The sequence below is a fragment of the Haloarchaeobius baliensis genome (assembly GCF_052060055.1).
Classification (GTDB): Archaea; Halobacteriota; Halobacteria; order Halobacteriales; family Natrialbaceae; genus Haloarchaeobius; species Haloarchaeobius baliensis.
Genome location: NZ_JBPPFR010000003.1, coordinates 617,834 through 674,877 on the forward strand (window position 1 = coordinate 617,834; position 57,044 = coordinate 674,877).

Genomic DNA, 57,044 nt, shown 5'->3' on the forward strand with positions numbered 1-57,044 from the left:
GTCGACTCGTGTATCTGGCTGTACTCCTGGATGATGAGCCCGAACCCGCCCTTTGCCTTCTCGGCACGGAACGCCGTCTGCTGGTCACCGAGACCGTAGGCGTTGCCGTGGGGTGGCTGGTAGACGCGGTTCGGTATCTCCACCGGACCGAGCTCGATCGGCTCGAACAGCGCGTCGTAGCTACTCGGCATCCGTCTCACCCTGCTCCGGGCGGGCCGTTCGTGTTCCGTCTCGTCTCATGTGTCTTGCCTCCATTGGTTGTGTGACCGGACCGCTGTCGTGCTGTCGGGGGTCGCCCCGGTCAGGCGAACCCCTGCACACCGATGTACCGGTCGATGATCTCGTCGTTCGCCGCCAGTTCGTCGCTCGTCCCCTGCCAGACGATCTGGCCCTCGTCGAGGACCAGCACCCTGTCGGCGACCGCCAGTGCCAGGTCGATGTCGTGCTCGATTATCATCACGGCGAGGTCCTGCTCGGACGTCAGCCGGTCGAGCAGCGACGACACCATCTCGACGAACTGCACCGCGAGCCCCTGCACCGGCTCGTCGAGCAGGAGCAGGTCCGGGTCGGCCGCGAGCGCCTGTGCGATGGCAACCATCTGCTGCTGGCCACCGGAGAGGTTCGCGGCGCGGGAGTGCTCGTACTCCTGCAGGTCCGGGAACAGCTCGTACAGGTACTCGAAGTCCGGCTCTGCGTCGCGTTCGAGCGTCGGCAGCCGGATGTTCTCCCGCACGGTGAGATGGGGGAACACCTTCTCGTCGGCAGTGACGAAGGAGACGCCCTTCCGACCGATTTCGTGTGGCGGCTGGCCGTTGATGACCTCGTCCTTGTACGTGATCGTCCCCTCTCGAGGCTCGAGGAGCCCGCTGATGAGCTTGTACGTCGTCGTCTTCCCGGTGCCGTTGCGACCGAGGTAGGCGACGACCTCGTCCGTGTCGACGTCGAACGTGATGCCGTCGAGGACGTGGTGGTCCCCGTAGTAGGCGTGCACGCCGTCGAGCTGGAGCAGTGCGTCGTCGGGCATCACGAGGTCACCCCCCGGAGGTACGCCTCCTGGACCCTCGGGTCGGACAGCGTCTCCTCTGGCGGGCCGGAGGCGAGCAGCTGCCCGTTGTGCATCACGACGAGCCTGTCCGACATGTCCTTGACGACGTCGAGCTTGTGCTCGATGAGCAGGACGGCGTACTCGTCGGCGAGGTCGCCGACGACGTCGAAGACGAGCTCCTTCTTGTCGACCGCCAGCCCCGCCGTCGGCTCGTCGAGCAGCAGGATGTCCGGCTCGGGGGCGAGCGCGATGGCGATCTCGAGCAGCCGCTTGTACCCCTGCGAGAGGTTCTCGGCGGCCGTCGTCCGGTCCTCCTCGAACCCCACGAGGTCCAGTATCTCCGTCGTCCGCCGGTTCATCTCCCGGTCGGAGAGCGCGTCGGAGAAGACGTTCGCGTAGGGAACGTCGCTCACGGCCTGCACCGCGAGGCGCACGTTCTCGAACGCCGGGAGCTCGTCGAAGAGGTTCGTGATCTGGTACGTCCGCGAGAGGCCGTGGTGGACCCGGGTCTCCGGGCCCTCCCCCGTCACGTCGGTCCCATTGAGCTCGATGCGCCCTGCCGTCGGGGACAGCTCCCCTGCGAGCAGGTTGAACGTGGTCGTCTTGCCGGCACCGTTCGGGCCGATGACGCTCGTGAACTCGTCGTGGATGTCGAACGTCAGGTCGTCGACCGCCGTGACGGCCGCGAAGTCCTTTCTGAGGTCTGTACAGCGGACGATCGGGTCGTTGCTCATCGTTCCTCACCTCCATCGCTCTTCACGGTCGAGTCGGTCGGGTCCGAACGTCCGTCGCTCCGGTCGAGGACGCCCTCGATGGACCGGATCCGTGAGAAGCCCAGCCCACCGGCGATGCCGCTCCGGAACCGCAGCACCGTCAGCATGAACAGCAGCCCCAGCAGGAGTGGCCACCGTTCGGGGAGCCGTGCGATGAGCGCCGGCGCCCCCTCGGGGATGACGTCCACGAGGTACGTCGACAGCGTGTACTGGGTCCCGATGACGAACACGGAGCCGATGATCGGCCCGATCAGGGTCCCCATCCCGCCGATGAGTATCATGAACAGGCCGTCCCCGGTGGTCGTCCAGTAGAGCGTGCTCCCCGGTGCGACCTGGGTGAAGTACGCGGCGTAGAGCGCGCCGGAGACGGCCGCGAGTGCCCCCGACAGCGAGAAGACCGCGAGCTTGAACGCCCGGACCCGGTAGCCGACGGCACGGGCGCGCTCCTCGTTCTCGCGGATGGCCTGCAGCACGTGGCCGAACGGCGACCGGACCACGTAGCGGGTGAGCAGGTAGGTGCCCACGACGGTCACCAGCGCGAGGTAGTAGTAGCCCATCGGCTCGAACGGGTTGAACTCGTACCCGAACACCACCGGTGGGTCGATGATGATGCCGGTGTCGCCGCCCACGTAGTTCCAGCTCTGGAAGAGCGTGTAGAACACCTGGGCGACGCCCAGCGTGATCATCGCGAAGTAGACGCCCGAGCGCCGGAAGGCGATGGCGCCCACCACCAGGGCGAACAGAGCGGTTCCGACCACCGCGGCAGGCGCTGCCGCGATGAACGGGACGCTGAACTTCTTCATCAGGATGGCCGTCATGTACGCTCCGGACCCCAGGAACACCGTGTGGCCGAAGCTGACGTAGCCGGTGTAGCCGACGAGCAGGTTGAAGCTCATCGCGAACACCGCGAAGATCATCATCTCGATGGCGATGCTCGTGATGAACGGAAGCCCGCCGATGGCGTTCGCCACGAACGGGAACACGGCGACGACCGCGAGCACCACCATCCCGACTGACTGCGTGCGGACGGACTCGAACAGCTCGTTCGAGCGCTCGAAGTAGCTCACACCTCCACCTCCGCCTCACCGAGGAGGCCCTGCGGCCGGAGCAGGAGGACGGCGATCATCACGAGGAAGATGACCGTCCCTGCCGGCACCGGGGCGTACACCGCCGCGAACTGCCAGATGATGCCGATGAGCAGCCCGGCGATGACCGACCCCCAGAAGGAGCCGAGCCCACCGACGATGACGACGATGAACGCCGGCAGGATGATCGACGCGCCCACGCTCGGTTCGATGGCCCGGTAGATGTACACGACGCCGCCGAGCGCGGCGATGAACGCACCGAGACCGAACACGGCGGTGAACGCGCGTTCCACGTTCAACCCGAGTGTCGCCGTCCGGTCCGTGTTGTAGACCCCCGCCCGGACGATGAGGCCGAACCGGGTGCGGGAGAGGAACAGTGCCGTTCCCGCGACGACGGCGACGCCGAGCAGGATGGTGAACAGCCGGTAGTAGGGCAGGCTGATGCCCATGAAGACCACCGCGCCGTCGAACACCGCCGGACGCTGTGGCACACCTGGCGGTGCCGCCCCCCAGATGTACTTCACCGCCTCCTCGATGACGACCGCGAGTCCGAAGGTCAGCAACAGCTGGTAGATCGGCTCGGTCTCGTACAGCGGTTTGTACACCGTCCGCTCGAGGCCGGCACCGATGGCCGCCACGACCACCGGGGCGACAACGAGCGCGAGCACGAACCCCTCGAGACCGCCGCCGACGAGCTTCATCACCGCGAGCCCGATGTAGCCACCGAGCATGAACAGCGCCCCGTGGGCGAAGTTGAGCACGCCCATCAGGCCGAACACGAGCGACAGGCCGAGGGCGACCAGTACGAGGATCATCCCGTACGAAACGCCGTTGACGAACGTTGTCGCGAGGTCGCCGAGACCCACGGACAGCGGCGTCATTGGACTCACAGCTCGATGCCCGAACACCCGGTCTCGCCGCAGGGGCGGATGCTCGACTGGGCCTCGAAGGTGTCGTCGAGGACGGGTTCGACGTCCATCGAGCCGCCGGAGGTCTCCTCGAAGTGCCCGAGGTACATCGGGAACTCCGCCTGGTGGTCACACTCGCGGATGGTGTAGGAGCCGTCGCCCCGCGCGGTCTTCTCGATGGTCATGCCGTGCCACTCCTCGATGAGCGGGTCCGCGTCGTTCGAGCCCGACGCCTGCATACCCTGTGCGATGGCGTAGCCCGCGGCGTGGGCACCCGCCGTGAAGATGGACGGCACGGTGTCCCACTGGTCGGCGTACTGCTCGATGATCCAGTCGTTCGTCGAGTTGTCCGGGAACGTCCAGAAGTACTTCGGGATGCCGCTGAACCCGGTCGCGGCCGTGCCGACCTGCTGCATCCACGGGACGGTCGTCACGCCGGTCGCGGTGACGCCGAAGTCGGTCCCGAAGTCGGCGAGGTCGCGGCTGAACCTGATGCCGTCCGTGCCCGTGAGCGCCACGACGATGCCGTCGGCGCCGCTCTCCTCTGCACTCTGGAGGTACGGCGTGTAGTTGGAGGTGCCGGGCGAGGCGAAGGACTCGCCTGCCGCCGAGCCACCGTTCTCCTCGATGACGGACTTCCACTGGGCGACCGAGTCGTGTCCCCACGAGTAGTCGGCCCCGATGAAGTAGAAGTTCGACCCGAGGTTCTCCGCCGCGTACTTGCCGCCCGCCAGTGCGTCCTGGTACGTGGTCTGGGAGGTCCGGAAGGTGTACTTGTTGCAGTTCTCGCCCGTCAGCGACGTCGCGGCTGCGGTGTCCACGAACATCGGTGTGCTGGCGTCCGTCGCCACGTCCTGAACGGCCGCCGCGACCGAGGACGACACGCTGCCCTGGAGGATGTCGACCTCGTCGCTCTGGACGAGCTTCCGTGCCTTCTGTCGACCCGTGTCCGCCGCGAGGCCGGAGTCCTCAGCGATTATCTCGACGGTGATACCGCTCCCTTCGACGGTGTCCGAGTCGGCGAGGCTCCCCGTGTCCGCGTCCAGGGACTGCGCCAGCCCGAGCTTCAGGCCGCGGATGACCGAGTTCCCGAGGTGGGCGTACGGCCCCGAGGTGTCTGTGACGACCCCGATCGAGAGGCTGTCCGCACCGCCACCACCACCGCCGAGACACCCTGCGAGTCCGGTGAGTCCCGCAACGCCGGTCGCCGATGCTGCCTTGAGTAAGCGCCGCCTGTCAATTTCAGGCATACCACCACTGTCCCATTCATTCGTTATAAATTCTTGGTCGACCTTCCTGACACGTCGACTCGTTCGGGGTTTTGGGCATCACGGCGTTGTTTTTCTAAATCTAGACTGCGCGCACAGAACGGTGGAACGGACCGCGCCGGCTGCGGTTCGTCACCACTTCGGAATCTCCACTGCGGGGACTGCCTCCGCAGAAACACCTAACTGGTGGTCCCCGGAACTCGTCGGACATGCAGAGCCAGAACCCGGCGACAGAGCGACCCGTCCGCGAGTACGACTCGGACTCGGACGACGACATCGACCACGCCCTCGAACGGGCGACCACGGCGTACGACGACTGGCGTGCCCGCCCCATCGAGGAGCGACAGATGCTGCTCGCCGACGTCGCGACCGTCCTCCGCGAGAACGTCGAGCAGTACGCCCAGCTCATCACGACCGAGATGGGCAAGCCGATCACCGAATCCCGGAGCGAGGTCGAGAAGTGCGCCTGGGTCTGCGAGTACTACGCCGAACACGCCGGGGCGCACCTCGCCGACGACCGGCTCGCGACGGTCCCCGAGGCGAACACGAAGGTCGTCTACGAGCCGCTCGGCGCCGTCCTCGCCGTGATGCCGTGGAACTACCCCTTCTGGCAGGTGTTCCGGTTCGCCGCGCCGACCCTCACCGCCGGTAACGTCGGTCTACTCAAGCACGCGTCGAACGTCCCCGGGTGTGCCCTCGCCATCGAGGAGATCTTCGAGGCAGCAGGCTATCCGGAGGGCGTGTTCACGACGCTGCTGGTCGGCTCCGGGGACGTCGAACGGGTCCTCGCCGACGACCGGGTCCAGGCCGCCACGCTCACCGGCAGCGAGTACGCCGGCCGCAAGGTTGCCGAGACCGCCGGCTACCACCTCAAGAAGACCGTCCTCGAACTCGGTGGGAGCGGCCCGTTCCTCGTCCTCGACGACGCCGACCTCGACGCCGCCGTCGAGACGGCCGTGACCGCCCGCTTCATGAACACCGGCCAGTCCTGCATCGCGGCCAAGCGCTTCGTCGTCGTCGACGAGGTGTACGACGAGTTCGTCGACCGGTTCACGAGCGCCGTCGCCGAGCTCACCGTCGGGGACCCGTCGGCCGACGAGACGGACATCGGCCCGCTCGCGAAGGCCAAATTCGTCGACGAACTCCACGAACAGGTCGAAGGGAGCGTCGAGTCGGGTGCGTCGCTCGAGCTGGGGGGCGAACCGCTCGACCGGCCTGGCCACTACTACGCGCCAACCGTCCTCACCGACGTGCCCCGGAGTGCGCCAGCGGCGTGCGAGGAGACGTTCGGCCCCGTCGCGACCGTCTTCCGGGTCGACGACGAGGCCGATGCCGTCGAACTCGCGAACGACTCCCGGTTCGGTCTCGGAGCCAGCGTCTGGACGCAGGACCGCGACCGTGGCGAACGCGTCGGTCGCCAGCTCGAGACGGGCGCCGTCTTCGTCAACGAGCTCGTCAAGTCCGACCCCCGCGTCCCGTTCGGCGGCATCAAGGCCTCCGGCTACGGGCGCGAGCTCTCGAAGCAGGGCATCCGCGAGTTCGTCAACCGGAAGACGCTCTGGGTCCAGTAGGTCACGACTCCGCGTGCTACCACGTGTCGCCCACCGATAGAACCAAGGCGGAGGCACCGGAAGCCGCAGTCACTGCCGAACATCCGGACGAGCCGGTCGACAGTCCGCGGTCCGCCCAGCGGCGCGGGCGTGCCGGAGCCTCGAGCGGCTTCCCCGGGTGTCCGGGCGGAGCCCATCGACATGACGACAGTAAGCCACCAGATCGTGCAGACGCTGGAAGACCTCGACGTAGAGTACCTCTTCGGCTACCCCGGCGGCCGAGCTATCGAACTGCTCGAAGCCCTCATCGACTCGGACATCGACGTGGTCCGCCCTCGCGACGAACGCGAGGCGAGCGTGATGGCCGAGTTCTACGGCCGCTACCACCAGGAGCCCGGTGTCTTCACCGGTCAGGGTCCGTGGGTCGGGAGTATCGGCGCCATCGGACAGATGGAGGCGACGCTCGGCTCCTCGCCGATGGTCGCCATCACGGAGGCCAGCGAGCGCGGCGACTACTCCACGCTCGCGCCGTACCAGCAGGCCCGCGGCGACTACGGCGGGTTCTCGCTCCCGAAGATCCTCGACGGCATCACCAAGGAGTGGTGGTTCCCCCGGACGCCGAACGAGACGCTGCGGAGCCTGCAGCTCTCGTTCAAGCACGCGACCGCCGGTCGACCCGGTCCGACGGCGGTCATCCTCGACGGCGACGCCGTCACCAGCGAGGTCCCCGAGGACGACGTCCCGCCGGTCTGGTCGCCGGAGCGCCAGACCCGGAACTGGCAGTCCGCACCGACCGATACCGACGTGCGGGCGGCGGCCGACGCCCTCTCGAACGCGGACCGCCCCGTCATCGTCGCGGGCAACGGGGTCCACGCCTCGCAGTGTTACGACGAACTCGAGGCGGTGGCCGAGGCGTACGACGCCGTGGTCGTCACCTCGTACCTCGGGAAGTCGACGATTCCGGAGACGCACGAGCGCGCCGCCGGGGTCATCGGGTCCTTCGGTCACGAGGGTGCGAACCAGGTGGTGAGCGAGGCGGACACGCTGCTGGTCGTGGGCTGTCGGATGAACCCGATGGACACCAACTGGCAGGCGGCCTCGTTCATCCGGCCCGACGAGCAGACTATCATCCACGCGGACATCGACACGCGCAACGCCGGCTGGGTGTACCCGGCGGACGTGGGGCTCATCGGTGACGCCGGCAAGAGTCTGGCGTCGCTCGCGGTCGCCTCCGGCGGCGGCACGGGCTGGGCGCTCGACCGCGCGGCAGAGGCCCGGGAGGACTTCTCGGTGCCCGAGTGCGACTCCGACGCGACCCCGATCATGCCACAGCGCGCGGTCGCCGCCATCGACCGCATCGTCGACGAGGACACCATCGTCACCGCGGACTCGGGGAACAACCGGTTCTGGCTGCTCAACTACCTCCAGACCCCTGCCGTCCGGACGTACTTCGGCAGCGGCGGCGTCGGTGGCATGGGCTGGGCCGGCCCGGCCGGCGTCTCGGCGGCCATCACGACCGACAAGGACGTGGTCTCGGTGGCCGGCGACGGCGGCTTCACGATGACCATGACCTGTGTCGAGACCGCCGTCGAGTACGGCGTCGCGCCGACGTTCGTCGTGCTCAACGACACGAGCCTCGGGATGGTCCGCCAGATGGACGACCAGATTCCGGGCGTCGAGTTCCACGACACCGACTTCACCACCGTCGTCTCCGGCTTCGGTGCCGACGCGATGCGGGTCGACGACCCCGCGGACCTGGACGACCGGCTCGCCGAGGCGAAGGCGAACGACGTCCCGACGGTCGTCGACGTGCGCATCGACCGCGAGCCCGACATGGTCGAGAGCCTCCAGTCGTCGTTCTACGCCGAGGTCGGCGGCCTGCACGAGTAGCCGGCGCCCCGACGGCAGCGCAACGCTTTTTGCGACCTCGTGTGTCGGTCGAAGGGATGGCAGCAAGCAACACCGTCCTAGTCACTGGTGGCACCGGTTTCATCGGGTCGTACGTCGCGAAGGACCTGGTCGACCACGGGCACGACGTCGTGGCCTACGACCTGTCGACGGACCCGCGCATCCTGGAGAAGCTCGGCATCGCCGACGACGTGGCGATCCGCCGGGGCGACGTGAGCGACCCGACGGACGTGGTGAACGCGGTCGCCGAGACGGACACGACCCACATCGTGCATCTGGCGGCGCTGTTGACGAACACGGCGGAGTCGAACCCGCGGGCGGCGATGCAGGTGAACATCGAGGGGACGAACAACATCTTCGAGGCCGCGCGCACCCTCGACGACCAGGTCGAGCGCGTCGCCTGGGCGTCCTCCGCCGCAGTGTACGCGCCGCCGCACAACTACGACGACGGTGGGGACTGGTGGGTCACCGAGGACGACCTCGTCTACCCGGATACGCTCTATGGAGCGACGAAGGAGTACAACGAGCACCAGGCTCGCGTCTACAACGAGGAGTTCGACGTGGACCACGTCGCCATCCGGCCGACCGTGGCGTACGGCCCGTACCGCGAGACTGGCGGGTCGGCGTTCCTGGCGAACATCATCGAGAAGCCCGCGGTCGGGGAGTCCTTCAGCGTCGAGTACGGCGACCAGGAGATCGACTGGCAGCACGTCGAGGACATCGCGCAGGCGTTCCGTCTCGCCGCCTTCACGCCCGAGGACGACCTCAGCCAGCGCGTCTACAACGTCCGCGGCGAACTCGCGTCCATCCGTGAGGCCGCGGAGACGGTCGAGCGCATCATGCCCGACGCCGACATCGAGGTCAGTGACGAGGGCGAGCTGCCGTGGACCCAGCGGCTGGACATGACGGCGTTCCAGGAGGATACGGGCTACGAGGTGCAGTACGACCTCGAATCCGGCTTCCGGAAGTACATCGACGTGCTCCGCGAGGAGGCAGGCCTCGAACCGCTGTAGCCGAGTTCCTCCGCGAGCTCGTCCGTACGAAAACGTGAGGAAGGTGGGTCCGTAGGCACGGAACTGGTTGAAAGGGACCCGTCAACCAGTCACCTTCCTCGGAACAGGGTTCGGCCGTTTCTGACTTATCGTTAACCGTGGCGGAAAACGAGCGAGAGAGCCCAGCGGCGGGCCCCGACGCCGGTCTCAGTTCTGAGTCTGGCTGTACTTGTCGACCCACTCCTTGAGGGTGATGCCCATGGCGGACTGGGTGATGGCGTTCGAGGACGCCGAGTTCGCGCTCTTGACCAGCTCTGCCTCCATCGTCCGGGTGGGGACCTCGCCGAGGAAGTGGGGGATTGCCCGCTGGACGGCGAGGGGTGCCCCGACCTCGTGGGCGAGGGCGTAGCCGGAGATGGAGTGGGGGATCTCCTCGCTGGCGTAGTGCTCGCGGTCGGGCTCGTCGAGGATCTCGGCGTCGACGAAGTCGACGTACTCGTAGCACTTGCCGACGTCGTGGAGCAGGCACGCCGCCACGATGACGTCCAGGTCGGGGTCGGCGCCGTGGAACTCGCGCTGTATCTCGGCGGACTCGATGGCGATCTTCGTGACGCCGCGGACGTGCTCGACGTTGGTGACCTCGTGGATGTTCCAGGCGTAGGGGATGTCGGCGATGTCCTGCCAGCCGCCGCGTTCGAGCCCGAGAGTCCACGCTTCGACGACCTGCTCGCGGAGGCCGTCGTCCTCGATGCGCTGCAGTTCCGGGTAGGCCTCCCGGACCTGGGTCTCGTAGTCCGGTCCGTCGACGTCAGTATCCGTCGACATCGTCGATCTCGTTCTTCCAGAGCTTCTCCTGACCGATGAACCGGGGGCGGTCCTCGACGGCAAGGAAGTTGTTCACGTCCTCGCGGGCCTTCGCGGCGACCTCTCGCGTGGGGTCGTAGTCGCGACTGCCTTCACTGCCGAGTGCCTCGTAGAGGTCGTCGAGGTCCTCGAAGTAGAGCTCGGCGACGCCGTCGAACTCTGCGTTCTCGGGGTCGGTGGGATAGACGGTCTGGTAGCGGACGACGCCCTCGATGTCCTTGGCGAGGGGGGAGTGGTTGTTCTCCCAGTAGTCGCGGAACTCCTCGTGGCTCATCCCGTCCTTGCGGACGAGGAACGCGCTGTGCTTGTAGAGACCCTCGGTATCGCCGTCGACCTCGTCCTTCCAGACCTTCTCCTCGCCGATGAAGCGGGGGCGGCGCTCGACGTCGAGGAAGTTGTTCACGTCCTCGCGGGCCTTCGCGGCGACCTCACGCGTGGGGTCGTAGTCGCGGCTACCTTCGCTGCCGAGTGCCTCGTGCAGGTCGTCGAGCGTCTCGAAGTAGAGCTCGGCGAGGCCGTCGAACTCGGCGTGCTCCGGCTCGGTGGGATAGACGGTCTGGTAGCGGACGACGCCCTCGATGTCCTTCGCCAGCGGCGAGTGGTTGTTCTCCCAGTAGTCGCGGAACTCCTCGTGGCTCATCCCGTCCTTGCGGACGAGCAGCGCTACGTGCTTGAACATGCGACTGAGGAATCACGGGATATGCACATAAAACATGGCATCTCGGTGGCCAGCACCGCCGACAGCTGCCAGCGACGGGCCGTGTCGGGGGTACGGGAGCGCGCTCGGTTCAGGCGTCCGTGCCGTAGCGGAGACTGATGTGGATCTCGTCGATGGCGGCGAGCAACGTGTCCGGGAGCTCCTCGGTGAGGAACGAACCCTTGACCCGGTGTGCGGGACCGGAGATGCTGATGGCGCCGACGGGGTAGCCGTCCTCGTCGCGGATGGGTGCCCCGATGGCGTTGAGACCGGTCACCGACTCGCCCTTGTTGAACGCGTAGCCCCGGTCGCGGATCGCCGCCAGCTCCTCGCGCAGCTCTGGCTCGGTGGTGATGGTGCTGTCAGTCTGCTCCTCGAGTCCGCGACGCTCGAGGATCTCGTCGAGCTCGTCGTCGGGGAGGAACGCCAGTATCGACTTCCCGGCGGCGAGCTGGTGGAGGTTGCGCCGCTGTCCGACCTGGGCCGAGGTCTCCAGCGGGTTGTCGCCGTGTGCCTTGTAGAGGTGGGCGCTGTGGTCGTCCTCCTTGGCGACGAGCCAGACCTTCTCGCCGGTGGTCTCGGCGAGTCGGTCGACGTGGTGGCGTCCGACCTCGAAGAAATCGACGTACTCACGCGCCCGACGGCCGAAGTCCAGGAGCCTGAGCCCGAGCGAGAACCGGCCGTCGTCGTCGCGGACGACGAGGTCGTTGGCCTCGAGTGTGAGGAGGTGCCGGTGGATGGTGCTGCGGGCGATGTCGAACTCCGCTGTCAGGTCGGCCAGCGATTGTCCGGGGTTCGCCTTCAGGGACTCGAGGATGTGGATGGAGTATTCCGTCGTCTTCACCGGGCGATTGACGGAATCGGTGGGAGTCATGCTCCGGCGTACGGAACGGGACAAGTTAATTCTTGGGCGTCAATCCGAGTAGCTGGGACGGAATGGCTCTCGGAGGATCTGGGCGCGAGGACCACGTCGTCATCCCATCGTCGCCAGGATGGCAAGGTCGAGTGTCTACAGTCGCTTCCGGGCAGGGAGGAGCACTCGCCGACGATGCCCTGTCGACTCGACTCCCCCTCGGCGTCGAGCACCTTCGCGACGAGCTCGACGATGGGCGGGCACTGTTCCAGGACCGACACCGACGGCTGGTCCCAGATAGTCGGCTCTTCGGGGGCTTGGCGTGCCATCGCTGCGTCCGTCGCATAGTGACGACGATGGTGAAGAACGGGCTGGTCTGACTACCCGTCCATGTCGGTCCGATGCCTGGGTCGGGTGTGGGTATGGGTGTGGGCTCGGGCACGTGTGTGGCGACAGGGATGGTCGGCGGCGTCGCTGTTCGAGGTCGTCGAACGGTGGGTGGTCAAGCCCGGATTACCGGCCCCAAATCCATCCGAGTCATTTGGATTTTCGTGGACGACCGACGACCGGACTCCTGCGAATATTCCCTGGAGAGTGCTCGAGGAGGACGTGGACAGTGGCCGACCCCGGGCCGTTGGGTACGGGATAGCACCCGGAACCACCGGCCCTGCTGGCACGTGCCTGTGTGGGTGTCGAACCCACCAGCCGTCGACGGGGAATCGAACGGTCTCTGCGGAGACAAAAATCCGAACTACTTGGAAACTCTTATTGTTACAAACATACACTTGTAACGGGCTATCGTCGACGGTGCTGATGGTGCCTGAAGGCGGTGGTGTCCGAAGCCACTGCATACTGCGACCGAACCGGTCGCGGCAGTGATGCACAGCCAGCGACGGACCAGGGCACGACGACCGCCACCGCTCGCGCTGCTCCCTGCGACCAGAAGGCGTTCAGGCGCTGACTACAGCCGGTAACGGGCGACTACGACCGTCCGGACCCGGCACGGTATCCCCTGACGGCAGCGTACGTGTCGAGAGCGGCCGACACAAGCGACGGCCAGCCCGTCGGGCCCGCGTTTCGGCCGGCGGAGACAGGTGCCTGGTCGCGTCCTCGTTCCACGGCCACTGCCCCATGTCTCACCGTTCGAACCGGAGGTCCCGACTGGGGTCCTCGGCGACGACCCACCAGTGGACGTCCGCCTTGGGATGGCGACGCTCGACGTGGTCACTGAGGTTGTCGGGGGTTTCGAAGTCTTTGCCACAGAGGTTACACCGGTTATGGCGCTTCGTCACCATAACACACAGTTCGGGACACGCACTATTGAGTTGTGGGTTGTCCCCGATCGGTCCGATTTCAACAGAGCCGCAGTCTCCCCGTGAATCACCACCGATCACCGGTCGAGGATGGTCTCAGTCGTAGAGTTCATCGACGTCGTCGAGCGGCAGCTCGAGGGCAGTCTCGACGACCGCCTGAGCGCGAGTCGAGATTCGCAGTGCCCGACTGCAGGTGGGACAGGGGACGACGATATCGATCGCCAGGGAGTCGCCCTCCTCTGAGAGCTCCAGAACGGACATCCTGGCGTGAGAGGTACACTGCTTCCAACTCGTGTTCGTGGTCCCGCGAGTAGTCGTACACCATCACTGGTACTACTTCGGACTCACAGGAGAACGTTTTGATGCCTCGGATTTCATCTCTCTCAGCCGAGCGAGGAGGTCGTCGACCGACTCATCGCCGATGTACTCGATGCGACCCTCGAAGACCGTGCGCTGGTCGTCGGAGTCGGTGTTCACCGAACTGATCTGCTTCTCGCGGCGCTCGTACTCCTGCTCGTCAAACTTTCCCATCGACATGGTAGAATCCTCGATTGCTACTAGTTAGCATCCCACATATAAACGGTTGTCGGCTGAAGAGAGTGGGTCGAGCGTCGGAGCCAGGAGCCGAGATGGTCGACCGACTCGACGGTACCGGGAAGCGATCCGATGCGATGCCCACCGATTTCTCGGAGTGGTGGGAGAGCAGCTAGAATGCGGTCCAGCCCCCGTCCACGGGGATGTTCGCACCCGTGATGTACGACGCGCCGTCGGAGGCGAGGAATGCGGCCAACGGTGCGATCTCCTCCGGGTCGGCGGCCCTGTTCATCGGAGTGTGGGCCCTGATGAACTCGTAGAACCGCTCCTCGTGGAGCAGGTCGTCGGTCATCGGCGTCCTGACGAACCCCGGGCAGATTCCGTTGACACGGACGCCGTCCTCGGCGAAGTCGACGGCGAGTTGCTGCGTGAAGTTCACGACGCCGCCCTTCGCGGCCGAGTAGGCCGCCGCCCCCTTCCCCCCGCGGAGGCCGTAGATGGACTCGATGTTGACGATGCAGCCTCCGGTGCGCAGGAGATGGGGCAACGCGGCCTTCGACCCGTGCATGACGCCGTCGAGGTTGGTCGAGACGACGTTCTCCCACTCGTCGAGGCTCATCTGGTCGAGGCTCGTCTCGCTCCCGATGCCGGCGTTGTTGACCATGATGTCCAGGCGGTCGTGGTCGTCGACGACCGCCTCGACGAGTGCCTCGACCTGGTCGAACGCCCGGACGTCGCACTGCCGGAACTCGCACCCGAGCTCCTCGGCGGTGGCCGTCCCCGCCGATTCGGTCCGACCACAGATGACGACCGTCGCCCCCTGCTCGACGTACTCGGCCGCGATTGCCCTCCCGATACCTGTGGCACCGCCGGTGACGATGGCTACCTTCCCTGACAGCATGGCGCTAGATTCATCCTGTGGCATCATAACTCTGCCAGACGAGCCACTTCGATGCAGCAGGAACCTGTCCCGCTCGGCCGTGGGACCGGTCGTCTGGTGGGCCGCTAGCTCCGAACGCCGGACCGGTGAGATGAACTGGGACGGGCTGGACGAGCGATGGCGCAGCGTCGGTGCGGCCGGTCGAGCGCCGGATCCACCGCTGTAGGCGGTGGGAACCCGGATCGAGTGCGGAGCTGTCGTCCAGCTGGACTGAACAACTTTCTGGGTTTTCACGATGCTGTTTTGGGGTTCGCTGACGAATCTTTAGAGACGGTATGTCAACCCGAATGAGCCGGCGAGACCTCCTGACGACAGCGGCAGCTGCGAGTGCGCTAGCCAGTGCGACTGGGACGGCGGCGGCACAGGAAGGCGAGCGGCACACCATCGAGATGACCGACTCGCTGGTGTTCGACCCTGACGAGATCACGATCGCACCGGGGGACACCGTCGCCTGGGTGAACGTCGGCAACGTCGGGCACTCGGTCACGGCCTACGAGGACGACATCCCGGCGGACGCGGCGTACTTCGCGTCGGGCGGGTTCGACTCGGAAGGGGCCGCCCGGAACGCGTACTCGGCCGGCAGTACCGCGAGCGGGGACATCCCCGGCGGCGAGTCGTTCCGGCACACGTTCGACGTCGAGGGCGACTACGAGTACTTCTGCATCCCACACGAGGGCGTGGGGATGGTCGCAAGCATCTCCGTGACACCGGGCGGTGGGCAGGCAGATGGTGAGGGACCGACGGTCCCCGTCCTTCCCGATGCGGCGTGGAACCTCGTCGTTGCAGCGACCACCGCCTTACTCGCCGTCATCGCGCTCGCGTACGTCTTCCTGAAGTATGGCGGCGATTACGGGCTGGAGGACGAGAGTGGCAGATGACCGCTCCGCCGGCCAGCGTCTCGTGAGAACCTGACGACGGAGGGTTCACGGAACGGCGTCACCGCATCCGGTCGAGTGCGACGAAGGAGTCCCCCGTGGCCGCGATCCACTCGGACTCGATGCAGTGCTGGCTCCGCGGGATGGGCGATATCGAGCAGACCGTCACGTCGTTGGTCCGTTCGGTGACGGTCGCCACGAACGGCTCCTCGTCCGCTGACCGGGGCCGCTCACGTCTGTCGTGCTCTGTGGGGGTGGAGCCCATCTGTCTCACCTCGTGTTCGACGGTTTCCGTCTCCCTCTAGAGGTTTGCCAAGAGTTGACATAGTCGTTCTGGGAACCGAAGGATGGCTGTCATTTCGGGACCGGCACCCCTACAGTGGCCCTCGTCCTAGCCCCCGTGTTCCACGTCGCCGACCAGGGTTCGGGCTCGTTCGACCCAGTTCCTCGCCAGCTGCTTCCCGGTCTCTGCGGCCGCCGCGACGTCCGCTGGGTCGGCGACCGCGAGTTGGGCGACCGATTCGATCCCCGCATCCCGGAGCCGTCCGGCGTACGTGTTGCCGATCCCCTCGAGCTCCTCGAGGTCGTAGGCCGCCGCGACGTCCGTCCGCGCGATAGATTCCTCGACCTCGGTTCGGATCGCCTCGCCGACGTTCCCGATGGTCGTCGTCACGACGCCATCGTCCGTCTCGACCGCGACGGCGATGCCCGCAGGGCCACTGTCCAGTCGGATCTGGACGTCGAGTGCGTCCTCGAGGAAGGACTTGAGGGCAGCGGCGTCGCGTTCGACGACGGCGCGAGCGATCTCACCACGGTCGTCCCCGAGTCCGACCGCCATCTCGTCGACGTCGCCCACCGTGACGTCCGTCTCCACGTCGACGCCGAGTGCCTCCTCGACCCCTTCGCCGAACACGTCGGCGAGCGTCGGGCGGTCCGACTGTTCGAGGAACCACTCCGCGACCTCGGGCCAGAGGTCCCGGTGGGCACGGTTCGACATCGCGAGCCCGACGTGACCACTGGGGTACGATATCGTGGTCACGTCGTCGGAGCCGACGACGTCGTTGAACGGGATGCTCGCCGTCGGTGGGACCAGGTGGTCGCGCTGGCCGACGATCTGGAGCAACGGCACGTCGATAGCAGTGACGTCGACGTGCCGGCCATCCACGGTCAGTTCGTTCCGACAGAGGCGGTTCCGCTGGTAGATCTCCTCGACGAACTCGGCGTAGACGGTCCCGGCCAGGTCGACACTGTCGGATAGCCACCGCTCCATCCTGGCGAAGTTCCTGACGAAGTCCTCGTTCTCCAGCCGGTCGGCCAGGCCGACGTACTTCGTGAGGTTGTTCGCGACCGGGTCCATCACGTCGAAGCCGACGGTCAGGAACTCGCCGGGGACGTTCCCGTACGCGTCCACGAGGGCCCACGGGTCGAAGTGGTCCTCGTCGCCCCACTGTTCGAGGATGCCGCCCGTGTCTTCGAAGCACAGCCCGGTCGCGAGGAGCCCGAGGGCGTTGACCTTCTCGGGCCACAGCGCCGTGTAGATCACCGACAGGGTGCCGCCCATGCAGTAGCCGAGGACGTTGACCGCGTCCCGACCGCTGCGCTCTCGGAGCACGTCCACGCAGTTGTCGATGTAGCGGCAGACGTAGTCAGCCAGCCCGAGCCGACGGTCCAGTGGCGACGGTTCGTGCCAGTCGATGAGGTAGACGTCGTGACCGGCCTCGAGGAACCGCCTGACGATGGACCGGTCGGGCTGGAGGTCGAGGATGTACGGCCGGTTGATGAGCGCGTAGACGACGAGTATCGGCACCCTGCTCTGGTGTGCCGTCAGCGGTTCGTAGTGCAGCAGTTCGAGCTTGTTCTCCGTGTAGACGACCTCGGCCGGGGTCTGGCCGACCTCGACGTCGACGGTGTCCGCGAGGCGGTCCGGGAGCAGCGAGGTCCTCCGGGCCGCGTCGGTCGCGACGTCGCTGGCGCGCCGCTGTACCGTCAGCGCGAGGTCGGCGGGGCTCGTGGGTTCTCGTCGGTCGTCTGTCGTCATCGTGGTGTCTCGTCCCGTTCGGTGGTCTGCACCGTGAGTGGCCGCCGGTTCGGTCTGTCGCCGCCCGAACTACCGCCGACTCTCTGTCCTGTCACCCCTCGGCCTCGACGACGCGGACCTCCCGGTCGGACGTCTCGAGGACCTTCCGGCCGACCCCCGAGAAGTGCTCCTCGTGGTCGCCGTGTTCCCCGACGAGGATGATGTCGGCGTCGATGTCGGCGGCGTACTCGTTGATGACCTCGTGGGGGATGCCGTGCCTGGTGTCGCCCTCGACCCGGACCTTTCGCTGCTGGGCCATCTCGGCCACCTCGTTGACGCAGACGGCCGCGTGGTCGTCCGCGTAGATGGTGGCGAGTTCGGCGGAGCTGAGTGCCGGGTCGTCGAACCGGCGCCTGTCGACGACACAGAGGACGTGCAGGTCGGCATCCCGCTCCACAGCCAGTTCGATGGCCTGTTCGGCCGCGTGTCGGGCGTACTCGCTCCCATCGGTGGCTAACAGGATACTGCTCATGGTGGGTACAGGTTCGACGGCCTCCGGATTAACTGTTTGTCCTCGGTTCGTCTCGGCCGGGACGCCGACCGGGCTATCCCCCCGAGTCTGCTCGCCGTCCACGACGGAACAGCCCCCAGGCGAGGACACCGGCGAGTGAGCCGACGAGCCCGGCGGTCACGTCACCGCGTTCGAACTGCCTCCCCGGAACCGCCTCCTGGAGCAGTTCGGTGCTGACGCCGAAGACGGTCGAGATCACGACCGCGGCGAGGGCCGGACGGTGCGACGGTCCGTCGTCCTCGAGTGTTGCGGCGAGTGCTGCTGCGAGCCCGAGGTGACCCAGCAGGTGGAGGGCCTTGTCGGGGCCGTATGGTCCGAAATCGGGGTTGAATCTGTTGGGAAGGGGGAGCAGCGACCCAACGAGCAGCAGGAGGGCACTGGCCGTGACGAACATCCATCGCAGGCACCCACCGGCCGCTCGACGTGACATGCACCGTTCTACGGTGTCGGCACGTTTGAGTCCACGGGCAGGGGCAGCCGACAGCAGCTAGTCTGAAGGAAGCTGCGGTCGTTGGTACGGATACCGTGGCACCGGACATCCCGACGGTCGTGCTCACAGGGGTCTGGGTGATGCTCCCGGCGTACGTCCCGAACAGCGTCGCCGTCGTCGTCGGTGGTGGCCCACCCATCGACGGCGGTCGGCTGTGGCACGGCACCCGACTCCTCGGCGATGGGAAGACGTGGCGGGGGTTCCTCGGTGGGACCGTGGCCGGCGCCGGGGTCGCGGTCGGCCTGAACGTGCTCCGACCGTCCGTCTCGGCGGCGCTGCCGTCCTTCCCTGTGTCGGTCGTCATCGCGCTCCCGCTGGGGGCGATGCTCGGGGACGCCGCTGGCTCGTTCGTCAAGCGACGCACTGGTCGCGAACGCGGTGCCCGCTTCCCACTCGTCGACCAGTTCAGCTTCGTCTGCGGTGCCCTCCTCCTCTCGGTCCTGTTGGCCCCATCGTGGACTTTCGAGACGTTCACACCGCCGGTCCTGCTCGTGGCGCTCGCCCTCACGCCGCTGCTCCACCGTGGGACGAACGGGCTCGCCTACTACCTCGGGTTGAAGGACGTCCCGTGGTGAGTGCCGCGGGACACGACTGCGTCCACAACCCTCAGCTCGATAGCGGCTCCGACCGTCCCTCGTCGCCGACTGGTTCCGCTCCCGATGCGTCCCGGGTGTACCAGCCCCAGGCCGCGACTGCCGCACCGAGGAGACCGGCGACGACGTCCGCTGCTTCGAACGCCCGCCCGGAGACGTGGCGCTGGAGCCGACCCGCAACGAGACTGTGGAGGGTCGACACGCAGACCGCGAGGATGGCTGCCTCCCGCTCGCTCCACCGGTTCGCTCCGAACGCCTCGGCGAGTGCCACCGCGTAGCCCGCGTGACCGACTAGATGCAGGAGCTTGTCGGGGCCGACCCACCGCCATTCGGGGTGTCGGTCGAACGGCGAAGGGACGACGGACGCCAGGAGGAGGAGGACGGTCGCGGCGGCGGCGACACCACACCGGCGGTCCGGACTCCGTGTTCCCATACCTCTGCTACGTCGCCGAGCCCCTTGATTCTGGGCCTGCCACCCGGTCGAGTCGAGACGCCACCCGGCGCTGCCTGCGCTCCCCAGCGGATCCCCGGGCGACGGTCGGTTGCACTCCCCCGGGACTGTGGGGCAGGACTATCACGCTGGCACACGACCTGTACACCGAGGCTCGGTGTCACCTCGAGCCAGATCCACGATGCGAACCCTGCGCGCTCCCCAGACCCAACCCTGCTATCGATGCCGTGGTCGTGCCGCGGTCGTCGTCGCCCGCGGGCACCGCCACTGGTACAGCTGCTGGGAACACGCACCGGCGCTGCTGGAGCACGGTGGCGTCATCGTGGGCGGCGAGCTCGCCTCAGGACCGCGGCGATAGAGAGTCGGTTGCTGCGGGCGGCCCGAGCCATATTCGACACGACTCCCGTCTGTTGGCGGTCGCGGATGTCTCCGGAATACCACACTTTGCCACATCGTTATTTGGTCGTACGACGTACCATCCGGACGGACAACCCCTGCAGCAACCGGCGGACCGGGCGCAGCGTGGCGTCAGTCGCTGGTGCTGCCAGTGGAGTGCCGTCCACCGGTGATTCGCTGCCCGGCAGTGGGAAACCGCGACACGAACCCGAGGGTCACACCCATGGATATCACGGACATCGTCTCGACGGAGTACCGGGAGTTCTCACACGACGAGCCCGTCTCGAAGCTCGTGGGCGCGTTCGACGACTCCAGCGTCAAGGGCGTCCTCGTCCACAACGACGGTGAGTTCAAAGGTGTCGTCACCAGACGACAGCTCGCCGCATCGCATCGCCCGCCGGACGAGAAGGTCGGTTCGCTCGTCTGGCACGTGCCCAGACTCGCCCCGAACGAGGACGTCAGGACGGCCGCCCAGCTGATGCTCGACAGCGACTCGAAGCTGCTCCCCGTGTTCGAGGGGGACGACATCGTCGGTGTCGTCACGGTCGACGACCTGCTCCAGGCGGTCCTGCCCCATCTCGATGCGGCCACCGTCGAGCAGGTGTACAGCTCCGACCTCGTCGTCGTCGGTCCAGAGACGACGTTCGGCGAGGCACTCAACACCCTTCGCGAGAACCGGTTCACGCACCTCCCGGTCGTCGAGGACAGGGACGTCGTCGGCATCCTCAGTCTCCACGACCTGACCGAGCTCACGACCAGGGAGATGCGGCAGAGCAAGGGCGGCGACGCGCCGGGGTTCGACGGCCACGGGGGCGCCGGGTCGAGTGGCGGCTACCGTTCACACGGCGGTTTCGGCGCACGGGAGGGCGAACGGGCCCGGATGCTCGACCTGCCCGTCCGCGACCTGATGATCGCACCGGTCAGGACGGTCCGCCCCTCTCAGACCCTCGAGGACGCGGTGGCCACGATGTTCGACGTCGGTGGCTCGTCGCTGGTCGTCGTCTCGGACACCGACGACCCGCTCGGCATCGTCACGAAGACCGACGTCCTCCGGTCGCTCACGTGGGAGGCCGAGGGGAACCGGGCGGTCCAGATACTCGGGGCCTCGCTCCTCGACGACATCTCCTACGACGAGGTGGTGTCGATGATCGACAAGTTCGACTCGATGGACCGCGAGTTGAACGTCATCGACGCGAAGATCCACCTCCACGAGCACGACGAGACGCACCGGGGGACCCCGCTCCTGCTCGCGCGGATCCGTCTCTACACCGACCGTGGGCTGGTGATGGGTTCCGGCGAGGGCTACGGCGCCAGCCATGCTATCCACGAGGCACGCGACGTCCTCGAACGCCGGATCCGCGACGACAAGACCTACCAGCAGACGAAGAAACACCCGGACGCGGAGTACTGGGAGAAGCGCTTCGGTTGGTGGCTCGAGGAGTGACCGGCGGACGACCAGAAGCGATGTGAAGGCTGGGCACGGAGCCAGCGGTTCTGGCGACCGAGACGGGTGTTTATCTGGCCCACCGACGAACTGTCCCACATGGGACTCTCCGTGGAGACACCGACGCCACCCGACCTCACGAACCGACCGCTCCCGAGCGACATCGACCCCGATGACGTCGACGAACGGGTGGGCGACCTCCGGAGCGCTGAGCTGGAGCAGCACCTGCTCGACGGGGCCTGGAACGAGGCGTTCGAGGAGTGGGCCGAGTACACGGACCTGAGCGAACCGGAGTACCGGGGGCTCGAGGATGCGGGGCTCTTCGAACTCCTGGACTTCTACTGGCACCCCGGGTCCGACGAACTACGGTTCGAGGTCCCGAGCGTCGAGGCGGGGCGCACCCGGTCCGAGGCGTTCGATTCACGCATGCGAGGAGAACTCATCGACCTCGCCCAGACAGTGGTCGAACTGCTCGAGGCGGAGTACGTCGACTGGGGTGCGGATGGCACCAGAGAGGACATCTGGACCGAGGAGAGCTTCGACGAGGACACCGAACCGGAGTAGCGACGGGTTGTCTCCGCGCTCACACGGACGGAGCAGTGTATCGCGCGAACTACTTAGTGTCGCGACGCCGAACCCGGCGATATGGTGGAGCTCTACGTCGACCAGATACTGTCCCGTCCCGTCGAGACCGTCACCCCGTCGACCGAGGTCCGTACCGTCGCGGACACACTGATCAGACACGACGTGGGATCGGTGGTCGTCGTCGACGACGCCGACCGGCTCGAAGGACTGGTGACGTCGACGGACATCGTGCTGCTCGTCAGGGCCGGGACGGATACGGCCGACGTACCCGTCTCCGAGTTCATGCGGACCGACGTCGTCACGACGAGACGGAGCGCACCAGCGAGCGAGGTCGTCGACGCGATGCTCGAACACCGGATCCATCACGTCCCGGTCGTCGACGGCGACGAGGTCGTCGGGATGGTCTCGACGATGGACCTCGCTGCCGTGCTGGCGCGCCAGCTCGAACCGTGAACGCGTCTCACCTGCAGCCCCGCGGACCCGGGTTTCATCCCCGCCCTGAAGGGCGAGGCTTCCGCCTCGAATTTCCGTAACGTCGACTGGTCACGCCGTTTCGAGCCGCTGGAGCTCGTACCGGTACCGCCGTGCCCCCTCCGTGACGACGAGGCGTTCCGCGTCCGGGGACTGCTCTATGCTGTCGAAGTGGTCGCCGAGGGAACCGGGGTTGAGCGATTGCGCGGTGTCCGCCACGCCGAAGTGGAGGACCGCGGCTTCGTGGCGGATGTCGTCGAGCTTCCGCGCGTCGAGGGCGAGCAGTGCGCCGCTCTGTCGGAGCTCTACGTCCCCGGTGAGCTCCCAGCGGTCGCCGTTGAACCGGACTGTCCGTCCCCGGAGGTCGTCCCAGTGGGTCTCGACCATAGCTCCACTTCTTCGTGCTCCCGCATCGGTGTTTCGACCCGGTAGTGACGAGCCCACGTCTTGGCACCTCCGCTCGAGAGCCGGTGCCGTCGGTCGGTAGCAACTGTCTACCGCGTCGCACCATTCGGTCGCCACATCGTCTGCACGATGGCAGGCAGCCCCTACCTCGGCGGGGCGCGCCTGTACGACCTTCCGGCCTCCGGATAGACGAACACGTACCGATGGTCAGTCCGGCGGGCCCGTTACAATTATACGACTGTAACACGACCGGGCAGCTATGGACGGACACGAGGACTGTGGCTGCAAGGTCGGGCGCGTCAGTGCCGCCTACGACCGCGGCGACGTCGACGACTGGCTGCCCGCGGCGTGGGAGGACGGCACGAGCGTCCGCAGTCTGACGAGGCGGTTCAACGAGGAGCTCGTCGAGGCGGCGCTGACCGCCGTCGACGGGAGCCGGCTCGAGTGGAGTCGCACCCCCGTCTACGAGGCACTGCACACCGACGAGCTCCCCGAATCCGAGGCGATACAGATACGGCGCGAACTCGAACGGGCAGGTGTCGACGTCGATGGACTCGCCGACGACCTCGTCTCCCACCAGACGGTGTATCGACACCTCACGAACTGCCTGGCGGCATCAGGTCCTGCGGAGAAGACACCCGAGGAACGGAGAGAACAGGCCAGAGACCGCATCTACGCGCTCCAGCAACGGACGTCACTCGTGACGGAGTCGACGCTCGACTCCCTGCAGAACGCGGGCGTCACCGACCTCGGCGATCCGGACGTGCTGGTCGACGTCCGTATCGTCTGTCGCGACTGCGGCCGGTCGATGGACCTCGAACAGGTCCTGACCGACGGCTGCGGGTGCCCTTCGGAGTAGGGCCGGAGCGGTTGACGGCAAGAATTAAGAGCCGTCGGCGGTACGCGGACGTATGTCCAACTCCGAACCCGTGTCCGGAGGTCTCTCTCTACAGGTGGAGAACGTCGGAGGAATCTCCGAGACCTCGGTGCGGCTGTCCGAAGGGGTCACCGTGCTCGAGGGCCGGAACGCGACGAACCGAACGTCCTTCCTGCAGGCGCTGATGGCGGCGATGGGGAGCGACCAGTACACGCTCAAGGGAGACGCCGCGGCGGGTCGAGTGGCGCTCACGCTCGACGAGACGGTGGTCGAACGACGGTTCGAACGCCGCAACGGGACCGTCGCGGCCACCGGTTCCGGCTATCTGGACGGGACCGAGACGGCGGACCTGTTCGCGTTCCTGCTCGAGGAGAACGATGCCCGGCGCGCGGTCGCTCGGGGGGAGAACCTCCACGAACTCCTCATGCGTCCGATCGACACCGACGAGATAGAGGCGGAGATCGAGCTCCGTCGCGCCGAGAAGCGCGATATCGACGACCGGGTCTCGGCGATCGAGGACCGGGAGCCCGAGCTGGTCGAGCTCGAACGGCGCAAGCAGGAGCTCGAGGCATCCATCGAGGACCGTCGCGAACGGCTCGCCGAACTGGAGGACGAGATCGACCGGGCCGACGGCGACCTCTCGTCGGAACAGGAGTCCAGAGAGGGGGTCGAGGACCAGCTGGCGCAGCTGAAAGAACACCGGTCGCAGCTGGAGGATATCCGGTTCGAACTGGAGACCGTCCGCGAGACCATCGCCTCCCTGGAATCCGAGCGCGAGGAGACACGGGAGCGCCGTGCGGAGCTGTCTGACCGTCCCGATGCGGACCTCGAATCGCTCCGCGACGAGCTCGAGGGGCTCCGCGAGCGCGAACGTGCGGTGAACACGCAGATGAACGAGCTGCAGAGCATCGTGCAGTTCAACGAGGAGATGCTCGCAGGCACCGACAGCGAGATCGCCGCGGCGCTCGAAGGCGGCGACCACGAGCACGACGGCGGAGCCGTCACCGACCAGCTGCTCGACGAGGACGCCGTGACCTGCTGGACGTGTGGGACACAGGTCTCCCGTGGGTCCGTCGAGGAGACCCTCGACCGGTTACGGTCGTTCCGGCGGGAGAAACTCGCGGAACGCGAGTCGGTCCAGGACCGCATCGACGAGACGAAAGAGCGGGTGTCCGAGCTGGAGGCTGTCCAGGACGAACTCGCGTCACTCGCCGACCGCATCGCCGAGATCGACCGCGAGCTCGAGTCCAGACGAGACCGGGTCGACGAACTGGCCGAGCAGCGTGACTCCCTCCACGAGTCGGTCGAATCGCTCGAATCGGCGGTCGAGGAGGAGCAGTCGTCCGACTACGACGAGATACTGGGCCTCCACAAGCAGGCGAACAGGGTGGAGCTGCAGCTCGAACAGGAACAGGACGAGCTCGGCAGGGTCGAGGCGGAGATCGAGGAGATCGAATCCCTCCTCGACGACAGACTGGAGCTGGCGGCTCGCAGAGACGATATCACGGACGAGCTGGCGGAGCTCAGGAACCGGATCGACAGACTCGAGGAGAACGCCGTCGCGGCGTTCAACGACCACATGGCCGAGATCCTCGACATCCTCGAGTACGAGAACGTCGCCCGCGTCTGGATCGAACGGCAGGAACGGGAGACGAGACAGGGTAGAGAGACAGTGTTCGACCTCCACATCGTCCGGCAGTCCGAGTCCGGCGAGGCGTACGAGGGCACCGTCGAGACCCTCAGCGAGAGCGAACGGGAGGTCGTCGGCCTCGTCGTCGCGCTCGCGGGCTATCTGGTCCACGACCTCCACGAGACGGTGCCGGTGATGCTGCTGGACTCCCTGGAGGCCATCGACTCGAACCGCATCGCGAAGCTCGTCGACTACTTCGCCGAGTACCCGGACTATCTCGTCGTCGCGCTGCTCCCGGAGGACGCGAGCGCGGTCGACGACGGGGGGGAAACCGTCACAGAGATTTGAAGTCTGCCTGGATTTCGGGCTCGAGCACATTCGCAATCTGTCGGTGTCTCGGAAGTGGCTGATTCGAACGACAGCGAGACTCCAGAACTAATATTAATATTCTGCCAGTAATGCAATCGCATAGGTTCTTTGATTGGTATCGGCTGGTGGCTCTCACGAATGGCCGTGTCCTGTTTTTCAAAATACTATCGCAGTCTTCAATAAATTGGTGAAAAAACAGAGTTTTGCGGGAGAATTGGCTTTCAATCATTCTCACTGGCCAAGGTGTGACCAGCGGATCTGCAGTCAATGCGGGTAAGAAAATTATATGAAATCTCTAATGGATTATAATTGAGTTGGTATAATCGTGGTTCTCCGGGCGATTAGTCGCTGGGTTGGCGTCGGTGACATCGTGTTCGGTGTCGCACTGTGCCGGGGCTGGGATGGCCTCGGTTGACGGTCGGTCGTCTCGCCACGAGACGTTTCGCGCTACGTCCCCAACGGGTGGGAGAATCACGTAAACTATTGACGATGCACGGCCGAATGTAAACAAGATGTACGAGTCGATTCTCGTTCCGACAGACGGTAGCGAGGGAGCGATACAGGCGGCCGAGCGAGCGCTGGACATGGCCGAGCGACACGATGCGACGCTGCACGTGCTCTACGTGGTCGACGTCAGGATGAGCCCAATCGACAGCAAGATGGACCACGAGGAGGTCCTCAGGTTGCTCGAGGAGGTGAGCGGAAAGCCCACAACACCGGTCGTGGAACTCGCCGAGGACAGGGATATCTCGGTGACAGAGGCGATCCGCATCGGAGTGCCCCACGAGATCATCAGGGGATACGTCGACGAGAACGGAATCGACCTCGTGGTGATGGGAACACACGGACGGACCGGGCTCGAGCACGCACTCCTCGGCGGCACGACCGACAAGGTCGTCCGCACTTCGTCGGTCCCGGTTCTGACGGTTCCATTGTCCGAAGCGTAGTCGCCCCAACAGTCGGGTCGGGAGCAGGCTTGCGGGTGGTTCGTCGTAATCGTCTGGCGGGACTACTGGGCGTCGAACAAGTGCACCAGTCGGTCGCGATAGCGGTACCCGAGCAGCGTGAACAGCATGAGGAGGACGGCGACCCCGAACGCGGCCCCGAAGCGCTCGGCTTCCAGCAGCGTCCCGAAGACGTTGATGAGGAAGAATGCGGGCGCTCGGCCGATCAGGGCGATAGCCACCAGCTGCCAGAGTGGGACATCGGTGAGGCCACCGGCGAAGCAGATTACGTCGTCCGGCAGGCCAGGGATGAGAAACAGCAGGAACAGGGCCGGTATCGCGTAGTCCTCGCTGATGGAGTCGAACCGTGCGAGGGCCCCCTCGTGGACGATGTTCTCCACGTAGGAGCGGCCGAAGCGGCGCGCGAGCCAGAACGCGACCGTGCTCCCGATGACGATCCCGATCATGTTGTAGAGTGTCCCCCACCACGCACCGAAGAGATAGCCGGCGACGACTGCAAGCACCTGGCCCGGAATCGGTGCGAGGACGACCTGTAACGCCTGGAGGCCGATGAGTACGACCGGCGCCAGTATGCCGTAGCTGCGGATGAATCGTCGGAGTTCGCGTGTGTTCGTCAGGAACGCCAGGTTGCGCCGGATGAAGACCCAGGCGACGGCGGCCCCGACCGCGAGAAGGAGCAGATGGACGGCGAACCGTCTGCGACTCTCCCTCGATTCGAACACCTGGAGCTCGGAGAGCCCTGTCCGCATCCGGTCGAGACTCGAACGCATGATCTCTCTGTACTCCTCGTCTATAGTCTCAGGATACCAATACTTCTGTGTGGCGGTCGCGTCTTCGTCCCGACAGAACCAGGTCTCACGGACTCACACCCCGTCGAGAATCGCAGCAGGAACGTTTATTTACGCGCGGCCTGCCAACTCCACACTCACTGATGTCGGCACGCGCAACGCGGAACGGCTGGGTCTGGGGCGTGGTCGCCGTGCTGCTCGCGGCACTGGCGATCCCGTGGTTCCTCTGGCGTGACGGCACGGTCGTCGCGGGACTCCCGGTCTGGCTCTGGTGGCACATCGGATGGATGCTACTGGCGTCGGTCGTCTTCCGTCTCTTCGTCAGGCGGGCATGGGGCGTCGGTGTGGAGGAGGTATCGTAGATGTCGGAGACGACCCTCCAGCTCGGCATCGTCACCGGCTACCTGCTGGTCGCACTCGCCGTCGGCGTCCTCGCCTATCGGTTGACGGACCGGACGGCCGAGGACTACTACCTCGCGTCGCGGACCTTCGGCACCGTCGTCCTGCTCTTCACGACGTTCGCGACGCTGCTGTCGGCGTTCACCTTCTTCGGCGGCCCGAACCTCGCGTACTCCGCCGGCCCGGAGTGGATCCTCGTGATGGGGCTGATGGACGGCATCCTCTTCGCCATCCTCTGGTACCTGCTGGGGTACAAGCAGTGGCTCGTCGGGCAGAAGAACGACTACGTCACGCTCGGCGAGATGCTCGGCGACCGCTTCGGCTCGACGTGGCTCCGTGGCGGCGTCGCCGCCATCAGCATCTTCTGGCTGTTCCCGTACGTGATGCTCCAGCAGAAGGGTGCCGGCCAGGCGATCGTCGGGCTGACCGACGGGGCGGTGCCGTTCTGGGTCGGGGCGGGCGGCATCACCCTGTTCATGATACTGTACGTCGCCATCGCGGGGATGCGCGGGGTCGCGTGGACGGACACGCTCCAGGGGCTGTTCATGCTCGGTATCGTCTGGGTGGCCGTCGGGTGGGTCCTCTCGGCAGCGGGCGGGGCGTCGGCGGCGACGGACGCGGTCGCTACCTCCAACCCGGAGTTCCTGCAGCTCGGTGGCGGACTCTACACGCCCCAGTGGATGCTCTCGACGGCGATCAGCATCGCCTTCGGCGTGACGATGTTCCCGCAGATCAACCAGCGGTTCTTCGTCGCACGATCACAGCGTGTCCTCAAGCGGACGCTGTCGCTCTGGCCCGTGCTCGTCCTCCTGCTGTTCGTCCCGGCGTTCATGCTCGGGACATGGGCGGCGGGGCTGGGCGTCGAGGTTCCCGAGGGCGGCAACGTCGTTCCGGCAGTTCTCGAAGCGTACACCGAACCGTGGTTCACGGCCGTCGTCATCGCCGGTGCGATGGCCGCGATGATGTCGTCGAGCGATTCGATGCTGCTCTCCGGTGCGTCCTACCTCACCAGGGACCTCTACCGGCCACTGACCGGGCGTGCCGACGCGGTCGACGACGCGCTCGGTGGCGAGGCGACCGTCGCCCGGCTCGGCGTCGTCGTCTTCGCGTCGCTCTCGTTCGTCGCCAGCCTCTACGCCCCCGGGACACTGGTCCAGATCGGCGACACCGCGTTCAGCGGCTTCGCCCAGCTCGCGCTCCCCGTGATGGTGGCGCTCTACTGGGACGGCACGACGAAGTGGGGCATCTCCGCGGGTATCGGCGGCTCGCAGCTGTTCTACCTCGTGAGCACGTTCGACGTGCTGCGCCGACTGTTCGACCTCCTTGTCGGTCGTCCCGTCGTCGCGCTCCCGGCCGACTACGTCGGCTGGACGCCGGCCATCGTCGGCATGCTCCTGGGACTGGTCCTGACGGTTTCCGTCTCCATGTGGACGACCAGCGGTGTGGACGAGGACCCGTCGGTCTACGCCGTCTCCGGAGCGGAGGCCGACTGAACCGACTCCCGTCGTCTGCCCTCCCCCGTGCCGGTCGCGGTCACTCCTCGTCGGATGGTCTCCCGTCCAGCAACGGCGAGTCCGGGTTCGCCATGCCGGGGATGCCACAGACGCCTGCGTCGGCCCCGGCGCGTTCGACGCCGTTATCCACGCGTTCGATGTCCCAGTCGACGCTGTGGCCGGACTCGGACTCGTGCTCGTCGAGCGCAACACGTGCCGTCCGGAGGTTCCGGAACGACTCACGGTACTCGCAGTCCGTGCACTCGACCTCGACGTTCCCCTCGTTCATACCGGTGATTCGGGAGAGGAGGACGAAAACACTCCGGTCGGTGGGAGTACAGGCTCCGCCCAACGGGTTCGAGTACACGTTGCTCCAGAGGGCCCCATTCGTGTGAGAATTGTCCGAGGCAGCAGCAGACGACGAGCAGCCCAGCTCTGTATCGGGTGCAACGGGTTCTGCAGAAGCCACATCTTTGTCGCTGTCGCTCCCACTATCGCGTATGAAGGTGCACGTGTACGGTCCCCTGCGGACCGCAACCGGTGAGAAGACGGTCGACCTCCGGACCGATGGCGAGACCGTCGGTGACCTGCTCGATCGCTTCCTCGACGAGTATCCCGGCACTGCCTCGCAGCTCGTCGACGACGACGGAGACCTGCGGCCGAGCGTCCGCGTCATGGTCGGTGATGAGAAAGCAGCTCGGGACCAGCCGGTGTCCGAGCACGACGAGATCAAGCTCTTCCCCGCGATGCGGGGCGGCTGAAAGACGCAGCGGTCAGCGACCGTACTGCGACCGCACCGTGTCTGCGAGGCCGACCTCTTCGAGCAGTTCCATGGGTGCGAGCATCGTCAGTTGGACGACACCGGGGAGGCGTGCGATCTCGACGTCGCCCGTGAACGTACAGCGCGAGCGGACCTCGCCCTCCGTGATGCCGAACAGTGAACTGGCTCTGGCGAACGCGTTCTCCGTCGCATCGTTGATCGTCGCCCCGGAGCCGATGATCTGGATGGGTGCTGCGTCGTGGAGGGTGTCCACCGCGTACTCGTCGGCGAGCGCCTGACCGGCTTCGCGCTCGGCGTCGGAGTAGGGCTTGGCGATGTGGGGTAGGTCCTCCTCGTTCGGCAAGAGCAGCGGGCCGTCCAGGTCGAGGCCCTTGATGACCTCGACCTCGAGCTCGGTCTTCCCGCTCACGTCCGTCGTGTGGAGCGAGAGTTCGCCGTCGCCCTGGTTCGCGTGGAGGTCGCCGACGTACAGCCCGGCGCCCTCGACGCGGACGGGACAGATCAGCGTCGCGCCGGCCCGAACCTCGTTCGAGTCCATGTGGCCGTCCGTGCGCGCCTCGAGCGCCTCTTCGTCCGGAAGACCCCAGTCGTGTTCGGCGCCGATGAGGAACTGCCCGAAGTCCCCGGCGTTGTGCGAGTCGGGGAGTTCGACCGACGGCGTCGTACCGATGTTGCCGACGAACGGCCGGAGACGGCCCAGCGTCCCCGGCATCTCGTCGGGCTCGTACAACAGAATCGGGTGTTGCCGTGAGTTCTCCGGGAGCGCCATCGCCTCGTCCGCGCGCTCGGCCAGGTCGTGTGCGCCCTCGGAGCCGACCGTGATGCCGACCGTCCGGTCGTCGTCGAAGACGACGGTGTACCCGTACTCGAAGCCGAACGAGGAGGCGTTCGCGCCACACTCGGCACAGCGGATCGCGTCCTCGCCGGTTCCCTCGACGACCGTCTCCGGCCATTCGGTGCCACACTCCGGACACCGGTGGTCGACGAACGGATCGTCACCGAACGCGCCCTCGCGTTCGGCCATGCTGCCCGTACTGGTCGCGACACTGGTCACCTCGACGTCCTTGATCCGAACGACCAGTGCGTCGCCCGGTTCAGCGTTCTCGACGAAGATCGGCCGTGTCACCTCGTGCCCGCCGCGGAACGACGGCGTGATCATCGGGCCCCAGCAGCCCGCTGGCGTATGTGTCTTCACCGTTCCGCCGTCGGCGACGGTCCCAGCCCACTCCTGGTCTGGCCCGACGAGTCCGAGTGTGAACTCGTCGACCTCGAGCGTCTCGTGGATATGCTCCGACATACGTTAAAGATTGGCACGGTAAAATCATAGGTGTTGTGCAGCCCGGTATCGCCTGCCGTCTTCCGCTGGGAGCGGTCAGACCGGGTCGAGTTCGTAGCTGTCGATGAGCGCCTGCCGGTCGATCTTCCCGAGGGACGTCAGCGGTAGTTCATCCTCCACGGTGTACTCGACGGGCTGCTTGTAGTCCGCGAGCGCGTCCGCAGCGTACTCCTCGAGGTCGGCTGCAGTGAGGCCGCTTCCAGGCGTGCGGAGGATGAACGCGTGGCCTGCCTCACCCCAGGTGTCGTCCGCGACGCCGATGACCATCGCCTGCTCGACCGCCTCGTGTGCGGTCAGCATCTCCTCTACCTCGGGCGGGTAGACGTTGTAGCCACCCGAGATGTACATGTTCTTCTTCCGGCCGCGCAACCGGACGTGCCCGTCCTCGTCGACGAACCCGAGATCGCCGGTCCGAACCCACTCGTCATCGACGAACGCACCCTCCGTCTGCTCCGGGGTGAGGAAGCGGTCCATCACGCCGTCGCCACGGACCACGAGCTCTCCCGTCTCGTCTTCAGGGAGGAACTCGTCGTCCTCGACGGGACGTACGTCGAAGCCCGGGAACGGCTTCCCGACCGTCTCGGTCATCTCGGTGACCGGTGTGCCGAGTTCGGTGAGCGTCACGAAGCCAGCCGTCTCCGTGAGCCCCCAGCCGGTGACCGCGTGTGTTGCTGCCTGTGCCATCCCGGCCAGGATGTCTTCCGAGGGCGCCTGTCCCGCCACCACCGCAACCTCCAGCGACGAGAGGTCCGTCTCGGCGAACTCGTCGTGGTTGAACAGCATCCCCCACATCGCGGGAACGTTCCCGACCATCGAGATGGACTGTGATTCGATCAACTGCAGAGCGACGCCAGGGTCGAACGCGTCGAGGAACACCACGTCCGCACCACCGACGACCGCACTGCCCATGAGCTCCGTCGCGCCGCCGACGTGGTCGGTCGGCAGGTGCACGAGTACCGTGTCGGAATCGTCGATTCCCCACACTGACGAGATCGCGGTTCCCTGGAAGACGACGTTCCGATGGGAGAGCACCGCACCCTTCGGATCGCCGGTGGTCCCGCTCGTGAACACGACCAGGAGCCCCGTGTCCGGATCCGTACAGCCCACGGAGTCCGCTGTCTGTGGCGTCCCATCGGCGCTCGCTGCTGTCCACTCGTACTGCCCGGCTGCTGGAAGGTCGGCACGGTAGTCGTCTCCCAGCCAGTACGTTGTCTCGATCGCCTCGAATGCAGGCACCTCCTCGAGGATGGCCTGGAAGTCAGTGTCCCGGTACTGGCCTGCGCCGACGAACGCGGTTGGCTCCGTCGACGAGAGCACGTGCTGGTGGTCTCCGGGCTTCCCTCGGAGGTCGAGTGGAACGAGTGTCGCCCCGAGCTTCGCCGCCGCGAAGTACACCTCGGCGAACGGTGCCGACGGCGGGAACAGGGTCGCCACGAAGTCGCCAGACTCCACGCCATCCGCTGCGAGGTGTGCCGCGAGTCGGCCCGCCGCCTCGTTCAACTCGGCCCAGGTCGCCGCCGTTTCGGTAGCCTCGACCAGCCCCAGCGGCGAATACGAGTACGCCTGCGTGTCCGGCTTCGTCGCTGCACGCTGTTCGAGATACCACTGGAAGAGTCCTGTGTGCGGTTCCTCACGGTCGTATTCGTGGTCGTATGCTGTCTCAGTCATGGGTTTCGTGTGCGTCCTCGGTGATCATCAGCAGGTTCGTCCGATACTCGACGACGGTCGCGCCCGCCTGGTTCTTCCCCACCACGCCGAGCGTGACGACGCCGCTGTGGTCATCGCGTGGCGTCTTCTCCAGCACCTCAACCTCGAAGTGGACTGTATCGTCGATGAAGACGGGCCGATGGAACTGGATCGCCTCCATCCCGGCGTTCGCTCGGATTCCCGTCGGCTCGTTCGAGTACAGCAACCCTTCCGCGAGCCCAAGCAGGAACGTCCCCTGAACGACGCGCTCGCCGTACTGCGTCTCCTCGGCGAACTCCCGGTCGGTGTGGATCGGCAGCCAGCAGCCGGTCGCGTTCGCGTAACTCACGACGTCGCTCTCCGTCACTGTCCGCCCGATAGTCTCCACCGTTTCGCCCACCGACACCTTGTCGTAGAAGCCGTCTAGCACGGTCTCTTCACTCGACTCTGCAACCTTCACTATTACTCTGATTCTCCCCGTCGTAGCGAAGCAATAGCTCCCCGTGGGCAAGATATAATCGAGAAACGGGTGGGTGAGGTCGATCCTGCGTGAGTGCACACGCGGTCACCTCGAGCGGTTCGAAGCGTGAGTTCGCGAGGGTGACACAGTGTCGTAGCAAGACTACCAGTTATCAATTACGATGCAGCAATTTATCTTATCACTATCCGCCTCGCGATTGCATCTCACACATGGGGAGTGTGTTCCTGTTTCATCTGTTCCCCAGATGATGGGCCGGCGGAGTCTGTTGTCTAGTCACTACTGTAGTGCCCTCGTGGTGAGTCCGATCACGAACCTATAAGACATGAAACAGGACTCTGCTAGCCTTTCGATTAAATTGCTCGATGAACAAGTAGTACTATGGACAGGCAGTCGGCGGTCTCGCACGCGAAAATGGTCAAGACTGTCTTCAGCGAGAAGAACGTGACCTTCCTCGCAGGGAGTATCGCCTACAGCGCATTCATCTCACTCGTTCCCCTGGTCATGTTCGCGCTCCTTGCTGTCTCCGTGTTCGGCGCTCCCGACCTGCAAGAGCAGATCATCGAGGTCGCCACGAACAGCGTCTCCCCGTCGGTCGGGGGCGTGATCGAGGTGATGATCGAACAAGAGCGAGCCGCCGGTGCCGGGTCGACCGTTGGTGCATCGCTCATCGGTGTGCTCACGCTCGTCTGGGGAGCGATCAAGGTGTTCCGCGGGCTCGATACAGCGTTTTCAGAGATCTACGAGACGACCACGCAGGAATCGTTCGTCGGGCAGATCAAGAAGGCGCTGCTTATGCTTTTCACGCTTACCCTGGGGATCATCGCGATGGTCGGAACCACCGGCCTCGTCGCGTACCTCTCGTCGGTTCCTCTCATCGGGGTCGTCGTCCCGTTGCTCCTTTTCGTCGGCCTCGTCGCCGCGTTCTTCCCGATGTACTACCTGTTTCCGGACATCGACATGGAGCCGCACGATGTGCTCCCGGGAACAGTCGTCGGGGCCGCCGGCTGGATGATTCTGCAAGTATTGTTCCAGGTGTACGTGTCGGTGACCGGGGGCGGTGCTAATCTCATCGCGAGCATTCTGCTGTTGGTCACCTGGCTGTACTTCGGCGGCATCGTCCTGCTGCTGGGTGCCGTGGTCAACGCGATCGGAATCGGCCGTCCTGCCTGGCTCGTCGAAGGGAGTGACACCGCGTAAGGGCCCGCTCGATATCTGCGATGCGCGAGAGCGGTGGTGGTCGACCTGTACACTGTGTTGCGACTGTGTCACCCGACTACGCGATAGAGCAGGCATTGTGTGAGTACTTGGATGAGGATTATTCGGGATACGCTGGTACTAAGGTGACGACTCGCAGTGCTTCAGCACTCAGGAGGACTGTACAGGGGAACGAGTGAACAAGACATTGTTCATTAGATATGTTCACTAGCTGTGTTCATTACTCGGGGAATTCTGCACGATGTACTACCAGACGTCTCCTCGTGCCACTGCATCGCCAGCTCAACAGCGATGCCACTGTATCCCGATCAGTATTCGACTGGAGCGGATTCAGTTCAGCGACTATACATCGTACAGGTAGGCGTCTTCCCCTTCGTACTCAGGTGGCAGTTCACCCACCCCCCAACCATTGCCCGTCGTCTCGAGATAGTAGTAGCGGCGGCCGTCGTACTCCCAGTAGGTTCCAGGAAGATCGTTTCCATAGACTCCCACTGCCATGTGCTGTGGTGGTTGAATGAGGATGCAGTCGTAGTTGAACGTCTCTGCCTGGAGGACCGCCGCCATCATTATCGCCGTATCTTCGCAGTCTCCACCACCTTCAACCAGCGTTTCCGTGACTGACTTCGTGTAGTCGTCGTAGCCCGTACTCACGTCGTCTGGAACGTACGGGAGGTCCTGAATGAAATCGATCACGAAATGCACCTGCTCCTGTTGTGTTGTGTAGCCGTTGGCCGCCGCTTCCTCCGCCAAAATTTCTGCAAGGGTATCTGCGAGACCGGACTGTTGGGCGATTCGAACGTACTCGGCGCGATCTCGTGACCGAACTGCCTCTGACGCCTGGACGTATGTGGATTTGTAGGCGACGAGATTAGCGTTCCAGTTTCTCCCACTACTACGTCCGTTAAATTCCAGCAGGTAACATCCCTCGCCACTGCTCCGTGCGAATCCTGTTGTTTCGAAATCACCCACGCTCGGGAGCGGCTCTTCCGTGGTCAGCCGTCCATTCGAGATTCGGAGTCGATTTGTCTCACAGAGGTACTCGGCATCTTCAAGCTCCAACGTCTCCATCGTCGCGTCGCCCGGAACCAGGTACGCCTGCAGGTAGAACGATGCATCCGGAACGCGTTCGTACGAGAGTGGAACCGTCTGTGCTGTCGTTTGGTCCGGGAGGAACGCATCGCTAAGCCCGTAGCCGTGTGCACCTTCCTCCGCCATCAGCTCGTCGGGGTAGGCACCAGCAACGACAAGCAAGCGGCCACCGTTAGGATAGCTCCGGTTGATCGTCTCGGGCACGAGCCTGAGTGTAGCGTCTTGCATCGAGTAGGTGGTGAAATGAGAGGTCCGGTCCGAGATCGGCGCTGCGTCTCCAGAAAGCTCGTTCGTCGGGAGTGTCTCAGTCGGCGCTGGGGTGGTCGTGGTCGGTCTGTTCGTCGTCGGCTCCGTTGTTGCAACTGGCTCGTCGTCGTCGATTATCACTGACTCAGTAGCTGTTGGTGTTGGTGATGCTGTTGGTGTTGACTCCGTCCCAAACTCGAATTCAGAGGTGTTTTCGAATTCTCTGGTGGTGGTCCGACCGACGACATCACTCTCTGATTGCACATCAGGGTCGCGTGGGGCGTAGTCGTGCTGGTCAGGAACTCCGTCCCCGTCTGAATCAACCGTGGTTCCATCCTCAGTGAGAATCGAAGAACAACCAGCCATACATGTCGCTAATGGGAGGGAGAGACTAACTAGGTAGTCACGGCGGTCCATGTGGTGTATTTCAAGACAGATGGTATAACAGTTCTGGCGACACTAAATCGAGGTCTGCCGAACCGGGTGAGAGACAGCTACCCTCTCCAGCTACCAAATTCGAGACAACAGTTCCTCGGTTCTATCGGTGGCCGCTTCTCGAGGGATACCTTCGTCGACGTAACACTCGATGACACGGGCACGAATCTGCCCAGCATCTAACGTCTCACGAGGTTCAATGTATCCGTTCTCTTCAAGATACGTCTCGAGTTTGTTCGCTTTCCCGCTACGGAAGCGGTTTACCTCGCCATTGTGCAGAGCTTCGACGATCTGTCCTCCATCGCCATTGACTGACTCAGCTAGTTCACTCACCTCGTCGATGAAGTTTCCGCTCACGGCGCCAGAGGCTTCGAGAACCTCTCGATCAACGGGTTCGCCACGACCGACCTTCCAGGCGTCGACGAACTCGTTCAGGGCCGCAGCGTTCTCCTCTACTCTCGTTATCTGGTCGGAATCAACGGACGAGAGGTCTCCGTTGCCCCACTGGAGTAAAATGTTCAGCTGTCCCCAGTGCTCGATTCCGAGCTCCAGGAGTTGATGGAGAGTCTCGACATCATCGACCAGGTACCACAGGTGCGCCGTCCCGGCGCCACGGTGCGGATTGAACGTGTCCACCGTGAGTTCGTCCCTGTACGTGGCGTGGTCGTGGCCGTCGGGACTGGGGACCTTCGGAGTGAATGATTCGATAGAATCTAGGTCAGGGATGTGGACGGAGTCGTCGACGTCACGGACTGTCGCGAGGTCGATTATCTCGTGGTCGACGCCGTTCGTGCTCTCCAGCGCTGCGGTCCACTTCGCCACTTCGTCGCCCTGTGCGGTGAAATAGAAGACCTGCCGACCGTTCCGAGCGAGATCGATCGTCGACTCGATGATGGTCTTCGCCCTTCGGTCGTCGGTGTTCGCGAGCGTCTCGTCGAGGAGGAGCGGAACCTGCACTCCCTCTTCCTGCTGTTCGACAAAGGCGATTCGGACGGCGAGCAGGACCTGCACCCGAGTGCCGCTTGACAGCTCGTCGAGCGCGAGTCCCTTCTGTTTGGTCTCGTCGAACGCCCGGAACGCGGCTTCGTTCTCGTCGAAGTCCATTCGATAGCGGCCACGAGTGATCGTGGACAGGAGTTCACGAGCACGTTCGAAGACCTCCGGCCGACTGGTCTCCATCGTCGCCTCCTGAACGTGGTCCACAAGTACGTCACCGACCATGGCAGCACAGTCGTCCTCGAGCCGGTCTTCGAGGGCATCGAGCGCTCGGTCACGCTCCGCAAGCGCTGTTTCAACCGCATCGTCGGACTTCGCCTGGTTGATCTCTGCTTTGATCTCCGCTATCCGTGACTGCAGGTCGTCGAACCCTTCCGCAGTCCGTGCCGCCTCACGAAGGTCTTCTCGGAGGTCGGCAACCTCTCGCTCCTTGAGTTCCGCATCGAAGCCTGGGTAACTTTCGAGCTGTTCGGCCTCCGTGCTCGCACGGATGTCGGCCTCCCGTACAGCCTCCGCAGCCGACTCGTATTCGTCGACCCGCTCGCAGAGTTCCTCCAGCCTACGGTGGTCGTCGTGGTCGAGGTCCAGTTCGGCAAAGATACTGTCTCGTTCAGCCTCCAGTGTGTCAATCTTCTCCGTCGCTTCCTGAATCGTCTTCCTCGCCTGGTCGAGGTCCCGCTGAGCCCTCTCGCGTTGGTGTTCGCGGTTCTCGAGCTTTCGGATCGTCTCGGTGGCTTCACCGGAACTCTGGACATCCTCGTAGCCGTATGGTGCGAGTTTCGTCTGGAGTTGTTCACGGACGTTCTCAATCTGCTCGTCGACGGTGTCGATGCTCCCGAGGATACCCTCCACCTCATCATCGGCTTCCTGCCAGTCGAGCACTCGCTTTGACAGTACGGCAAGTTCGAGAGCAGAGGCATCTGGCGCGGCGCCTAACCGGTCCTGGAGGCTGGCACGCATGTCCTCCAGGTCCTGCTCCTTCTGTTCGAGCGTCTCCGCATCCGTGGCCAAGCTTTCACGCCATTCCGAGCGTCGCTCTGCCAACTTGTGCTCCGCAATCGCGTCGTACAGGCCGATCAGACGAGACCGAACCGCGTCCTCGGTCCACGCCTCCGGCGGTTTCACCCCGGTGTTTTCGAACGACTCGCGGTGCGATTCTCGTGATTGAGTATCGCCTTGGGACTGTGACTGTACCCGTAAGCCGTACCAGAGGATACCAGCGGCGACGATCAGAATCGCGAACAGCAGTTGATTCACCAGTAGACCCAGCGCGATGCCCGTCGAGGCGAGGGAGAGGGCCGAGAAAACGGCGATTCGGAATGCCTCCGAACCGTCGTCCGTCGCCGTGGAAACGGGGGCAGCCAGCCACTCCTCCAACGATTGACTTGCGCGTTGGAGAGTATGGAGATCGGGCTCAGGATGCTCCTCGTACTCCAGTAGTCGGTGAACAGCCTCCCGGGTTTCACGTTCGGACTGGAGTTCCTCAGCCCCACGTGCGAATTTCGAGACGGTCTTCCACGTGACGGGTTCGAGCGCAGCGAGATCTTCGGTCGCGACCTCCAACGGAATATCTTCGCGAGCGTTCTCCCGCTGCTGTTTGGCATCCGCCAGATCTGCATGGAGTTCGCGTTTCCTGTCCTCTGCAGAATCGAAATCATCGCGAAGCCCTTTCAGATGGTCGATACGGCCTGTCGGAAGGCCTTCTTTGGGAAGGTCGGCCTCAGCAAGCCGTTCCTGAGCGTCCGTTTTCGTTTCCTCGGCCTCGTCCTCTTTGACGGTCCACTCCTCGATGTCGTCCTCGAAGGATCGGACACGCTCGATTTCATCCCCATCGACCTGGGCGAGTCTGTCGGGGAACGCATCGAGCCTCGACTCTGCCTGCTCCAGATCGTTTCTCGCCTCCGCGTAGTCTATCGCCTTTTCGAGCAGCTCGGATCGCTCTTGTGCTCGACGCGCTGCCTCCAGTTCACTCCGTAACCGAGCGAGCTCGTTCTGCTCCTGGCGGAGTTCGGCAACGTCGTTCCGCGCATCCTGCAACTGCTGAATCGCTCTCTTCGCGTTCTGTACCTCATTGATGTTGGCACGGCTCGGGGTATCTGAATAGCCGAGTTCGTCGTATGCCGCAGAGAGATCGTAGCCACCCGCCGACTCTCGCTCGATTATCTCGGCGAACGATTCGTTGGTGTTGTCCCGCTGGAGCAGGTCGTGGAGCGAGAGACGATAGCGGTCGCGTTGATCGGCCGGCGGCAGGCTGGGAGCGTTCGCCTCCTGGCCGTCACGCTGGTAGCTCGTACGTCCATTGTCGACTTCGACACGCCAGGGTTCACCATTCAGTGAGAGTTGCCCCACTAGAGACGCACGTTCGTCGGCGGTCTCGGGCCAGCAGAGCCATTCGAGCGACTCAGCGAGCGTCGTCTTTCCTGCCGCGTTCGGCCCATGAACGACATTGATGCCGGAGCACAGGTCATCGACAGCGAACCCGCCGGTTTCGAATCCGGGCGCGTTGACGATCTGGATCTCCTCGAAGCAGAGCGGGTCCCTCGTCATGCGTTCCCCTCCTTTTGGCTGAGGAGGGTATCGAGGAGTAGCCGTGCCTGCTGTTCGAGATGCTCGATAGCGTCGGCGTCGTCCCGATTCTCGAGTTCGCCTTCGTGTCGGAGCGGGTTGTACGCGTTCCCACTGTGTGCCTGCCGTACCGCTGCGACAGACTCATCGACCACGTCGCCATGGGTGTCGTGAGGGTCACCGTTCTCGATCTCGAGCAGGAGGCCAGCCAGGTACGCAGCTGCATTGTCCCCTTTTGCAAGGTCCTCGAGATCGATTGCCGGGCGGGTATCGACGTCTATCGATTCGATCCGGATTGAGACCGACTCCTCCCTGAATCCGATGTCTCGTTCCATCGACCGGCGCTGTTCGACGAGCGCCGAGTGCGCAGGCGTCCGTCCGGTGAGCTGAACGCGTACCAGGCTGAGCTCCAGCGAACTCGTATCGAGGTCGGATCGAACGTGGTCCTTGGTCTCCTCCGAGATGACGGCGGTTGCTTCTTGCGGGTCGTCGACGCCGGACACGTCTACCTCGATGTGGTCGTACCGAAGGGAGGCCAGTGGAACCTGTTCAGCATCCACGTCTCCATTTTGATGTATTGTTAGCTTCCACGGCCCGTGCGCACGCCGTTCGCCCGGGTCCAAGGGTTGTGGGGAACCTGGGTACAGTGAAAAGGGACGGGAGTCGATCTGTATTCCCGGAGTATGAATATGACCGAGTAGCCAGGCATCCACTGCGGTGTCGCGGAGTTCGCTCGACAGAACCGGTGCGTATGCGCTCGCTCGCGAATCGAGGTCGCCATGGAGCACACCGAAGTGGGGTGTGCCATCGGATTCTTCGAGGTCGTACTCGTCGAGCGGAGAGTCGTAGACGTGTTCGTCCGGGAACGACCAGCCGTCGAAATGCGCAATCTGCTCGCCGTCCTGTTCGAGGGTCCACCGCTCCCAGTTGCCGTCTCGTCCGAGGAACTGCAAGCCTTCAAAATCGAGATTGTCAACCAGATCAGGGAGCGCATCGAAGTCGTGATTCCCAGACACCACCACGATGGGAATGTCCACCTCGTCTAATTTTGCGACCCCATCCTCGAACGCGCCAAAGGCCTCGAAGTAGCGGTTATCCTGGTCGATGAGGTCGCCCGTAACCACCACTGCGTTTACATCCTGTTCGATAGCTTCACCGACAATTGCAGACCAGACAGCCTTGGGAGAGAAATCGGGTCCATCCAACTCTCCTGGAATACGACTGGGGTGTCGCCCCAGGTGAATATCGCCAGTGCACAGGATCTCGATGGAACCGCTCATGATGGATATCAGAGAGTGCTACTGAAAATAGGTCACGGCCATCTTAATATTAATTATATTTCATGTTCCGGGGCTGATCGAGTTTGAAGTGGAAGAATTTCCATCAGCCTACTCGTATCTGAAAATGTCGCTTCGGTGCGAAGCAAGAACACCCCGTGTGCGAGATATACTCGAGAAATGGGTGGGTGGGGTCGATCTATCATGGGTGCATACACGGCCATCCCAGTTGGTTTGAAGCAGAAATACGCGCGGTCAGGCCATAGTACTGAAATTTCGCGTGACGTTCGGTATTCGGTGCTGAGGTGCTGGGTAGCTCTTCTAAAGCACCATAGAAGCTTGTCCTACCCCGGTGAATAAACGAGTATTCATAGCGCTTGTTCACTAACCGTACCCATTGGCTATGTTCACCAACAATTTGGTGGTACGCTAGAGGACGGCTTGGCGCCGTGTCATGAGTTCCTGCATTTCATCGTCTACTGTTCTATTCGAACTTGTCCTAACCAGCCCGGCTATGGTCCTCTCTTACAAACTCGACTTCATCTGCCTGAGCATGTTTTCGACGAATCTCCCGATGTGGTGATTCGGTGTCCAATGTAGCTATCAAAGCGCAATGAGAAAGGACCTCTCCCTCGGAGAGGCCGTCGTGGTACTTTGGCCGGTAGTAGTCGGAATCCACGACTTCGGTCGTTGAGGGAGGTCGACCTGGACCGCTCCCCCACCCCCGGGGACGTCCGCAATTATTTGAAGTGCAGTCCGGCCGCAAGGCTCGGTTGGTGTCGTGGATACGCGACACCCACACACCACCGTGCAAGTGTTCTTGCCGATAACGAAGGGGTGGGGGGGTTGCGGTCGGACAGCTGTAGCATATAAAGCAACACGTCGGTAGGTCATACAATCAGTGTTTCTGCTGTTAGAAGGAGTCTCGTCTACAACTGGCCTCTACAGCCTCGGATATTATTGCATATATGATAAAGTATTTATTAGAGTTTAGTAGTGGTAGTGTGGGCGCAACCCCACTAGGGAACCTGCCCGATTCGACCAAACCGGAAACAGTGAGGTGAAGCGGCAAGAGGACCCACCCCTCTAACTCACATCGAGAACACTTGCACGGTGGTGTGTGTCTGTCAACTCAACCGTCTCCATCACCCAGAACTATTGAAACACTTGCAGGGTAGTCTGGAACCTTATATACTGTTGAGTATTAAGGAAATTAAGATGGTTCGGACGGACGAGAACCCCTTCGACGGGGAGGACCCGATCTTCAAAGCGAAGCATCCGCTGAAAAAGGATAGCTTCGACCCCGATACGATCTTCCACCGTGATGAGGAGATCAACCTCTACGTTAACTCCCTCCAGGATGTCGTCGTTGGTCATGATCCCAACAACGTGTTCGTGTATGGTCCGACGGGCGTCGGGAAGACAGCTGTGACCAAATGGGTGCGAGACAAACTCATCGAGAAAGCGTCAGAGCAAGACGTTCCACTCAAAATCGTCGGTCCCGTCAACTGCCGTAACTACAAATCGTCCTATCGACTCGTCAGTCGCCTCGTCAACGAGTTCCGTCTCCCAGACAACAAGCTTCCGAAGAGTGGCTATAGTACCGACACTGTCTTTGAGTTTCTCTACGAGGAAATCGAATCAGTCGGCGGGAACGTCCTGATAATCCTCGACGAAATCGATAATATCCCTCCCGAGGCACGGAACGACTTCCTCTACGACCTCCCAAGGGCAGAAGCGAGTGAGAACGCAGCAATCGATGAAGCTCGAATCGGCCTCATTGGCATTTCTAACGATTTGAAGTTCGTCGACTCCCTCGAGCCGAAGGTCAAGAGTACATTGGGGGAGCGAGAGATCAAGTTCGGGCCGTACGATGCGACCGAACTCCGCGATATTCTCGGGTATTATGCTGATCTCTCGTTCCACGACGACGTTCTCAGCAGCGAAGTACTCCCATTGGCAGCAGCGTTCACCGCTCAAGAACGCGGGGATGTCCGGCAAGGTTTGAAGATTCTCGAGAAGGCAGGCGAGTACGCGCGTATGGATGGGTCAAGGACCGTGGCAGAAGAACACACGCGTCGGGCAACAGAGTCGATCGAGACAGACGAAATTCTCGACAGCTTCGAGAACGACCTCACGCGCCAGCAGGCACTGACCTACATCGCCACAACATTGGCGATTATCGAGCCGGATTACGACGCTCGGACGAAGCGAATATATAGCCTCTATTCTTCGATCGCCGAAGCCGCCGATAGCAAGGTCCGATCGGAGAGAAAAATCTACGAGTTTCTCGATCAGCTGTCGATGCAAGGGTTCGTCCGGTCGGAAGATCAAAACCTTGGCAGAGGCGGTGGGCGACGGTTCGTGTACCAAGTCACCGACGACCCCGTCGACATCATTAATGCAGTTGTCAAGTCTGATTACAACCGGGCGCTTCCAAATAACGTCTGGGGGATTCTAAAACACTACAAGGAAGACGAAGCGACGTCGTTCGAGGCACCTGACCCAGATGACGAAAAACAGAAACAAATCTGGCAGTTCACGTAACTGGCAGGCCTCTCTTCGGCGAGGGGCTAAAACACTTGCACGGTGGTGTGTGAGTCTGCTACTTGAGACCGGGTTGTATGATAAACACTTGCACGGTGGTGTGTGGGTTCGTAGCCCACATAGATCACTTGCATGGGGGTGTGTAGAGTTAAGGTCTCGGGTCGATGACTGGATCAAAAACTTGCCTATGGGTTGTCCGAGATCAGGTACCGAAGCAACAATTGAAATGAAACACTCGCACGGTGGTGTGTGAGGGTGGGGGACTCTGGGATTTTCTTGGTTCAAAACACTTGAAGGCCGGTGTGTTTGACTGGGGTCATTGCTACCGAACAATTCTGGAAAAGGTGGATGCGAACAATCGGGCTCCGTGTCAGCAATACTTAACCAACAACCTGTCTTGTTGGTTAATGACTGACCTCTTTTCAAATGTCCATCTGGTCTCCCAGTCCCTCGAAGCTACATAACAAATTTTCCAGTTACATTTCGATAGCCGTGTGTACGAACACATCCATAGAGGGGTGGCTGACTAGGGGGAAGTGTTTAGTGGGATTGTTGTAACCGACACCGAGGAAACTAAAGACGTTCATTATTGGACCGCACGCCCGTCGGGTCCGTTACATTTCTGAACGGTGGAGAGTTGGCAGACGGCGCCGACTCGCTTATAAAGCAAGAGCTGAATGCGCGTTTGATTTCGTTCAGCCGGCGAACGGGAGTCGATGCCATCGTGCGATTCGCTGAGATTCAAAAGCGGAAGCAGTGACATAGGTGTTTTCCCGGAGAACACATGGTTGGAGAATTGGTGAGGAATTGGCAGATACTCGAGGAAGTTGGCCAACGTCTGGTTCAGACAGCCCAATCCGGCCAACCGTCACGATTCTTCGCGCGATGTCGTCGAGCAATCTTCGCAGATCAGACCTTCCTCGAATTTCGAGAGTGGATTTGAATTCGAGAGCGACTCACCACAGTTGTCGCAGTGAATCTCTTCGGTAATCCCGACCCCGGCTCCATACCCCACCGTAATCATTTCAGAGGTGCGGTCTCCAGCAATCCTGAAGCGGGCTTCTCCACTCTCATACTCGACTTTTGTGACCGTCATCGAGGCTGAAACGACCTCTAGTGCGTGCCTCTCCCGAATTTCTCGCTGCGTTTGTGGGAACCCCTTGTCCCGTTTCTCGCGAAGGTCCTCTCGTTTCGACTCGACCTGCTCAAGTTCCTCATTGAGTTCTTTTCGCCGCTTCAACGCGTCAACGCGCGAGTCTCGTTCGCCCTCCTGTATGGCTTCGCTGACTTCCTCGATTTTTGTAGTGATCGACTCGCGTTTCTCGTCCAACTCCGCTAACTCCGCTTCCTTCATTTGTCTATACTCCTCCAGTTCGGCATCTGCCGATCGCGACGCCTCTTCGTGTACCTCCCCGATTCGAGGCCTGATCCTGTCCACTGCTGCTTCGCTCGCACTTTCAATAATCTGCATAACCGACGATCGATCAAGACCGGGAATCTGGGATTCTACCGTTTCATCATCAATCGAAGTTGCTGCTAAGAACGTCTCCTCAAATTGCTCCAGGACTTTCTGGGATTGTGAGTCAATGGCGACAGCCTCGAGGTGTTGCTCCTGATACTCGCTCACGGTCTCGATGCCAATTCTGAAGAGAACCACCACCGCGACTCTGTCGTAATACGGAGTGAAATCGACTACGTCGATTCTGACCCCCTCTGTCTCTAACCAATGAGGAACAGAAACTTCGGGAGATTCAGAAGCAATCGAGAGTCTTCCGCGTGGACATCGGCGGCTGGCTTCCTCGAGAAGCTTGTGGAAGAATGAGCTCTCCGGATGGAGCAGCTCCTCGTCGGAATCCAATTCTCGGTCGGGGTCGCCACAGATTACCGGGATTTCCCCAGTCGGCAATTCTGTGTCTGCGTCGTCTGGGACGGTGATGGCCCACTTCTCGTTCCGTTTCTCAATCGAGCAGCCGACTGCCTTCAGATACTTCTCAGCAAATCGCTCGACCCTCGTCTGCGTCACCGCAACCGATGCGTCAGTCATCACTCGCCCCCAAATCGAATCCCTCGAAGACTCCGCTATTGAACTCCTCGAGCTTTTCAGCGAGGTCACGCTGTTCCTGGAGGTCTACTGCCATCGCATCGAAGTCATTCTCGAGGTCAATCTCCGAATCGGCGTTGACCAACCGCTCGAAGATCTCGTCTTCGAAGCTCGTGCCGGATTCCTCTAACCGGCTCAGGATCGAACTGAGCTCGCCGACGCTCTGCTGGAAGAGGTCTATCTTGTGATATAGCTTCTCCAAGACATACTCCTCGATGGTGTCCTTCAGGGCCATGTTGAAGATATAGACGTTCCGCTTCTGCCCAATTCGGTGGATGCGCCCGATTCGTTGTTCGACCCGCATCGGATTCCACGGGAGGTCGTAGTTCACCATGATATTGCAGAATTGGAGGTTTCGCCCTTCGCTCATCGCGTCGGTCGACACGAGGACACCACCAGCCTCCTCGAAGTTCTCGACGATTTGCTCCTTCTCCTCGCTGGAGTGACCGCCATGGAACGAGTGAACCGTGTAGCCCTCGTCTGAGAGCCGGTCCATCACCTGTCGTTGCGTCGCCCGGAACTGAGTGAATACGATCACGCGTCCCTTCTCGACGTTTTCCCGGGCTTCTTCGACGATATCGAGCAATCGCTCTTGCTTGGTGACCGTCTCGGTTTTCTCGATCAACTCGAGGATCGATTCGAGCTCTTCGGCGTGGGCCAGTTCCGACTGTTCGTCCAATCGTTTCTCGATGGTTCCTTTGAGCGCTGCAGGACTGCTGACGACCTCTTTCTGGAGGAGCATCAAGACGAGCTTCTGGCCCTGGTCCTGGCTATACGCCCCCTTCACGTAGTCCGACACCGCTTGGTAGAGTTCACGCTCTTGGGGGGTTGGGTCGAACTTTCGGGTGTCGATGGTTCGGTCAGTGAAGTCGATGTCAGTGTCGGCTCGTCGGTTCCGGATCATCACCTTGCCCAATCGGTCCTGCAGCTCTTCTCGATTGACCAGGGTCTCCTGGTTGCTGTTCACGAAGTAGTGGTGGAACACGTCTCGCGTTCCGAAGAGGCCGGGTCGGAGCAATGAGACCACATTATACAGGTCTGTTAGCTCGTTCTGAATCGGTGTCGCAGTGAGGAAGAACGCATAGTTGTACGAGAGTCGGTCTATCAGGTCGTACCGGTCTGTCTCTTCGTTCTTGACGTAATGAGCCTCGTCGAGTACGAGCACGTCCCAATCTCTATCGAGGACGGTCTTCCTGTGTCTCTCACTCTTGGCCGTGTCGATACTGGATATAATGAAGTCGTGTTCGCTGAATCCCTCGAATTCATCGTCGTAGTTACAGACGAAATCGAGGCCAAACTTCTCACGGAGTTCTGCTTGCCATTGTTTGGCCAGTTGCGCGGGAGTCAGAATCAGAACGGAATCATCTGTCTCACGGAAATGCATCTCCTTCAGAATCATCCCAACTTCAATCGTCTTCCCCAGTCCCACTTCGTCCGCCAGGAGGGCTTTCCCGTCCATCTCGAACAAGGCTCGATATGCAGCGTCGACCTGATGCTCAAGTAGCTTCACCGACTCTTCGTCCAGATGTTTCAGTGACCGTAGTTCTGAATCTGGCTGGCCTGCTTGGAGACGAACTGCTTGAATCGTCCGGAGGTGCTCACCATCCTTGGACTCTTGAGAGTCCGCTGGAAGAAGTTCGTCAGCACACTCATGCGTGACCTCGATGTCGACGAGGTCGTAGCTGCTCATGGTACTATTCAGACAAGAGGTGGTAAAATACGTTGGGCGAATTGCAGTGCATCGAGTAGTGCTCTTGTGTGGGATTCGCTAAGAAGTGTACCTTTCCTACTGCCTGCCACCATAGTGCTTATCTGGTGCTGCCGAAATGTCTAGGTATCCAGATGGCTGAATCAGACGCCTTGTCCAATACCCTGGAGGACACAGTCACGTTGAGTCGTGAGCTTCGGGAAGAGGGACAAATTGACGGGCAAGTAAAACTCTACAACGTGGATGACGAGCGAGAGTTTGAGTCCGATGCGGAGCTCTTCTTTGACCGGACGTTGATGACTCAAGGTCTTCGAGAGGCCTTGACCATTCTTCGGGACTCTCTCACCGGGGACGATCCACGTGGCACGCACATCCTCTACGGGCCGTACGGGAGTGGGAAGTCCCACCAGATGGTGGCGCTGTATCATTGCTTCGACGACCCTGTGGCGGCGGGTGAGTGGGCTGCTGATTCGATCGAGGGTTTTGATGCATCACTCCCCGAATCGGCTATCCCGATCACGGTCGCGATGCAGAACGAGCAGTATGAATACCTCTGGGAGCCCTTTTTCGAAGCTCTCGACCACGACCCTGGGACGTTCGAGTCGGGTGGCTACCCTGACATGCAGAAGATTCAGGAAGCCGTCGGTGACGAGACGGTTGCGTTCTTCGTCGATGAACTTGAGGACTGGTTCGATACGCTCCAGGGAGACCGCAAGAGCGCGAACAAAGCCTTCCTGCAGTCGCTGTTGGAATCGACGGCGCTCTCGGACCTCGAACTCTATACAATCGTGTCGGTCCTGCGAGAGGGCTCGGAGGTTCACGACATTCTGAATCGCGAGCAAGCAGTCGAGGTCAACATGAACAATCAGGTGGACAAACGCGAGGTCCTTCGGCACCGGCTGATCGAGTCAGTCGAAGAGAGCGCAGCCCGCGACATCGTAAACGGGTACTACGACGCGTACGACCAGTCCGACCACGTCGACCTTCCCAATGACCTGTTGTCGGAGATGCACGATCTCTACCCGTTCCACCCGGTTCTCCTCGATGCACTCGAGACGCGGTACTATGCCGACGAAGGGAACCAGAACACCCGGGGGATGATCTATCTCTTCTCGAAGGTCCTCCTGGAGATGCAGGATCAGACCGATCTGATCACGCACGGGGACATCGACGCAATCGAGTTCGAGGACGAGCTCGCGAAGATCAACTACGAGCGGCTCAATGCGGCAACAGGCGACATCAAGAATCGGATTGATACTGACGAGGTCCCGCATGGTCGACGGATCCTGAACACGATTCTTCTGTACTCGCTGAAACCGAGCGAGGGTGAAGGCGCGGACGTCTCAGAAATCGTGATGGGTGCGTACGAGACTGGCGACCTCGTCTCTGACGTCGTGCTCAATCTTGAGCGCTTGCACGGCGTCGCGTGGCACCTCCACAAGCTGAATGGAAAGTATGCGATTCGGGATCGACAGAACCCGAACGCACTCATCCGAAACGCGGCGGTCGATGTCTCCGAGACGTCGGCGAAAGCCGAGATCGCGGATTACATCACGGACATCTTTGGGTCGAATGCGTACCCGGTCGGGTTCCGAACGAACGACATCCGGGAGATTCCGGATGACCGCGACGTCACTGTCGTCGTGAAGGACGACCAATGGACGCAGGAGGAGGTCAAGCGCGTCATCACGAACGACGGTCGAGGGCGTGAGTGGCGGAATACACTCGTCTTCGTCCAGCCGTCCGGTGACAAAGCAATCGAGTCCGGGACACGATACATCGACAAGGCGCGGTACATCGAGGGCTCGAGGCAGGTGCTCGCGGACGAGTCGTTGGACGGGGAGATTCGGACGTCGATCCAACAGATGAAGGAGCAAGAGGAGAACGAGCTTCGCGAAGAGCTCCAACTCCTCTACGGCGAGGTGCTCGATGGCGACGACCTCCTCAACGATTTCGACAAGGTCGCGCCGATGGACCTGGACGTGTATGTCATGGACGAGGCTGAGCTCGACGCCTCGAATATCGCCGCGTCCGCAGCAGCCGATCCGTTTGACCTGCAGTCCCACGTCTGGGAGATCGTCGAGGACCTCCTGGACCGTCGCGGTGAGATCTCAGTCGAGGACATCTACGAGCAGTTCCTCCGGGACCCGGAGCTTCCGATTCCGGGGAGTTCGAACGACGTGCTGAACGCGACGGTCACGGCGCTGGAGGACAAGCCGGTGCTCGCGAGGGATTCGGGTGGGTTCCGCGACGACCTCACTGGAAGCTCCCTCGACACGGTCCTCGTCAATAAGGACGACGTGGACATCTGGGGCGTCGACGACGTCGAGCAGGAGTTGCGGCAGCGCTTCGGAAGCGGGGAGCCTGCGATCGACATCGGGAACTTCGAGGTGGAACTCGTCGAGGATGGCGAAGTCTGGATCGATGGCGACAGTCACGACGTCGTGATGCGTGCAATCGGTCGGCTCAACAGCGAGGACCAGTACGTCATCGTGAAGGGGAACGAGATTCTCGACAAGCCACAGTCCGATGCGGCGCTCCGGGACGTCGGCGGTGCGACCACAATTGGTGCGTCGTACCTCCGGGACCAGATCGAGGACAGCATCGAAAAGGATGGGTATGCGAACCTCGACACGATCATCGGCGAGATCCGGGCCGACGAGACCGTGTTTCTCCCGCCGGACGAGACCGAGTCCATCGCTCGAGAGGCGGTCAACGAGTTCCTCGTCGACGATTACGTTCTGGAAGCTGGGGGCCGGTACCTTGGTTCGCTGGGAGACCGCAATCCCACGACCGTCAAGATCGTCCCGACGGTCTCGGACCGGATCGGAGATAAAATCGTCGAGTACATCGAGGACCTGGAGCCGGGCGACCAGTTCACCGTGAACAAGGTCACCGACCGGTTCGACAGTAGCGTCACCGAGTACATGGTGCGGACGTACTTGCTCGAGAACATCGGGAAGGACGAGGAGCCCGAGTACGTCGTCAACACGACCGGTTCGGACAAGGCTTCCGACTGGGTCCCGGGCTACCCGTTCCGGAAGGCCGACACGGAGGCAGAAACGTGGCGCTTCGAGTACAACGGCGACGACGTGACCGCAATGCGGACCAAGTGGCGGAACAACCACCAGACCGGGAGTGTTGACTATGGCGACGTCACGTTCATGCTCCCGGACAGAGAGGGGATTCCCGGTGCGCTCCAGGGGACTGCGGATGTCGATCGCACGCAGGTTAGTTTGACACTCATCCGTCTTTAGTTAGGAGACGAACCGCATGACAGCGGCGGCGTATCGAGGTATGTTTGCGGAAGGAACGAGGAGGCAACGAGTGTGTACCACGAAACCTCCTCATCTCGGATTATGCGTCGGCTCACTACGCTTTTTCCATCTGAGTTCCTCGAAGAGCACGCCGAGGAACTCGGCGTGGTCGAACGTGATCGCAAGCTCCAGATTCCCGCCTTCGTCTGGTCGTTCGTGTTCGGCTTCGCCGCAGGCGAACGCCGAACACTCGCAGGGTTTCGTCGCAGCTACAACTCGACAGCTGACGAGCCGATCTCTCCCGGCGGCTTCTACCAGCGGTTGACACCGTCGCTCGTGGAGTACCTCCGTGACCTCGTCGAGCGAGGTCTCGACGAGGTCGCAGTCCCAGACGCTGTCGGTGCTGATATCGACCGGTTCAAGGACGTGATGATCGCTGATGGAACGGTGTTGCGGTTACACGAGTTTCTCTCCGATGAGTACGAAGCCCGTCACGAGGAGCAGGCTGGAGCGAAGCTCCACCTGCTCCACAATGCTACTGACCAGACGATTGAACGGCTCGACGTAACCGACGAGAAAACACACGACAGCACGCTGTTCAAGACAGGCACGTGGCTTGAAAACCGCCTCGTGTTGTTCGACTTGGCGTACTTCAAGTACCGCCGGTTTGCGTTGATCGACGAGAACGGCGGCTCCTTCGTGAGCCGGCTGAAACAGAACGCGAATCCGGTGATAACGGAGGAGTTACGGGAATGGCGCGGGCGCGCCATTCCCTTAGAAGGCAAGCAGCTCCGAGCTGTTCTCGATGATCTCGACCGGAGGTACATCGATGTGGAGGTCGAAGTCGAGTTCAAGCGCGGGCCGTACGAGGGGACGCGCTCGCTGGATACGAAGCGGTTCCGCGTCGTCGGCGTCCGCAACGAGGACGCCGACGACTACCATCTGTACGTGACGAATCTGTCGAGAGAGGAGTTCTTTCCGGCAGACCTAGCGCAGATCTACCGGTGTCGGTGGGAAGTTGAGTTGCTGTTCCGTGAGTTGAAGACGCAGTACGACCTGGACGAGTTCGACACGAGCAACGAGCACGTGGTGAAGATCTTACTGTACGCAGCGCTGCTGTCACTGCTTGTGAGCCGTGATTTGTTGGATCTGGTCACCGAGCAGGCTGACGATGAGCTCGTGTTTCCACCGGAGCGCTGGGCGGCGACCTTCCGGTCGCACGCCCAGCTCATCCTCCACGACCTCGGTGAGCACCTCGGTTATTCGCCACCGCCGCTGTTGGAGCGGCTGATCAAGGACGCACAGAAGATCCACAAGCAACGACCGATCTTACAAGAGACGCTCGCTACCGCTACGCAACCGAGGTGTGAGTCTTAACTAAAGACGAATGGTATTCTTCTAATTGGCTCTTTGCCCTGTCATTAATCTTCGACCCCCACTTTTTCACATCTTTCTCAATTGTTCCGGCCTCTGGTGCATACTCTAACATTACAGTGAGAATTAGAGAGGCAACAGGGTTGAGCTCGTTAGCTTTAGTGGGGAGTCCGTATCTGAGTGCCTCATATGGAATAACTCCCCCACCAGCCGTAGGATCCAAAATAGTAGGAAGTTCTCCATCCCAAAACTCCCGAAGTTGCTGGTGAAGTTCGGCTCGTTGCTTCTCACTAGGTGATGATGTAAATGGGCGAGGATATCCATAATGGTCTCCTAAAGAACCACTCCTCTCGCTTTCTGTGGCCTTTTTGCGCTCTACGTATTCAGAAAGGGAAGAGGATATCTGCTCTTTTGGTCCAATCTGCATCCACCGAAGTAGCTGATCTGGATCGGTTCCCTCCGGAAGTATTGATGCTAGAATTGCGAGACGGGATGCCGGTGTAGGCCTCCTAGCATACCATGGGTGTAAATACCGGTGAGGAGGCATATGCTTCGGATTTGCTTCTTTTAGATTTTCAATACCAACTGCTTTGAGCGGTAGCTTCCCTTCAACGGCAAGCGACTTCAACGGCTCACTATCCATCTCCGGAGTTGATTTTTCACTCATTATTAGATGTGGTCGGTCAGCAGCGTTCGTAGCGCCTTCTCGCCGTTCGGGCTCGACGGCGACCGACACTTCGCGTGCCAGTAGTAGCACTCTTCGTCACTCATTCGCGCGATACCACGACAGAACGCCCGCATCCGGTCAACCCGCTGAATGGGCTTTACACCAAGGAAGCCCAGAGCCAATCGAACGCCGACGGTCTCCGGGAGGAACACCTCGGCAGCACCGCCAGCGGTGAGTACAGACTCATCTCGGTCTGCCCCACGGAGCGTCTCCCGTACCAGCGGGAGGATAGAGCGGAGCCGACTCTCAGACAGCCGCGTGACTTTCATCGCCGTCCAGTCGTCCCACTCCCATCTGTCGACCTCTGGATCCGCTGACTCTCCGAACACCGATTCGAACGCTTCCGTCACGAGGCCCCGATTGGGGTTACCACGCTGGAGACGGTCACGACGAGCGGACGCCTGCGCCTCGGGCAGTAGTTCGTACAGTGTCAGCGATGCACCCTCGGCGTCGTCACGACGGACGAGCGCGAAGGTGGGGCGGCCCCCGTAGACGCTACTGCCGAACTGGCCCGCTCCGATGGTCTCGTCTTCGGGGCCGAGTGTTGGCGTCGCGTCTGCGTCGGGGGTAGGGTGGGACGTCATTGCTGAACCTCTGCGGGTACTTCGACCGGTCCTCGGCCTTGAACCTTCACGTCGATGTTCGTCGAGCCCAGCTCGTCCTGAAGTTCCGCGAGCACGTCGTCTTCCGCGCTCGTAATCGGCTCGGGGTCGTTCAGGTCGACGCGGAACTTCAGTTCGACGAGCGACGCGCCGTCGAACGGGTCCGGCTGGTTCGTCACGCGGGAGAACTCGTCGATACCACCGGTAAACTCGGCCTGATACGACGCCCCGGCCGACGACTCCGTCTTGTACCGCATCCGTACCGAGACGTTGTCTGCCCGGTCCTTCAACGCCTGGCGTTGAGCGATGAACGAGCCCTTCGACAGCTGGTCATCGCCCCCAAGTTCGATAGTGACGCGCTCAATCCCAGGATTACTACCTGAGGACGCTTTTCCGAGTGCGTGCGTCCGAACCTCGTTGAAGGCTCGGGAGGTAGCCATCAGACTCGTCGACCGCTCCCAGTCGTTCGGTCCGTCACACCGCGAACAGAGCCCGTCAGGCCCCAGATGGTCGACTTCCCGTCCGCACTGGTGACAAGTCAGCTTCTCGGGCTCGTGTTGGGCGCAGTACTGCTGGTCGACACCGATTTCGTTAGTACATCCTTCCTCTGCGCACGTATCCTTCGTCGTCTCCGGTGGTCGGATGACGTCGTGGTGGACATCGAGGAGCTCGTTGACATCGGTGTAGACGACGTACTCGTCGCCAATCTTGACGTCCGAATCACGAATACTCGTGCGGACGTCTGGCGACTCGGAGAGCGGATTTGCCTTCCGCCAGTTCTCAGGGCGGTCGTCCTCGTCGCCGTCCCAGTAGGCGAGGCCGTTCTCGCCGGCGGTGCTGTCCCAGTACGTGTACCCGGCGTCGTCGACCATCTTCGCCACCGTCTTTCGCAGCGGCTTAGTGTTGAGGAGGTACGGGAGTCCGGGCTTCTTCGCGAACTGCGTGACCAACTGTTCGGTGGTCATGCTGTCCTGGGTCTGCTGCCAGAGCTTCTGTTTGAAGAACGCGACCCCCTTCGGACCCGCGTCAGCACGAATAAGCCGGTCTTCGAGCGTCTCTTCGACGGCGTTGACGAGCGTCGTGCCACCGTTCGCTTCAGTGGCGTTGATCGCCAGATGCGTCAGGCCATCTCGGTCGACGTAGTACAGGTGACGGTACACACCCCGGACGAGCTCACCCAAGAGTCCGTGCGTCTGATCACGGCGCTCACGGAGCTCCTCGATCTGCTCGTTGGAGAGGTCGGCGGTCTGCTGGGAGTCGTCGAGGAGAGCCTCGATGGCTTCCAGCTGACGCGCCTCGTCGATCGCACCTTGGATACGTTCCTTGTCAGGGGCGAGGAAGAGGACGTAGTTCTTGTAGACTCGGCTCTGGGTCTCGCCACCGTGCTTCGAGGCGGATTTCTGGTACAGCGTCTGAATCTTCTCGGGGGTCTCGCTCCCACCGTCGGAGACAGGAGCGGTATCCATGTGCATCACCGCGAGCTGCGGCTTGGAGACCTTGTCCGGAAGGTCGGCTGGTGACTCAGGGAAGACGACGGTCTTGAAGCCGCCAGTTCCGATCTCGGAGTTCTCCAGCCGGGATTCGAATCGGTTCCGGGCCTGCGCGTCGGGCGTGTTGTCCACCCGCTGGTCGATAATGCGGATGAGGTTCGGATCGGACTTGAACCGGACGCGCTCCTCGTCGTAGAGGTAGTAACACGCGACGTTCATGTCGCCGCCAGACAGCGCCTCCAACGCCGAGTCGTAGTTGTCGAAACGGATGTCGGGATGACCGAGTGCGGCGTTCATCTCCGCACGCGTGAGTCCGGTTGCTTGCTCTCCGTAGGCCAGGCTATGCCAGAGGACTGTTGTCGTCAGATGGCCGCCCAGCGGTGGAATCCCTTTCTCCGTCCACTTGCGATCTTCAAGCTGGGCATGGGCGGTATTGTCTTCGCTATAGATGTCAGCCGAGACAGCCGCACTCAGGTCGACGAATTCGAACAGCGTCTCACGAAGCGTCGAGTCTATACTCCCGTCGGGAGCGTTGTCAGCGGGCGTGAGGTCGTACAGTCGAATCCAGTGGCGGTCGTAGTGATCGGGCTGGTGGTTCCAGAGGTAGTAGACCGCCCGTGCGAGGAGCTTCAGTGCGCCTCGGGTTCGCTGGAACTTCGGAATCGTGTCGATCTTCTCCGTGAGCGTATCGATGATCGTCGGGTGGAACGGGTATTCGCGTTCCAGCCGGTCGACGAAGCTGGCGTCCGTCGCCTCCTGCGGGAACTGTCGGTCACTCCCCGCGTAGTACTGGAAGTACGATTCGGCGAGCGTCTCTGCCTGGTCCCGTTCGATCTCCTCGAAGAGGCGGTGTTGGAGAACTTGTCCGACTTCGTTTTCGGAGGTCGGCGTGACGGTCTTGTGCTGTCGACGGCCGATCTGGTTCAGTTCGTCGATGAGCGTCCGAACTTCCTCTGCCTCTTCTTCGAAGGCAGTGTCCGCAATACTGTATACGACCGTGACCTCGTCGACCTCTGACGCGGTTTCGAGGAGTGAGAGAACGAAGCTCAGGGTCTGGCTGGCTAGCGTCGCGTTCCCGACTTCGACTGCGGACGCCGCCTCGAGGTAGGCTGCAATCTCGTCGATGAGGATGAGGGCAGGACCATCACCAAGCTCGAACAGCCCCTTCAGCGTGTTCCCACCAGGTGCATTCCGGTCCTGATCATACTCTTTGATATACTCGTAGCCATCGAGGCCATACAGCTGGTAGGCGATTTCTCCCCACATCGTCCGCGTGTTCGGAGCGTTCGGGTCTGACCGGTCGCTCCGGGCGTTTCGGGCGTCGACGTGTCCCCCTACGAAGACAGACGTGTCGACGTCGAGGCCCTGATCTACCGCATCTATATAGGCAGCACCGAGGTCTTCCTCACCCTCGACGAGATGGCGGTTTAGATCGTCGATGTCGGTCGGATTATTCGCGAGGTGGTACGAAGCGATGAGGTCGTGCGTCTTCCCGCCACCAAAACGGGTATCCAGGCACAGAATACTGCTGGAGTAACCACCGCTATCGTACCCACCAGCCGCGAGGAACCGCCCCGCGAGG

General features: G+C 62.6%; 49 protein-coding genes and 1 pseudogene (2 of these 50 running past the window's edge). 18 read left to right on the forward strand and 32 right to left on the reverse strand.

Going from position 1 to position 57,044, the window contains the following annotated elements; genetic code table 11:
- The 6 genes from ACSG06_RS19795 to ACSG06_RS19820 form a co-directional block, all read right to left on the reverse strand.
- On the reverse strand, window positions 1–191 hold the beginning of the coding sequence (locus ACSG06_RS19795; RefSeq protein ID WP_440992022.1) for an oxidoreductase. It extends 1,798 nt beyond the left edge of the window; 191 of the gene's 1,989 nt are visible here — the first part of the coding sequence; it begins with the start codon at window positions 189–191; its stop codon lies off the left edge, out of view.
- Window positions 192–301: 110 nt separating this feature from the next.
- Window positions 302–1,024 carry an ABC transporter ATP-binding protein gene (locus ACSG06_RS19800; RefSeq protein ID WP_440992023.1) on the reverse strand — a complete coding sequence of 241 codons (723 nt, stop codon included), beginning with the start codon at window positions 1,022–1,024 and terminating at the stop codon, window positions 302–304.
- The gene (locus ACSG06_RS19805) at window positions 1,024–1,779 is read right to left on the reverse strand and encodes an ABC transporter ATP-binding protein (RefSeq protein WP_440992024.1); all 756 of its coding nucleotides are present in this window, start codon (window positions 1,777–1,779) and stop codon (window positions 1,024–1,026) included. Before ACSG06_RS19805 ends, ACSG06_RS19800 begins: the two co-directional genes overlap by 1 nt.
- Window positions 1,776–2,885, reverse strand: a complete 1,110-nt coding sequence (locus ACSG06_RS19810; protein WP_440992025.1) for a branched-chain amino acid ABC transporter permease — start codon at window positions 2,883–2,885, stop codon at window positions 1,776–1,778. Before ACSG06_RS19810 ends, ACSG06_RS19805 begins: the two co-directional genes overlap by 4 nt.
- Window positions 2,882–3,784, reverse strand: coding sequence for a branched-chain amino acid ABC transporter permease (locus ACSG06_RS19815; protein ID WP_440992026.1), 903 nt, complete (start codon window positions 3,782–3,784; stop codon window positions 2,882–2,884). The genes ACSG06_RS19810 and ACSG06_RS19815 overlap by 4 nt, the downstream gene beginning before the upstream one ends.
- 5 nt (window positions 3,785–3,789) lie before the next feature.
- On the reverse strand, window positions 3,790–5,061 hold the full coding sequence (locus ACSG06_RS19820) for a substrate-binding domain-containing protein (protein WP_440992027.1): 1,272 nt from the start codon (window positions 5,059–5,061) through the stop codon (window positions 3,790–3,792).
- A 227-nt stretch (window positions 5,062–5,288) separates the two neighbouring features.
- Between ACSG06_RS19820 and ACSG06_RS19825 the strand changes: the two genes are divergently transcribed.
- The 3 genes from ACSG06_RS19825 to ACSG06_RS19835 all read left to right on the forward strand — a co-directional run bounded on the left by ACSG06_RS19825 (window position 5,289) and on the right by ACSG06_RS19835 (window position 9,550).
- Entirely contained in the window at window positions 5,289–6,650 is a 1,362-nt protein-coding gene (locus tag ACSG06_RS19825) for an NAD-dependent succinate-semialdehyde dehydrogenase (protein WP_440992028.1), read from the forward strand.
- Between the two features lie 180 nt (window positions 6,651–6,830).
- Window positions 6,831–8,519, forward strand: a complete 1,689-nt coding sequence (locus ACSG06_RS19830; RefSeq protein WP_440992029.1) for a thiamine pyrophosphate-binding protein — start codon at window positions 6,831–6,833, stop codon at window positions 8,517–8,519.
- Window positions 8,520–8,575: 56 nt separating this feature from the next.
- Window positions 8,576–9,550 carry an NAD-dependent epimerase/dehydratase family protein gene (locus ACSG06_RS19835; protein WP_440992030.1) on the forward strand — a complete coding sequence of 325 codons (975 nt, stop codon included), beginning with the start codon at window positions 8,576–8,578 and terminating at the stop codon, window positions 9,548–9,550.
- A 186-nt stretch (window positions 9,551–9,736) separates the two neighbouring features.
- Here the strand turns inward: ACSG06_RS19835 and ACSG06_RS19840 are convergent, their stop codons facing one another.
- From ACSG06_RS19840 to budC, 7 genes are all read right to left on the reverse strand, one after another.
- Window positions 9,737–10,354 carry an HD domain-containing protein gene (locus ACSG06_RS19840; protein WP_440992031.1) on the reverse strand — a complete coding sequence of 206 codons (618 nt, stop codon included), beginning with the start codon at window positions 10,352–10,354 and terminating at the stop codon, window positions 9,737–9,739.
- Window positions 10,338–11,072, reverse strand: coding sequence for an EthD domain-containing protein (locus tag ACSG06_RS19845; RefSeq protein WP_440992032.1), 735 nt, complete (start codon window positions 11,070–11,072; stop codon window positions 10,338–10,340). The genes ACSG06_RS19840 and ACSG06_RS19845 overlap by 17 nt, the downstream gene beginning before the upstream one ends.
- 109 nt (window positions 11,073–11,181) lie before the next feature.
- Window positions 11,182–11,964, reverse strand: coding sequence for an IclR family transcriptional regulator (locus ACSG06_RS19850; protein WP_440992033.1), 783 nt, complete (start codon window positions 11,962–11,964; stop codon window positions 11,182–11,184).
- Between the two features lie 1,115 nt (window positions 11,965–13,079).
- Window positions 13,080–13,238, reverse strand: coding sequence for a hypothetical protein (locus ACSG06_RS19855; RefSeq protein ID WP_440992034.1), 159 nt, complete (start codon window positions 13,236–13,238; stop codon window positions 13,080–13,082).
- Window positions 13,239–13,352: 114 nt separating this feature from the next.
- On the reverse strand, window positions 13,353–13,517 hold the full coding sequence (locus tag ACSG06_RS19860) for a hypothetical protein (protein WP_440992035.1): 165 nt from the start codon (window positions 13,515–13,517) through the stop codon (window positions 13,353–13,355).
- 72 nt (window positions 13,518–13,589) lie between these two features.
- Entirely contained in the window at window positions 13,590–13,793 is a 204-nt protein-coding gene (locus ACSG06_RS19865) for a DUF5786 family protein (protein WP_440992036.1), read from the reverse strand.
- 169 nt (window positions 13,794–13,962) lie between these two features.
- The gene (budC, locus tag ACSG06_RS19870) at window positions 13,963–14,691 is read right to left on the reverse strand and encodes a meso-2,3-butanediol dehydrogenase (RefSeq protein ID WP_440992037.1); all 729 of its coding nucleotides are present in this window, start codon (window positions 14,689–14,691) and stop codon (window positions 13,963–13,965) included.
- A 326-nt stretch (window positions 14,692–15,017) separates the two neighbouring features.
- Between budC and ACSG06_RS19875 the strand changes: the two genes are divergently transcribed.
- Complete coding sequence (locus ACSG06_RS19875; protein WP_440992038.1) at window positions 15,018–15,608, forward strand: plastocyanin/azurin family copper-binding protein; 591 nt, start codon at window positions 15,018–15,020, stop codon at window positions 15,606–15,608.
- A gap of 58 nt (window positions 15,609–15,666) precedes the next feature.
- Here the strand turns inward: ACSG06_RS19875 and ACSG06_RS19880 are convergent, their stop codons facing one another.
- The 4 genes from ACSG06_RS19880 to ACSG06_RS19895 form a co-directional block, all read right to left on the reverse strand.
- Window positions 15,667–15,870: a hypothetical protein gene (locus tag ACSG06_RS19880; RefSeq protein WP_440992039.1), complete on the reverse strand. Its 204-nt coding sequence runs from the start codon at window positions 15,868–15,870 to the stop codon at window positions 15,667–15,669.
- A 126-nt stretch (window positions 15,871–15,996) separates the two neighbouring features.
- Window positions 15,997–17,643, reverse strand: coding sequence for a class III poly(R)-hydroxyalkanoic acid synthase subunit PhaC (gene phaC / locus ACSG06_RS19885; protein ID WP_440992040.1), 1,647 nt, complete (start codon window positions 17,641–17,643; stop codon window positions 15,997–15,999).
- A 91-nt stretch (window positions 17,644–17,734) separates the two neighbouring features.
- Complete coding sequence (locus tag ACSG06_RS19890) at window positions 17,735–18,154, reverse strand: universal stress protein (protein ID WP_440992041.1); 420 nt, start codon at window positions 18,152–18,154, stop codon at window positions 17,735–17,737.
- Window positions 18,155–18,227: 73 nt separating this feature from the next.
- On the reverse strand, window positions 18,228–18,623 hold the full coding sequence (locus tag ACSG06_RS19895; protein ID WP_440992042.1) for a VanZ family protein: 396 nt from the start codon (window positions 18,621–18,623) through the stop codon (window positions 18,228–18,230).
- Between the two features lie 95 nt (window positions 18,624–18,718).
- On the opposite strand from ACSG06_RS19895, the gene ACSG06_RS19900 reads away from it, so the two are divergent.
- Window positions 18,719–19,258, forward strand: a complete 540-nt coding sequence (locus ACSG06_RS19900) for a CDP-2,3-bis-(O-geranylgeranyl)-sn-glycerol synthase (RefSeq protein WP_440992043.1) — start codon at window positions 18,719–18,721, stop codon at window positions 19,256–19,258.
- A gap of 31 nt (window positions 19,259–19,289) precedes the next feature.
- Here ACSG06_RS19900 and ACSG06_RS19905 read toward each other — a convergent pair whose 3' ends face one another.
- The gene (locus ACSG06_RS19905; RefSeq protein WP_440992044.1) at window positions 19,290–19,709 is read right to left on the reverse strand and encodes a VanZ family protein; all 420 of its coding nucleotides are present in this window, start codon (window positions 19,707–19,709) and stop codon (window positions 19,290–19,292) included.
- A gap of 637 nt (window positions 19,710–20,346) precedes the next feature.
- On the opposite strand from ACSG06_RS19905, the gene ACSG06_RS19910 reads away from it, so the two are divergent.
- The 3 genes from ACSG06_RS19910 (at window position 20,347) to ACSG06_RS19920 (ending at window position 22,605) form a co-directional block, all read left to right on the forward strand.
- Window positions 20,347–21,567, forward strand: coding sequence for a CBS domain-containing protein (locus tag ACSG06_RS19910; RefSeq protein ID WP_440992045.1), 1,221 nt, complete (start codon window positions 20,347–20,349; stop codon window positions 21,565–21,567).
- A 99-nt stretch (window positions 21,568–21,666) separates the two neighbouring features.
- Window positions 21,667–22,131: a DUF7992 family protein gene (locus ACSG06_RS19915; protein ID WP_440992046.1), complete on the forward strand. Its 465-nt coding sequence runs from the start codon at window positions 21,667–21,669 to the stop codon at window positions 22,129–22,131.
- 81 nt (window positions 22,132–22,212) lie between these two features.
- Complete coding sequence (locus ACSG06_RS19920; protein WP_440992047.1) at window positions 22,213–22,605, forward strand: CBS domain-containing protein; 393 nt, start codon at window positions 22,213–22,215, stop codon at window positions 22,603–22,605.
- A 90-nt stretch (window positions 22,606–22,695) separates the two neighbouring features.
- Here ACSG06_RS19920 and ACSG06_RS19925 read toward each other — a convergent pair whose 3' ends face one another.
- A complete protein-coding gene (locus ACSG06_RS19925) occupies window positions 22,696–23,010 on the reverse strand; it encodes a hypothetical protein (RefSeq protein WP_440992048.1) in 315 nt (104 codons plus the stop codon).
- Window positions 23,011–23,287: 277 nt separating this feature from the next.
- On the opposite strand from ACSG06_RS19925, the gene rdfA reads away from it, so the two are divergent.
- The 3 genes from rdfA (at window position 23,288) to ACSG06_RS19940 (ending at window position 26,851) form a co-directional block, all read left to right on the forward strand.
- The gene (rdfA, locus tag ACSG06_RS19930; protein ID WP_440992049.1) at window positions 23,288–23,887 is read left to right on the forward strand and encodes a rod-determining factor RdfA; all 600 of its coding nucleotides are present in this window, start codon (window positions 23,288–23,290) and stop codon (window positions 23,885–23,887) included.
- Between the two features lie 52 nt (window positions 23,888–23,939).
- Window positions 23,940–25,883: an archaea-specific SMC-related protein gene (locus ACSG06_RS19935; protein ID WP_440992050.1), complete on the forward strand. Its 1,944-nt coding sequence runs from the start codon at window positions 23,940–23,942 to the stop codon at window positions 25,881–25,883.
- Window positions 25,884–26,416: 533 nt separating this feature from the next.
- Window positions 26,417–26,851, forward strand: a complete 435-nt coding sequence (locus ACSG06_RS19940; protein ID WP_440992051.1) for a universal stress protein — start codon at window positions 26,417–26,419, stop codon at window positions 26,849–26,851.
- 62 nt (window positions 26,852–26,913) lie between these two features.
- Here the strand turns inward: ACSG06_RS19940 and ACSG06_RS19945 are convergent, their stop codons facing one another.
- Window positions 26,914–27,639 carry a TVP38/TMEM64 family protein gene (locus ACSG06_RS19945; protein ID WP_440992052.1) on the reverse strand — a complete coding sequence of 242 codons (726 nt, stop codon included), beginning with the start codon at window positions 27,637–27,639 and terminating at the stop codon, window positions 26,914–26,916.
- 161 nt (window positions 27,640–27,800) lie between these two features.
- Here ACSG06_RS19945 and ACSG06_RS19950 point away from each other — a divergent pair, with 161 nt between their 5' ends.
- Entirely contained in the window at window positions 27,801–28,019 is a 219-nt protein-coding gene (locus ACSG06_RS19950) for a DUF3311 domain-containing protein (RefSeq protein ID WP_440992053.1), read from the forward strand.
- Window positions 28,020–29,549, forward strand: a complete 1,530-nt coding sequence (locus ACSG06_RS19955; protein ID WP_440992054.1) for a sodium:solute symporter family protein — start codon at window positions 28,020–28,022, stop codon at window positions 29,547–29,549. It abuts the gene before it with no gap.
- Window positions 29,550–29,589: 40 nt separating this feature from the next.
- Here the strand turns inward: ACSG06_RS19955 and ACSG06_RS19960 are convergent, their stop codons facing one another.
- A complete protein-coding gene (locus ACSG06_RS19960) occupies window positions 29,590–29,838 on the reverse strand; it encodes a DUF7542 family protein (protein WP_440992055.1) in 249 nt (82 codons plus the stop codon).
- A gap of 211 nt (window positions 29,839–30,049) precedes the next feature.
- On the opposite strand from ACSG06_RS19960, the gene ACSG06_RS19965 reads away from it, so the two are divergent.
- On the forward strand, window positions 30,050–30,310 hold the full coding sequence (locus ACSG06_RS19965) for a ubiquitin-like small modifier protein 1 (protein ID WP_440992056.1): 261 nt from the start codon (window positions 30,050–30,052) through the stop codon (window positions 30,308–30,310).
- A 12-nt stretch (window positions 30,311–30,322) separates the two neighbouring features.
- On the opposite strand, the gene ACSG06_RS19970 is transcribed toward ACSG06_RS19965, so the two are convergent.
- From ACSG06_RS19970 to ACSG06_RS19980, 3 genes are all read right to left on the reverse strand, one after another.
- Complete coding sequence (locus ACSG06_RS19970; protein ID WP_440992057.1) at window positions 30,323–31,627, reverse strand: acetamidase/formamidase family protein; 1,305 nt, start codon at window positions 31,625–31,627, stop codon at window positions 30,323–30,325.
- A gap of 75 nt (window positions 31,628–31,702) precedes the next feature.
- On the reverse strand, window positions 31,703–33,334 hold the full coding sequence (locus tag ACSG06_RS19975) for a class I adenylate-forming enzyme family protein (RefSeq protein WP_440992058.1): 1,632 nt from the start codon (window positions 33,332–33,334) through the stop codon (window positions 31,703–31,705).
- Window positions 33,327–33,911, reverse strand: coding sequence for a MaoC family dehydratase (locus tag ACSG06_RS19980; protein WP_440992059.1), 585 nt, complete (start codon window positions 33,909–33,911; stop codon window positions 33,327–33,329). The genes ACSG06_RS19975 and ACSG06_RS19980 overlap by 8 nt, the downstream gene beginning before the upstream one ends.
- Before the next feature lie 300 nt (window positions 33,912–34,211).
- On the opposite strand from ACSG06_RS19980, the gene ACSG06_RS19985 reads away from it, so the two are divergent.
- The gene (locus ACSG06_RS19985) at window positions 34,212–35,030 is read left to right on the forward strand and encodes a YihY/virulence factor BrkB family protein (protein WP_440992060.1); all 819 of its coding nucleotides are present in this window, start codon (window positions 34,212–34,214) and stop codon (window positions 35,028–35,030) included.
- A gap of 360 nt (window positions 35,031–35,390) precedes the next feature.
- Here ACSG06_RS19985 and ACSG06_RS19990 read toward each other — a convergent pair whose 3' ends face one another.
- The 3 genes and pseudogenes from ACSG06_RS19990 to ACSG06_RS20000 form a co-directional block, all read right to left on the reverse strand.
- Entirely contained in the window at window positions 35,391–36,800 is a 1,410-nt protein-coding gene (locus ACSG06_RS19990; RefSeq protein ID WP_440992061.1) for a transglutaminase-like domain-containing protein, read from the reverse strand.
- Window positions 36,801–39,551: 2,751 nt separating this feature from the next.
- A pseudogene (locus tag ACSG06_RS19995) lies at window positions 39,552–40,361 on the reverse strand (AAA family ATPase); the annotation flags it as partial.
- Entirely contained in the window at window positions 40,358–41,659 is a 1,302-nt protein-coding gene (locus ACSG06_RS20000) for a metallophosphoesterase family protein (RefSeq protein ID WP_440992062.1), read from the reverse strand. The gene ACSG06_RS20000 and the pseudogene ACSG06_RS19995, both read right to left, overlap by 4 nt.
- Window positions 41,660–42,874: 1,215 nt before the next feature.
- On the opposite strand from ACSG06_RS20000, the gene ACSG06_RS20005 reads away from it, so the two are divergent.
- Window positions 42,875–44,203, forward strand: coding sequence for a Cdc6/Cdc18 family protein (locus tag ACSG06_RS20005; RefSeq protein ID WP_440992063.1), 1,329 nt, complete (start codon window positions 42,875–42,877; stop codon window positions 44,201–44,203).
- 868 nt (window positions 44,204–45,071) lie between these two features.
- Here ACSG06_RS20005 and ACSG06_RS20010 read toward each other — a convergent pair.
- A complete protein-coding gene (locus ACSG06_RS20010; protein ID WP_440992064.1) occupies window positions 45,072–46,247 on the reverse strand; it encodes a hypothetical protein in 1,176 nt (391 codons plus the stop codon).
- Window positions 46,240–47,994: a DEAD/DEAH box helicase gene (locus ACSG06_RS20015; protein ID WP_440992065.1), complete on the reverse strand. Its 1,755-nt coding sequence runs from the start codon at window positions 47,992–47,994 to the stop codon at window positions 46,240–46,242. The genes ACSG06_RS20010 and ACSG06_RS20015 overlap by 8 nt, the downstream gene beginning before the upstream one ends.
- Window positions 47,995–48,146: 152 nt before the next feature.
- Between ACSG06_RS20015 and ACSG06_RS20020 the strand changes: the two genes are divergently transcribed.
- Complete coding sequence (locus tag ACSG06_RS20020; protein WP_440992066.1) at window positions 48,147–51,269, forward strand: DUF499 family protein; 3,123 nt, start codon at window positions 48,147–48,149, stop codon at window positions 51,267–51,269.
- 102 nt (window positions 51,270–51,371) lie between these two features.
- Entirely contained in the window at window positions 51,372–52,646 is a 1,275-nt protein-coding gene (locus tag ACSG06_RS20025) for an IS4 family transposase (protein WP_050033929.1), read from the forward strand.
- Here the strand turns inward: ACSG06_RS20025 and ACSG06_RS20030 are convergent.
- The 3 genes in view from ACSG06_RS20030 to ACSG06_RS20040 are tightly spaced (at most 2 nt apart) and all read right to left on the reverse strand, a layout consistent with a single transcriptional unit that may run on beyond the window.
- Complete coding sequence (locus ACSG06_RS20030) at window positions 52,621–53,310, reverse strand: DUF1156 domain-containing protein (RefSeq protein WP_440992067.1); 690 nt, start codon at window positions 53,308–53,310, stop codon at window positions 52,621–52,623. The genes ACSG06_RS20025 and ACSG06_RS20030 overlap by 26 nt on opposite strands.
- Window positions 53,311–53,312: 2 nt before the next feature.
- Window positions 53,313–53,954, reverse strand: a complete 642-nt coding sequence (locus ACSG06_RS20035; RefSeq protein ID WP_440992068.1) for a DUF7680 family protein — start codon at window positions 53,952–53,954, stop codon at window positions 53,313–53,315.
- Window positions 53,951–57,044, reverse strand: partial view of an ATP-binding protein gene (locus tag ACSG06_RS20040; RefSeq protein WP_440992069.1) — the 3' portion only. 206 nt of this gene lie beyond the right edge of the window; 3,094 of the gene's 3,300 nt are visible here — the last part of the coding sequence; the start codon falls outside the window, past its right edge — the gene reads right to left on this strand; its stop codon occupies window positions 53,951–53,953. Before ACSG06_RS20040 ends, ACSG06_RS20035 begins: the two co-directional genes overlap by 4 nt.

Coding starts and splice junctions, on each gene's coding strand:
- ACSG06_RS19800 (WP_440992023.1), bottom strand. CDS start 1,024: ATGCCCGACGACGCACTGCTCCAGCTCGACGGCGTGCACGCCTACTAC.
- ACSG06_RS19805 (WP_440992024.1), bottom strand. CDS start 1,779: ATGAGCAACGACCCGATCGTCCGCTGTACAGACCTCAGAAAGGACTTC.
- ACSG06_RS19815 (WP_440992026.1), bottom strand. CDS start 3,784: ATGACGCCGCTGTCCGTGGGTCTCGGCGACCTCGCGACAACGTTCGTC.
- ACSG06_RS19820 (WP_440992027.1), bottom strand. CDS start 5,061: ATGCCTGAAATTGACAGGCGGCGCTTACTCAAGGCAGCATCGGCGACC.
- ACSG06_RS19825 (WP_440992028.1), top strand. CDS start 5,289: ATGCAGAGCCAGAACCCGGCGACAGAGCGACCCGTCCGCGAGTACGAC.
- ACSG06_RS19830 (WP_440992029.1), top strand. CDS start 6,831: ATGACGACAGTAAGCCACCAGATCGTGCAGACGCTGGAAGACCTCGAC.
- ACSG06_RS19835 (WP_440992030.1), top strand. CDS start 8,576: ATGGCAGCAAGCAACACCGTCCTAGTCACTGGTGGCACCGGTTTCATC.
- ACSG06_RS19840 (WP_440992031.1), bottom strand. CDS start 10,354: ATGTCGACGGATACTGACGTCGACGGACCGGACTACGAGACCCAGGTC.
- ACSG06_RS19845 (WP_440992032.1), bottom strand. CDS start 11,072: ATGTTCAAGCACGTAGCGCTGCTCGTCCGCAAGGACGGGATGAGCCAC.
- ACSG06_RS19850 (WP_440992033.1), bottom strand. CDS start 11,964: ATGACTCCCACCGATTCCGTCAATCGCCCGGTGAAGACGACGGAATAC.
- ACSG06_RS19855 (WP_440992034.1), bottom strand. CDS start 13,238: ATGGTGACGAAGCGCCATAACCGGTGTAACCTCTGTGGCAAAGACTTC.
- ACSG06_RS19860 (WP_440992035.1), bottom strand. CDS start 13,517: ATGTCCGTTCTGGAGCTCTCAGAGGAGGGCGACTCCCTGGCGATCGAT.
- ACSG06_RS19865 (WP_440992036.1), bottom strand. CDS start 13,793: ATGTCGATGGGAAAGTTTGACGAGCAGGAGTACGAGCGCCGCGAGAAG.
- budC (WP_440992037.1), bottom strand. CDS start 14,691: ATGCTGTCAGGGAAGGTAGCCATCGTCACCGGCGGTGCCACAGGTATC.
- ACSG06_RS19875 (WP_440992038.1), top strand. CDS start 15,018: ATGAGCCGGCGAGACCTCCTGACGACAGCGGCAGCTGCGAGTGCGCTA.
- ACSG06_RS19880 (WP_440992039.1), bottom strand. CDS start 15,870: ATGGGCTCCACCCCCACAGAGCACGACAGACGTGAGCGGCCCCGGTCA.
- phaC (WP_440992040.1), bottom strand. CDS start 17,643: ATGACGACAGACGACCGACGAGAACCCACGAGCCCCGCCGACCTCGCG.
- ACSG06_RS19890 (WP_440992041.1), bottom strand. CDS start 18,154: ATGAGCAGTATCCTGTTAGCCACCGATGGGAGCGAGTACGCCCGACAC.
- ACSG06_RS19895 (WP_440992042.1), bottom strand. CDS start 18,623: ATGTCACGTCGAGCGGCCGGTGGGTGCCTGCGATGGATGTTCGTCACG.
- ACSG06_RS19905 (WP_440992044.1), bottom strand. CDS start 19,709: ATGGGAACACGGAGTCCGGACCGCCGGTGTGGTGTCGCCGCCGCCGCG.
- ACSG06_RS19910 (WP_440992045.1), top strand. CDS start 20,347: ATGGATATCACGGACATCGTCTCGACGGAGTACCGGGAGTTCTCACAC.
- ACSG06_RS19915 (WP_440992046.1), top strand. CDS start 21,667: ATGGGACTCTCCGTGGAGACACCGACGCCACCCGACCTCACGAACCGA.
- ACSG06_RS19920 (WP_440992047.1), top strand. CDS start 22,213: ATGGTGGAGCTCTACGTCGACCAGATACTGTCCCGTCCCGTCGAGACC.
- ACSG06_RS19925 (WP_440992048.1), bottom strand. CDS start 23,010: ATGGTCGAGACCCACTGGGACGACCTCCGGGGACGGACAGTCCGGTTC.
- rdfA (WP_440992049.1), top strand. CDS start 23,288: ATGGACGGACACGAGGACTGTGGCTGCAAGGTCGGGCGCGTCAGTGCC.
- ACSG06_RS19935 (WP_440992050.1), top strand. CDS start 23,940: ATGTCCAACTCCGAACCCGTGTCCGGAGGTCTCTCTCTACAGGTGGAG.
- ACSG06_RS19940 (WP_440992051.1), top strand. CDS start 26,417: ATGTACGAGTCGATTCTCGTTCCGACAGACGGTAGCGAGGGAGCGATA.
- ACSG06_RS19945 (WP_440992052.1), bottom strand. CDS start 27,639: ATGCGTTCGAGTCTCGACCGGATGCGGACAGGGCTCTCCGAGCTCCAG.
- ACSG06_RS19950 (WP_440992053.1), top strand. CDS start 27,801: ATGTCGGCACGCGCAACGCGGAACGGCTGGGTCTGGGGCGTGGTCGCC.
- ACSG06_RS19955 (WP_440992054.1), top strand. CDS start 28,020: ATGTCGGAGACGACCCTCCAGCTCGGCATCGTCACCGGCTACCTGCTG.
- ACSG06_RS19960 (WP_440992055.1), bottom strand. CDS start 29,838: ATGAACGAGGGGAACGTCGAGGTCGAGTGCACGGACTGCGAGTACCGT.
- ACSG06_RS19965 (WP_440992056.1), top strand. CDS start 30,050: ATGAAGGTGCACGTGTACGGTCCCCTGCGGACCGCAACCGGTGAGAAG.
- ACSG06_RS19970 (WP_440992057.1), bottom strand. CDS start 31,627: ATGTCGGAGCATATCCACGAGACGCTCGAGGTCGACGAGTTCACACTC.
- ACSG06_RS19975 (WP_440992058.1), bottom strand. CDS start 33,334: ATGACTGAGACAGCATACGACCACGAATACGACCGTGAGGAACCGCAC.
- ACSG06_RS19985 (WP_440992060.1), top strand. CDS start 34,212: ATGGACAGGCAGTCGGCGGTCTCGCACGCGAAAATGGTCAAGACTGTC.
- ACSG06_RS19990 (WP_440992061.1), bottom strand. CDS start 36,800: ATGGACCGCCGTGACTACCTAGTTAGTCTCTCCCTCCCATTAGCGACA.
- ACSG06_RS20000 (WP_440992062.1), bottom strand. CDS start 41,659: ATGAGCGGTTCCATCGAGATCCTGTGCACTGGCGATATTCACCTGGGG.
- ACSG06_RS20005 (WP_440992063.1), top strand. CDS start 42,875: ATGGTTCGGACGGACGAGAACCCCTTCGACGGGGAGGACCCGATCTTC.
- ACSG06_RS20010 (WP_440992064.1), bottom strand. CDS start 46,247: ATGACTGACGCATCGGTTGCGGTGACGCAGACGAGGGTCGAGCGATTT.
- ACSG06_RS20015 (WP_440992065.1), bottom strand. CDS start 47,994: ATGAGCAGCTACGACCTCGTCGACATCGAGGTCACGCATGAGTGTGCT.
- ACSG06_RS20020 (WP_440992066.1), top strand. CDS start 48,147: ATGGCTGAATCAGACGCCTTGTCCAATACCCTGGAGGACACAGTCACG.
- ACSG06_RS20025 (WP_050033929.1), top strand. CDS start 51,372: ATGCGTCGGCTCACTACGCTTTTTCCATCTGAGTTCCTCGAAGAGCAC.
- ACSG06_RS20030 (WP_440992067.1), bottom strand. CDS start 53,310: ATGAGTGAAAAATCAACTCCGGAGATGGATAGTGAGCCGTTGAAGTCG.
- ACSG06_RS20035 (WP_440992068.1), bottom strand. CDS start 53,954: ATGACGTCCCACCCTACCCCCGACGCAGACGCGACGCCAACACTCGGC.